Genomic DNA, 57,671 nt, shown 5'->3' with positions numbered 1-57,671 from the left:
CCGGGCAACAAACATTCCCTCCTTGCAGGGAAGGCCTTGAACGCGTGAAACGGTAGGAGTCGACTGCCATGAGAACGACCAAGGGTGCCGCTCGCACCCAGGCCAAGAAACGGCTGTTCAAGAAGGTCAAGGGATTCCGCGGCGGCCGCGGCAAGCTGCTGCGAACGGCCAAGGAATCGTTGGTTCGCGCCGGCGTATACGCGTTTCGCGATCGCCGCGCACGCAAGCGTGATTTCCGCCGCTTGTGGATTATCCGCATCAATGCCGCCGTTCGCGAGCGCGGCCTGCGCTACAGCGAATTCATCCACGGCCTGGAAAAGGCCAAGATCACGCTCGATCGCAAGTCGCTGTCGGAAATGGCCATCGCCGATCCGGCCGGCTTCGACGCCGTCGTGGCCGCGGTGAAGGAAGTCTTGCAGGCGGCCTGAGCCGTCGCTTCGGGTTGGCTGCGAATGGTTCGAGCCCCGTTGCGTGTTCGTGCGCGCCGCGGGTGCCATGCCTCGCGCAAACGCCCGAGCGTGCGCAACAACGAACATTCGCCGCGACTCCTCTGTCCCTTTCCAGGGCCGGCCGTTACGCTGCTGGCTGGATTTTTCGACCCGTACTCCCGTGGTTCGCCGCGATGGCACTGGCTGAATTTCTCGCCGAACTCGATTCGCTGCTCGACGACGCGGAGAACACCTTCGCGGCCGCCGCGGATACGGCCGCGCTCGAGGCTGCGCGCATCGAGTTCCTGGGCGCTAAGAGTGGCCGCCTGAAGGAGGTCCAAAAGGGGCTCGGCAAGGTCGACAAGGCCGAGAAGCCGGCCGCCGGCAAGCGTCTGAACGAAGTCAAAGAGGCGCTCGAAACCGCCTTCACCGCCGCCGAGCTGCGGGTTAAGAATTCCACCGCGCACACGGGCGGGTCCGGCCAGGCAACCGGACCGCGCTTCGATCCCACGCTGCCGGGCCGGGCCGTGCGTTTGGGCCATCTGCACCCGATCACGCAAACGATCGAACACCTGAAAGAGATCATGGGGCGCCTGGGCTTCAGCGCCGCCGGCGGGCCCGAGATCGAGGACGAGTGGCACAACTTTCAGGCCCTGAACATTCCCGCGGCGCATCCGGCCCGCGATCCACTCGAAAATTTCTACCTGTCGACGGCCGCGGTCAGCGCGCCTGACAAAGCGCAACGGGCGCCGCACCCAGCCTTGGGCGGCACTTCTGCCAGCAGCCCGCTGCTGTTACGCAGCCAGACCAGCACGGTGCAGATCCGCGTGATGGAGAAGACGCCGCCGCCGGTACGGATCATCTCGCTGGGGCGCGTTTATCGGCCCGACACGGCCGACGCCACGCACTATCCGATGTTCCATCAGATCGAGGGACTGCTCGTTGACCGGCACGTCACCATGGCGGATCTGAAGAGCGTGCTGCGACTATTTGCCCGCAGCTATTTCGGCGGCGACGTACATATCCGCTTCCGGCCAAGCTTCTTCCCGTTCACCGAACCGAGCGTGGAAGTCGACATGAGCTGGAACGATAACTGGATCGAAATGGGGGGCGCCGGCATGGTCGATCCCAACGTACTGGCCGCCGTCGGCTACGATCCCGAACAAGTGTCGGGCTTTGCGTTTGGTCTGGGCGTCGAGCGTGTTTGTGCCCGCCGGCACAACGTGACCGACATTCGCGAGTTTTACAAGAACGACGTCCGCTTCCTGGAACAGTTTTAACGGGTGCGGCGCAGCCACTCCTCGCAAACTTCGCATTCGTAGCTTGCCATGATCGTCTCCTGGAACTGGTTGAAAGATTACGTGCGGCTCGACATGCCGGCCGCCGAGTTCGAGCGCCGCTTGATGCTGGCGGGCCTGAACCACGAAGAGACCAAGCAGGTCGGCGACGACCTGGCGATCGACCTGGAAGTCACGAGCAACCGGCCCGACTGTTTGGGGCATATCGGGATCGCGCGCGAAGCGGCGGTGCTGTTCGAACGCGAATTGAAGCTGCCGCCGGTTGATCTGCCCGAATCGGGGCCCAAGATCGACACCCTCGCCAAAGTGCGCATCGACTGCCCGCAACTTTGCCCTCGCTACACGGCGCGGGTGATCCAGGGAGTGAAAGTCGGCCCCAGCCCCGCCTGGATGAAAGAGCGGCTGGCAACCATCGGCATCGCGGCGATCAACAATATCGTCGACATCACGAATTATGTCCTGATGGAGTGCGGTCAACCGCTGCACGCCTTCGACCTGGCGCGCGTCGGCGGACATGAAATCATCGTTCGCGAGGGGCGCCCCGACGAACAGCTCTTGGCGATCGATCACCGCACCTACAACGTCGGGCCGGGCGTGTGCGTCATTGCCGACAACAAGCGCGCGATCGGCGTCGGCGGCGTGATGGGGGGGGCCGAGACCGAGGTCACGAACCAGTCGCGCGATATCCTGCTCGAAGCCGCGGCGTTCGATCCCCTGTCGATCCGCACCACCGCCCGCCGCTTGAATCTGCACAGCGACTCGTCGTTCCGCTTCGAGCGTGGGCTCGATCCTGCCGGGGTCGATTGGGCCAGCCGTCGCGCGTGCCGGCTGATCCTGGAACTGGCCGGGGGTACCTTGGCGGCGGGCGTGATCGACGTCGGCGCCAAGCCCTCGGCCCGTATGCCGGTCGTGTTGCGGCTATCGCAACTCAAGCGCATCCTGGGAATCGACATTCCGCCGGCACGCGTACGGCAGATCCTTGCGGATCTCGGCAACCGGGAAGTGAAGTCGGACGCCGACCAGATCGAAGTCATTCCGCCAAGCTGGCGCGCGGACCTGTCGCGCGAGATCGACCTGGTCGAAGAAGTCGCGCGCATCCACGGATACGATGAGATTCCCGAGGACGTCAGCGTGCCGATGGCCGCCTCCGCCCGCAGCCGCGAAGACCAGGTTCACGATCGCATCCGCCAGGTGCTGGTGGCGGCCGGCTTCGACGAAGCCTTGACCCTCAGCGTGGTCGAAGAGGATTTGTCGAATGCCTACAGCCCTTGGACCGACGCGGCGCCGCTCGTGACGCAGATGCCGATTCTGCGCCGCGCCAGTTATCTGCGACGCAGTCTCGTGCCGAGCCTGCTGGCCGCGCGCTACACCAACGAAACGCTCTCGAATCCCACGATCGAGCTGTTCGAAATGGCGCACGTCTATCTGCCGCGTGCCACGGGCCTGCCCGATGAAGAGCGGATGCTGGCGATCACGACGGGGGGCGACTTTGTGTCTCTCAAAGGGGTGATCGAGGCGATCGTGGCACGGCTGAATCCGCGCGCAACTCTGTCAATCGGGCCGGCCGCACCGTCGGCGCTGCTGGACGCGACGCGCTGCGGCGAACTGCTCGTCGACGGCGCACGACTGGGCTTCCTGGGCGAGGTCAGTCGCGATTGTCTGCACAAGTTCGACCTGCGCGGCCGCTCGACAGTTGCCGAGGTGAATCTGGCCGTGCTCGACAAGCTCGCCAACCTCGTCCCGCAATTCGAGCGGCTCGCTCCCTTTCCCGCCATCGAACGCGATTTGAACCTGGTCGTCGACGAGCGCGTCACCTGGGCCGAAATCGCCGCTGTCGTGCGCGACGCGGCCGGAGCGATTCTGGAACAGCTCAGCTACCGCGACACCTATCGCGATGCCGAGCGGCTGGGCGCCGGCAAGAAAAGCATCCTGCTGTCGATCAAGCTGCGCGATCCGCAACGCACGCTGCCGGGAGAGCAAGCCGACAAAATCTGCCACGAAATTGTCGCCCGCTGTGGGCAGACACTGGGCGCGCAGCTGCGCGCGATGTGAGCGGATTTGCGACGAATGTTCACTGTAGCCCTGGGTCTGGGCCCCCGGAGCCTCTTGCGAAAATTACCGGCCCTCAAAGAGGGCCGGCTACAGTAGGCAGAAGATTGCCTTTTAGCGCGACCTGCCTCATCATGGCGGTATGACCTCGCACGAAACGATCGCCGAATGGCTCTCTCACGCGCAATCGGCCGTTGCCTTCACCGGCGCCGGTATCAGCACGGAAAGCGGCATCCCCGATTTTCGCTCGCCGGGGGGCATCTGGACGCGCTTTCGCATGATCATGTACCAGGAGTTCATGCAAAGCGCCGAAGCGCGCCATGAATACTGGGAACAGAAGGCGGCCGGTCAGCTCGAATTCCGCGACGCGCGCCCCAACGCCGGCCATCGGGCGCTCGCCCATTGGGAAGAGCAAGGCCGACTCGTGGGCGTCATCACGCAAAATATCGACGAACTGCACCAGCGGGCTGGCAGTCAGCGCGTGCTCGAGCTGCACGGCACGGCGATGATGATCGAATGTCAGGATTGCCTCGAGCGTTTTGACGTCGATCCGCTGGTCGAAGCGTTTCGTCGCACCAAGCGGGTGCCCCCCTGTCCTGCTTGCGACGGCGACCGGCTAAAGCATGCCACGGTCTCCTTCGGTCAGGCATTGCCACCGGCGGTGATTCAAAACGCGTTTCAACTGGCGCGGCAGGCGGACGTGCTTCTGGCACTTGGGTCGTCCTTGGTGGTCGAGCCGGCGGCCAGTATTCCGCGCACGGCCAAGGAACATGGCGCGAAGCTGGTGATCATCAATCGCGACCCAACGCCCTTGGACGGCCTTGCTGATCTGGTGCTCGATGAATCAATCGGCGAGGCGCTGTCGAAGGTGGATCGATTGCTGGCCGAGGGACCGTAGAGCCCTCCGGCGATCGCCCATTAGCTCTGTACATACTGATTCGCTTGCAGCGAAAAAGGATGGCACGCGTCCCGTGTTCAGTCTCACCTTGTGCATGGTGCACACAGTGCACCCTACTTGCTATCGTCTTTCTCGAAGAACATCAGGTGTTGCCACGGCAGTTCGTCGAATTGTTCGACCAGTTTGAAGCCGTTAGGTTCGTACTCCTTCAAGATCTGTTCCTTGCTCATCTTGTGCAGCAGCTTGATCGGAACCGACGGGTCTTCGAGACGAAACTCGGCCAGCGCGATCCGCCCTCCGGGCGCCAGGCTCTTGCGCATCGCCTTCAGCATGTGCTCGGGGTAAGTAAACTCGTGGTACACGTCCACGATCAGGATCAGGTCGACTTCCCCCTCGGGCAGGCTGGGATCAATGGGCGTGCTGAGGATCGGTTCGACGTGCTTGATCTTTTTCCCCTTCACCTGTTTGTCGAGCAGCGAGAGCATCTCCGGCTGAATGTCGACGGCCAGCACGCGGCCACGCTCGCCCACCAGCCGGGCCATGCGGATCGTGTAGAAGCCGTTGCCGCATCCCATGTCGCAGACGGTCTGGCCGGGCTTGATCTTCAGCGCCTTGACCAGCCGGTTGCAGTCCTCTTCGCTTTGCCGTTCCTTGCGCACCAGCCAATCGGCGCCGTGAAATGTCATGTACGGCGCGATCTCGCGCCCCTTGTAGAACTGCAATGGCTCCGGCAGTGGGTCGCTGGTTGTGCTGACCGCGCGATCTGTCGAAGAGGCCGCGGCGGGGGATTGATCGCTTGCGACCTGGCCTTGCGCGAATGCTGCCGCCACCGTCACCTGGCCCACCGCGGCGAACAACAACCATTTCAAAACAGGTCGGCGCACGCGACACTCCTTATCAAAATCAGGATCCATCGATCCATCAGATGGCCTGCACACAGGGCACGGCCAACGCCCCTACGGCTCCATCCTAGGCCTGGTCACCGCGGGATGCGAGAGCAGGCCGCGGGACTACAATAGTTTATATGGCTTTCGCGATTCCGCTTCCTAGCCGCCGCCTCCGCTTCAGCCTGGGGACGCTACTGGCCGCGATCGCAGGCGTCGCGCTGCTCGTCGGCTGGTTCGCCTGGCAAGTCAACACCGTGCGCAGCCGACGAGAATTGGCCGAAGAGATCACGGCCCGGGGCGGTTCCGTCTATACGCTCGCCGAGCTGCAATCGCCGAACGACGACGGACGTTCGTTACCAGCATTCCGACGATGGCTGGGCGATCGACCGGTCGGGCAGATCTACTTGCCGCCGCCCAATTTCTCGGAGCGCGATTTCCGGGCGATCAAGCGCAGCTTTCCCGAAGCTTACGTCTGGCCGCCGACGCCGGTCGTGAGCAAGTAACGATCGTACGCGCCCACGTAGCGCTGCGAGCTTGGACCTCCTGCCCCCTGACGGGAAGAGATGCGTTCATGCACCCCGCCGCGCCGTCGCAGCGGTTCTGGTGCCTGGCCGCCCGCGAAGGGCAGTGCTCGACATACGCCTGTGCCTCTGTCGCTCGATCATAGTGCCCTGGTCGGGCGTCGGCATCGCTTGCCGCGGCAGGATCGAACGGGGGGCTCGATCGGCGGACGGGCCGTGACTCTGTGCGTCGGCATCCGGCCCCAGCTGCGCGCCGATCGTGCTTTGGCCGACGTGCTTTCGCGGCCGTCGACTGTCTCCGTGCGGATTGCCCAGCACGCTATGCGTCAGTCCGAGATAGAGATCATCGCGCCTCGATAACGATGTTCGCGGACGAATGTCGGGCAGGATGGCGGAGAACGGCACTGCGGCGCGCCGCCGCACACTCGCCGCAGCGACATATCCATGGACCGGCGCGGGTCGGGCTGTGTACGACAGCTGCGCATTCGGATCCGCAGACTGCGGCGCAGCAGTCGCGGCCCAGGAATGCACGTGGCTGATAGGCCCCCATGAGCCTGAGATCGCCGGCGCACCTCCTCCCGAGACGCCGACGCCAGGACCACCGAAACCGCCACTGGCGGCGCCAATCCCGCCTGCTCCTCCGCGTGGTTGAGCGTACGCACTGCCGTTTAGCGCCAGGATCAAAACCAGCGCAATGATCAAAACGAGAAAACACGGCGACAATTTGTCACTCATGGGAGTGTTTCACTGGCGGTATCCGTGCCCACTCAATCGCTCAGCAGGGGCAAAGAGTGTGCCACGACGTGGACGGGCGAGGAAGAAGCGCGGAGAGACAAGCCTCTCGCCGAGCGATGCCTCACGGCGTTACCCGAACCGCCGGGGGGAAAGATGGCTATTCTGAGCCCGTCGCGCTATACTTCGTGCGCTTCTTCCATAGCATTCCGCTTCTGGTTTCGGGGACCGAAGCTATGCAGTCCGATGCGATCGCCACGTACCGTGGCGTGGTTATCTTTCTTGATTGGCACGCAGAAGGGGAGCCCCCCTTCCTGCGCCACCATGGCACCTACCGGTGCGAGGTTCAGGGCCAGTCGCTTACGGCGCAGACGTTGCCGGAAATCAAGCAGGCCATCGATCGCCACTACGGTGGCAGCCAGGAGACGCCGTAGCGCCTACGGACGATCGGCAGCCTGTAATGCTCGCCGCACTCATGATCGATTCGTCGGCGACCATGATGACCGGCCAGTGGCCACGATTGCGGCTCGGTACTGCTCGGCCTGCCGCGATTTGCGGAACATCGCGTTTCCGGCACCGGAATTGCAAAGTCTCGCGCGGCGGTTCACCCGGCCGCCGGTCGCGAGGGGCCGATTCCTTAAAGCCCTGTTGCGACGAACGGTGTAATTGCCAGCCGGCCAATCGCCTTCCCCAGGCCGGCGGCGAAGCCGCGAGTACGGCCGAGACTTCACCCGGTATCGGCGCTCGCGGCTTTTTTTGCGCGTCGAGATTCTTCCCAAGCCCGGCGGTGCGTCGCTCGCGACTTCTAACTGCGTGCTGAAACGATCCCAGGTATCGAATTTGCTTTGTGCTTCAGCGCGCACGCGACAACTGCAGTAACTACCAAGCTCGTTTGAATGGAGTACGGCCCCATGACTCGGAGATTGTGTCCCCGCTGCGGCGCCGAGACACAGCCGCCCGGTTACGTACCGCGATTCGGCATCGATCGGCATGGACTTTTAGCGGTCACCGGCGTCGATGTCGAATATCGATGCACCGCTAGGAGATGCGGTCACGTCTTTATCGCCGGACAAAAGGCGGCGGCCGACGAGTCGTCACATTCCGTCAGCTAGCAGCGGCCAGCGCGCGCTGCTTCGGTTCCGCCGGCGAAGGCTCCTCACCCTGGGCCCGGAGGCCATCCGACAATGTCCCACGATTGGCCGTCGACCGAAAAATCCTCACGACCGGCTCGACGCCGAAGACTTTCCGCCGTCGCCACGTTCAATTGACGGCGCGAATTTTCAGCATCGATGATACGATGGATGTTTCAACGCATCCAAGGGGCAGCGATCAGGAATCCAATCAGCAATGAAAAGGGATTTTCAGCGGCTCACCACGCCGCACTTCTTCGCCGCCACGCTCATCGCGATGGGGCTCTTGCTTGCCGGCGGTCTCCCGGGGCGAGCCATTACGATCACGCCCATTTTCGACAGCTCGATCACCACGGACCCCAACGCCGCCACGATCGAGGCGACGATCAACGCGGCTATCGGCATCTACGAAAGTGTCATCACCGACCCGATCTCCGTCACGATTGAGTACAAGGAGATGACGAGCGGGCTAGGGACGAATTCGACCTATTTCGATCCCGTGCCCTATACGAGCTACGTCGCCGCGCTGGCGAATAGCGCCACCAGCATCAACGACGGCATCGCCGTCAGCCATTTACCGCACACGCTTAATAATCCCGTTAACAACAACTTGACGGTCAATCTGCAATTGCCAAACGCACGAGCCTTGGGCTTCGCCATTGTCCCGCCGGACGGCATGCCCGATGGTACCGTGTCGCTGAATACGTCGATCATGAATCTTTCCCGTGCATCGACCGATCCGTCGAAATTCGATCTGATGGCAACCGCCATGCACGAAACCGATGAAGTGCTGGGCTTTGGCTCGGCGCTGAACGGACTGGCAAACGGCACGGCGCCGCCGAACTCGGCGATCTGGCCGATGGATTTATTTCGGTACGACGCCAGCGGCGCGCGAAGTTTCAATACCGCCGCAAGTGCAACAGCCTTTTTCTCGCTCGACGGCACAACCGACCTGGTCGGCTTCAATCAACACGGCGGCGGCGACTACAGCGACTTTCTCAGCTGGCCCCACGGCGGCAGCCCACCACGCATTCAGGACGCCTACGCAACCCCGGGCGCCACGCCCAACATGGGGATCGAATTTACGGCGCTCGATATCATGGGCTATCACCTGGTGCCACTCAGCGGAGATGCCAATAGCGACGGCATCGTCAACTCGCAGGATTTAGCGCTGATCGCGAGCAGTTGGCTCGCCAAGGGGAGCGGCCCCGCCGATCTCAACCACGACGGCATCGTCAACAGCCAGGACCTGGCCTTGATCTCGGCGAACTGGCTGGGCACCTACGGCAGTGCCGGCTCGGGTGGACCGGCGAATGCCGCCGCCGTGCCCGAACCTGCGACATGGCTGCTCGCCGCAATCGCGGTCGTGATGACGACTATCGCGACGACTGCACGCAAACGCGTGTAACGCGCGATCGCAGTCGCTTGAACACACAATCGCGTGAATACACCGTCGCGTGAACACACGTTGATCGACGCCACGGAAGTAACACGCGTGTGTAGCGCGTTGCAAAAGGCCGCAGACGCGCGACTTTTTTGTTGCGTTCGAGATCAAGAATCTCTATCGTGACAATTAAGCCTGCGGTCCCTTTCCAGGGAGCGCGGGCATCGAGCCGCCGGTGGCTCTCCCTGTCGGGAACCTCAAACTGGCGGCTCGCTTTGTTCTCTTTGGCCGTGGCATTTCTGGCCGGCCTGACGCCCGACGAAGAAGCAGCGGTGTACTCTGTTCGCTACCGTCTGCCCACGTCTCAATGCGCCGGCGAGCGACTGATCGGGCTGGGCAGCATCTTGGGAAGTAATCCGGGTGTTCTTAGCGTCGAACGGCCCACGTTGGCGAGGCTGCTATTGCTGTCGGCCGGCTGCGGCGGCGGGCCCAAAATAATCGCCCGGTGTCCCACGGCATCGGAACCCGACAGGACGCGCGCCACGCCGTCCGCCGGTCGACTTCCCGGCGGCTGCGCCCCGATGTGAGCGGGCATCGGCCTGCGCATCGGCTTGTCCCCCGCATCCGGTGTCAATGTCGTGAGCGGCGGAAGTCGGCGCATTTGCGCGGCCGGGACGATCGCCGGCTCGGTCAATGCGCTCGTAAGTTGGATGTCGGCGCGCGCGTAGCCGTTTCGCGACGAGGCATAAGGCACCGGCGCATACCCCGTGGGCGCGGCAGCGGTAGTTGCACTAGGCACGTTGATCGGGGCAGACCCGGGCGACGAGTCGACCGGCTTCTGGGCCACATCCATCGGCGTCGACAACGGCGGCAACCGTCGCGTGCCGGTCGTTGCCACCTGCGCGAGTGCTCGAGGAAGACACGCAGCCAAACATGCTAGCGCCAAAGCGGCGCGGACGGAACTTTGACAGGCCAATCGATTCATACTGGCACCGCGCGGCGGGATTCGCAGCGGCTTCCCCTGGTGGAACGCCGTTGCTCAAAGCGGCCCGAGGCCCCCCGGCGAAGTTATCGCTTGGGCAAGTTTGCAGCGTTCTATCAGCAATATCGGTCGCCGGGGTTTTGCGCCTGGAATCCCGTATCCCAAGACCTTGAACGGCAAGACTCTGCGCAAATCTGGCAGACCTTGCGGGCGTGCAAGGTCCACCATGCATGCGCGGGACCGTCGTCCATCGCCCGAAAAGTCCAGCCAGCCTTCCCGGTCCAGGAGAACACCGCTGGCCCGTTCCCGCGCCAGCGCTGGCGGCTTACACCCTGCTTCCGGGTGTGATGGCACGACTCGCCCCCACCAAAAGCTACCGGTTCGTTGATACCTCGAACCTGGCCGAACCGCCCTACCCCGGGCGGTTGTGCTCGCCATTTCGCGAGCCACAATAGCTCCCTATTGGCTAATTCTGGGACAGGCTCCTGAGAAGTCGACACTCCTTCAGCAATGGGTCCGGGCTGATGCGCAATGAGTTGATCACGGTTCTGTTCCTGCTATTTCTCTCCGCCGACTTCTCTCACGGAGCCGACAACGAGACCCCAGGCAACACCCAGCCCGAAACCACGCCGCTACTGACTCCGGCCGAGGCCCTGAAGGCGATCGCGCTGCCCGAGGGTTTTCGTGCGACGCTCTTCGCCTCGGAACCCGTCATCGCGCAGCCGATCGGCATTGCCACCGATACTCGCGGACGCCTGTGGGTCGCGGAGAACTATTCCTATGCCGAGGCGGCCGTCGGCTTCGACAACGCGGGCCGCGATCGGATCGTGATCCTCGAAGATGCCGACCACGACGGGCAGGCCGAGCGGCATACCGTCTTCTGGGATCGCGGCCGCCGGCTCACGAGCGTCGAGCTGGGAAACGGAGGTGTGTGGGCATTGTCGCCGCCGCAATTGCTCTTCATTCCGGACCGCGACGGCAATGATGTGCCCGATGGCCCGCCGGAAGTGGTGCTCGACGGCTTTAACGATCAGGAAGTGCGCCACAACATCGCCAACGGCTTACGGTGGGGACCCGATGGTTGGTTGTACGGTCGTCAGGGGATCCTCGTAACATCACTGGTCGGGCGGCCCGGCGCGCCGCCGTCGGAGCGCGTGCCGACCAGTTGCTCGATCTGGCGTTATCATCCGACGCGTAAGATTTACGAGGTCTATTGCCGCGGCACGACGAACTCGTGGGGCATGGATTGGGATGAATTCGGCGAACCGTTTTTCATCAACACCGTGATCGGCCACTTGTGGCATGCCCTTCCCGGCGCGCACTATCGCCGCATGTATGGCGAGGACGACAACCCGCACACGTACCAGTTGATCGAGCAGACGGCCGATCACTTTCATTGGGATACGGCCGAGGCGTGGCATGATATCCGGCAGATCGGCGTTTCGCCCACGACCGACCTGGCCGGCGGGGGCCACGCCCATAGCGGCCTGATGATCTATCAAGGCGAGAACTGGCCCTCGCGCTATCGTGGAACGCTGTTCACGATCAACTTCCACGGCCGGCGACTGAACAACGACACCCTCGCCCGACAAGGCGCCGGCTATGTGGCCCGCCATGCGGCCGACTTCATGAAGACTTCGGACCCTTGGTTTCGCGGCCTCGATCTCATAACCGGCGCCGACGGCGGTGTGTACGTCGCCGATTGGAGCGATATCGGTGAATGCCACGACAACGACGGCATCCATCGCAGTTCGGGGCGGATCTACAAGATCGTCTACGGAACACCGGCGCGGCCCACGATCGAAGATGTCGCGAAGCTTTCGGACGATGAGCTTGTCGCGGCACAGTTTCGGCCGAACGAATGGCTCGGCCGGCAGGCGCGCCGTGTGCTTACGAATCGCCACGCCGACGGCGGCGCGCCACAAAGCCTCCGCGACGTCTTGCGGGACAAATTAGCCAATGCCTCCGAGTCGCAGCAGCGCGTGCGCGCTCTCTGGTGCTTGAATCTGTTAGGCGAAGCGAGCGAGGAACTATTGGTCAAGCAACTCGAGCAGCCTAATGAACATGTGCGCGCATGGGCAGTGCGACTGTTGATCGACAAGGCGCCGTCGCCCCAGGCGGTCGGTCATTTGACGGCCCGCGCCCTGACCGAGCCGTCGGGTCTGGTGCTGGTCTACATGGCTGCGGCGTTGCAAAGAATCGACCCTCGCCATCGATTGTTGCTTGGCCAGGCGCTGGCCAGGCGTGGCGAGTTCGCGGACGATCCTGTCTTCCCGTTGATGCTCTGGTACGGGTTGGAACCCACGGTGCCGGAAGACCCGAGAATGGCGGTCGTGACCGCCACCATGAGTCGCGTGCCGCTGGTAACACAGTTTATCGCTCGACGACTGACGGAAAACTTGCGAGCGCTTCCCGAGCCGGTCGATCTGCTCGTGGCAATGGCGCATAGCGAGAAGCACGTCGAACGTAGTCGCGCCATTTTGACCGGCATGTCCGAGGCTCTACGCGGCTGGCGACAAGCGCCGATGCCCGGCCCTTGGAAACGCTTGCAAGCGAGCGCGGTCGCGACGAGCGATCCGCAGATCGAGCGGTTGGTGCGCGATTTGTCGGTCGTCTTCGGCGACGGCCGGGCGCTCGACAGTCTGCGGGCCATCGCGGCCGATCACGACGCCGATCCTGCGGGACGGCGCGACGCGCTGCGCGTGCTGGTCGAGGCGCGGGCCGAGGGCCTGGTGCCACTTCTCCAGAAAATGGCCGACGAGCGCGATCTGGGCGCCGATGCCGTAAACGCAATGGCAACCTTCGACGATCCGTCGACCCCTGGTTTCCTGCTCCGCTCGTATCCCAAGTTCAAAGAGCCCGCCCGCGCGGCAACGATCGTCACCCTGGCCACGCGCCCCGCCTGGGCGCGGGAACTACTGAATGCCGTCGCAGCGGGGACGATCGACCGCGGCCAGGTGCCCGCATTCCAGGTGCGCCAGATGAGCGGGTTTCCCAATGAGGCGCTCCGCAAGCAGGTGGCAGAGCTGTGGCCTGAGTTGCGCGCGGTACCGGCGGCCAAACGTGAGCGGATCGCGCAGCTGAAGCAAGCGTTGCCCGTTAATGAACTGCCTGCGGCCGATCTCTCACGCGGCCGCGCCCAATTCGTCAAAGCCTGCGCCACATGCCACACGCTCTTCGGACAAGGGGCCAAGATCGGACCGGACCTGACCGGCGCCCAGCGAGTGAACCTCGACTACCTGCTGGAAAATATTGTCGATCCGGCGGCCACCGTGACGCCAGGATATCGGCTGTCGAGCGTAACCTTGGCCGATGGTCGTTTGCTGAGCGGGATAGTCTCGGACCAGGCGGGCGAGACAATCGCCCTGCAAACGCCCACGGAAAAAATCGTCCTCAACCGCCAGGACGTGGAAGAAATTCAAGGCTCGAACCAGTCGCTCATGCCTGAGGGCCTGCTCGACACGCTCACGCCGCAGCAGCTACGCGATCTTGTAGCGTATCTGATGGCGCCACAGCAGGTGCCGCTTCCCCAATAACCCGACGATTGGGCAAAGGTATCGGGCTCGGGAGCTACGGCCCTCGACGCGGCCGGTTACAGGTTGTTCCGCAGCGTGCGTTCCAAATGCTGGATGCTGGCCCGCACTCCCTCCAGCCCCGGGTTGAGTCGCAGGGCGCGGCGGAAGCATTCCAGGGCCGAGGCGGCATTGCCAAGCTGCAGATAGCACTGCCCCATCCCGGCGGCCGCGGCGAAATGATAAGGGTTGATCTCCAGAGCCTCGCGGCAATCGCCGATCGACTCGACGAAGTGGCGCAAGCCGAAATTGGCCACAGCCCGTTGATTCCAAACCTCGGCGAAGAGGCGCGCTTCCAAGAGCAGATCGGTGGCGCGCGAAGCAGCAAGCTCGTACTGTTTCTTGGTGTTCAGGCGGATGATCGATCGCAGCCGTTGCCGGTGGGCTTCGTTGCCAGCCCGGCACCAAACGGCGCGGATCGCATCTTCGGCCAACGTGCGCACGCCGCGATCCGTGTCCGTCAACGCTCTGCCCAGCGCCGCGTTCGAGTCGTAGCTGCCGATCGATCCCAAACCTAAGACCGCCGCGCGGCGCACCATGCGCGGCCCCGAGGACAGCAGCCGCTCGAGGGTCCCGGCGTTGTAGCGCCGCGCCATGCGCCGGGCAAAAACCGTGACGTCCTTCGTATCGAGGTAATCGGTGTAGTACGAGAGGATGACGGCTGCACGCTGAGATCTCATGCTGCCAACTCCGAGATGCGAATCAATGAGAACGTAACGGCCACGCACCGGCACGATCGTGCCTGAATTCCGCCATTTCGGCGGCTGAATCTCGCCAGCACACAGGCCGCCGTTCGCGACGTGCTCGATCAGCAACGTACGCTGCGGCCTCGGATCAAGTCGTTCGAACTCAAATGCGCCAGAGCGTTATCTGGCCCCCCGAAGGTTCTTCGAGTGTAGCCACCGACTGCAAAAAGCTAAAGTAGTTTTATCGCGATTGAGCCATTTTCTCTTCTTCCGCGGTTCGTTTGGGCCAGGCAAAATAAGGATATGCGCGACATTCGCCGGGCGGGACCAGCCGGGGGGCAGCGATCCCGCCCACCCAGCCACCCGCGCGCTCGTGCGAAATCGCCCACGGTCCGAATTCAAATGATCGCGGCTAGACTCTCAGACGCGGATGAACCTTCGGCGCGTGATGATCGCAGTCAAATTTATCTGCCGAGAAAACAGCGTTTCTTGCTTGCGCTGTTACGCGCCAAGCCACGCTCCGGTTTGGCTCGCCGTGCTGGCAGTTTTCTTTCTCCTCGCGGGCGGTCCAATGGCAGCCCGGCTCAGGGCCGATGATGCCGCTCCGGCCTGGATGAAAGCCGTGGGCCGGCAAGCCGCACGACCGATGGGACGCCGCGCTCGCGTGGGCTCGCTCCCCGTCCAGGATGGAAAGAAAGTCGACTACTTGACGGCCGAGGGCCTCGCACGCCTAGGCCCGATTTCCTATTCCGCCATCAATGCGCCGCTGCGGCAAGCCTTGCGAAGCTTCTCGCAGGCCCTGCGGGTGCCGATCGTCGTCGATCGGCGGGTCGATCCCGAGCAGTTGCTCGACCTCGACCTCGCGGACGTGCCGCTGGCCGACGCCCTGACGCAGATCGCGGCCCGGACGGATGCCGGGGCCAGCGTCCTGGGACCGATCGCTTATATCGGCCCTGCCGGCACCGCGGCGCAGTTGCGAACCCTCGCGGCCCTGGCCACCGAAGACGTCAAGAAGCTGCCCGCCCGGCAAAAGAACGCGGCTCTCGCGAGCCGCCCGCTCGCCTGGCAGGCGCTCGCGACGCCGCAGCAGATTTTCGAGCAATTATCGCGCGAGGCGGGCATTGCGATCCTCGGGCTCGACCAGCTACCGCACGACCTGCTGGCCGCCACGGATCTGCCCCCCCTGCCCTGGATCGATCGCGTGACGCTGGTGGCCGTGCAATTTGGTCTGCGGCCCGTCGTCGACGCGTCTGGCAAGGGAGTGACGCTGGAACCGATTCGCGCCGACGAGGTGCGCATCGAGCGCAGCTACCCGGCCGGCCGTGATGCCGCCCGGACCATCGCCGAATGGCAAAAGCGGGCGCCGCAGGCCGACATCAAGCTGGCCGCCGGACGTATCGTGGTGCGTGCGATGGTCGAAGACCACGAGCGGTTATCACCGTCGCGCGCGACGCGGCAGACAAGTGCCGCCGCCGGCCAGCAGGTCTACACACTCACCCTGGAAGGAATGAAGCTGGAAACGTTTCTGGCGCAGCTGGAACAAAAGCTGTCGCTTTCGTTCGACCTGGCGCCGGACGTGAAGCTCGATGGACTGGTCAATGTCGACGTGAAAAATGCCACGCTCGACGAGTTGCTGCGGGCGGCCTTCGCGCCGCTGGGGCTCGAGTTTTCGCGCAAGGACAAGTCGGTCGCTGTGCGCGCCAAAAGGAACTGATGCGCCTTTGGGGAGCCAGCGGTCGCTATGGCGAAATCTGGTACAATTGAAAATCAAAGATGAGAATTTCGAGGCTGGGAAGACGCTCGCATCAAATTGGGCAAGGTGGTACTCATGGCTCAGAGCCTTATTCAGGACAACGACAACGGTCCGGTAATCGCTGGAACGCGCGTAACGGTGTATAGCCTGATCCCGTATTTGCTGGACGAAGCGGCGAGCGAGGAATCTATCGCGAACTCGTTCGGGATCACCACGGCCCAAGTGTCTGCCGCGCGCGCTTACGTCGTGGAAAACGCCCCCACGATTTTGGCGCGGCATTACGAACTTGAAGAGCGTGCCCAGCGCGGAAATTCCCTCGAGACCGTCGAAAAGTTGCGCCGCAGCCACGTCAGGCTGCTGAGCTTCAAAGAATGGCTCAAGGAACGCGAGGCGCTCAAAGCCCAGGATGCAAACAGTAGCGCGAGTTTCCCGTCGTTTGAGGAGTGGTTGCTGCTCCGCCAAAAGACCGGAAGCGGGGCCTAGCCGTGCGGGGCTGATGCTGGACGTGAACGTCCAGAACCACTGTGACCATCTCCGGCGATTACTTGCCGAGATTGACCTTGCCTCGACAATGGCCGAACTCGGGCTGGAAGTCACGACCTTATCTGCGGTCGGTATTCCCCTCGATATTGACGACCGCAATCTATGGATCCACTGCCAAGGTTGGAGTTCGTACTGCTGACCGAAAATCGGAACCACGAAGGTCCCGATTCCTTGCAAGCAACGCTCGATGATTCCTGGAGCGAGGGGCGGCTGCCCGTGCTCACATTGGCCAGCAAGCGGCGGCTCGAACGCGATCATGATTACGCCCTGGCCGTAGCGGAAGAAATCGCGGACGTTCTGTTCGGAATCGCCGAGTCCGGACAATTTCTCGATGAGAGTCGCATTTGGGTCCCACGGTAGTACAGAAGTCGCTCGAGCATGAGCCGGTGTGGCCCAGAGGCTGTACGGCTTTGAGTAACAAGCATTTCCTCCGACGCCCCAAAGCGCGCAGCATCATCCTTCTCGCGACTCGGGTAGCGAAGAAGAGATGCAGACGGTGCGCACTTGGCTAACGCCAAGGCAAGCCGCCGCGAGTTCCCAAAGCCAGGCCGGCTGCTGCCCTTTAGGCCAGCAGTCGCGTCAGGGCGTCCTTGAACTCTTGCTCGATCTTGCCCTTGAACATCATGGCCGCGAACGGCAGGTCGCCGTCGAGCTTCACTTCCGACGGTTCGACGGCGATCGCCCCCTTGATCGGGAAGCCAAACGTGGTGAAACCGAAGTTCAAGGTGTTGTCGTTCCAGTTCTCTTCCAGGTTACTGACCTGGCCCTGGTACTTTTCCTTGATCTTGGGAACGAAGCCCTTCAGCTTTTCGACGGCCTGCTCAAGACCAAGACCGTGCGGTACGGTGACGCTCATCTTCGGCATGATCGAACCTTACTACTTGCGCCGCCTGAGGGCGGGCTCTCTGAGTGGGAACAAGCGATGCTTCACGGCCGCCACGCCGTCGAACGGATCAGTGTACTAGGAAAGACTCGTACTAGGAAAGGACCTTGGCCTTCAACTCTTCCAGCAAGCGGACCGCGCGGCCGATCTCGGCCTTTTGCCGCTCGGGCTCTTGCGGGATTTCGCGCTCGATAGTCAAAGGCCCCTGGTAACCGATTTTATAGAGTGTGCGGAGATAGTTTTCCATGCCCACCGCCCCCTCGCCCAGCGGCACTTCGGCGCCCCACTCCTGCCCCGGCCGCGCGGCCCAGGTGCCGTCCTTGCAATGGACGCTGCGGACGTAACGGCCCAGTTGTTCCAGGGCCGCGATCGGCTCGCCCGACCCGTACAGGATCATGTTGGCCGGGTCGAAATTGATGAACAGGTTCGGCCGCTCGACGTCGGCGATGAACCGCAAGAGTGCTTCGGCCGGCTCTTGCCCGGTTTCCAGGTGCAGCGCCTGGCCGTTTGCCCGGGCGTGATCGCATACCTTGCGCGTGACTTCCAGCACTTCCTTGTAGAGCGGGTCTTTGGCGTCGTGCGGTACAAAGCCTATGTGCAGGGCGATCACGTCACAGCCCAGGAGCCGGGCGAAATCCGAGATCTCCAGCATCTCGCGCGTGCGTGCCTCACGGGTTTCGCGCGGCACGAGCCCCACGGTGCGGACCGTGGTCGGAATGTCGGCATAGCTTTCGCCCTCGAAACCGCCGAATACCGCGGTCAGGCGGATTCCCGCTGCGGCCAGCCGGTCGAGAAACTCGCGAACCCGCTCCGGCGTGCGCGTGGCCCGCTCCGGCGCGTGCAATTGAATGGTGGGCACGCCCAACTCGCGCGCCACTTCGAGCTTCACACCCAACCCAGCGTCAATGCTGGCAAACACCCCAATCGGCCAACGATCCACGGATGGTTCCTTTCGACAAGTGAGCGCACAGATCGACGGAGGCACCCAGTGCCACTTTGAATGCGCCCAAGGTCGGCGCACGGCGAGCCGCGCTGGCCAGACATTGTACCAAGTTCGCCGCAGGGACGGCAGCGATAGTTGGTGTTCGCAACTCTAATCAAGCGGCGAAAGCAAACTGGCGACTTCCGCCGCGCGCAGATGGCGCGAAAATACTTCCGTGCCGGAGACGGGCTCGCCATCGATCGGGCAGGTTTGCGCAACGCGGTTGAAAATCCAATGAACCGTCTCGCCGCTGCCGGTAGCGAACGAACACTCGGCGGCCCGGCCGCGCGCAGCTGCCATGGCGGCGGCCGCTTCTTCGCTCTCCGCCTCGACCAGAACAATTGTCTCCTCCCACAGCCAGTCGGAGCTAGGGCGATGACGCGACTCGCCGCGCATCAATATGCTTACGCCAAACCACATGCTCAGCTTCCTTTCGACGTTTCTGACGTCGGCGGTGTCAGGTCGTCCTGGGAAATCCGGCGCACGCTGGACTCGGAAACTCGAACGTGGCGCCCGCTCAGTCTCCGCCCCCCGCGTTAGCAGACATGTCGGGAGAACGCAAAAGATCGAAGAATCCTTCGATCCCCTCGGCCAAATAGTGGAAGCCGCCAAACGCTTCCTTCAGATAGATCGCTCCATGCTCTTCATCGCCGGTTCTCAAGATGACAAGCGATCCGAGACCTGTGTAGCCAATGGGAACAATAATCGGCGGGACGTTACCGTCAAAGACTGACAGCAAATCGTCGCGCCCTAGTTCAGCGCCTGGATGCGACGCGCCGATTCCAGACATGTAAGTGAGCGTTTCCAGCGGACAGCCATCGGGTACCGGAGCGATTACGGGGTCGTCAAAATAACCGCCGTTAAATTGGAGGACGAACTCCCGATAATCTTTCGGAAACACAACCCGGATCCGCCACTCCAACTCGCTGACTTGTGCGTCAGTCGGAAGCGGAAAGCGCTCCGTGCAGAAGCGTTTGTAAGCATACGTAATGTCGTTCATGCTTCTATTCTCGGAACTGGATATAAGGCCGTGTTGTAATCGCGTCGACGAAAGCATTGACGTACTCTTCCGACAATTCGTCAGCGTCTTGCTGACTTGGCCTATTTACGAACGTCATATGCACCGTCCTCGTGGCAAACTGGGCGCAAAAAAAGAGCCCAACACGCGCAAAACTGCCTTGGAAAGCAGGTTGCCGATTATGCTCTTCGGATACTTGCGCGGCCGATGCATCGTGCCAACACGAACGCCGTCTCATGCGCGTGCTATTCGCAGACACGCACCGGCGACAACGCCAAGCTCTTCTAGATACCGCGGCTCTGTCCTGATCATGGACCTGGATAAAGCACACGAAAAGTAACGAAGATCGCGGCCTAATTTCAAGCAGCGATCTTCTGGGCTCAGGGCAACGTTCGCCCGTCCCCTACACCGACACGCTCGGCTTCACGCCTTCCGGCGTTTCGTCGCTGTCGATGTCGAACCATTCCGGCTTGAACTCGATGCGCCGGTTTTCGCGCATGGCGATGTTCGTCGTCAGGGCGATGATCGCGTCGGCCATGGCGACCTTCGGATGGCACTTCGGCTTGTTGTTCTCGAAGTCGAAATTGCGGATGCACCAGGCGAAGTGTTCCATCTCTTCGGTGTAGCCGCGGCTGGGCGGCCCGGCATCGAGCGCCTTCTTGGCAGCGGCCGCGGCGGGCGAACCCGACGCCGTCGTATCGAGCGTCGGGGCGCCGTCTTTCCCCTTGGTCACCAGCACGCTGGTCGTCGTGGCGGCGTCCTTGAAGAGCATCACTTCCTGCTCTTTGTCGAGGATCAACGTCCCCTTGGTGCCCATCACGGTTTCGCCATAACCGCCGAAGCCGTTGCCGTTGATCGACGAATAGGTGACGACGATCTTCTTGTTCGGATCTTCGTCGTACTTCGGACCCGGATACTCGTACGTGCAATAGACGTGATCGTCGCAATCGCGATCGAGCGGGAAGATGTACCGCCCGCCGACGGCCGTGACCGACAGCGGCAGAGCCTTGTGCCCGTCATTGCGCATGGCGGTGCAGAAGATGCCCGACGCGTCGAGCTGGTGGCTGCCCAGCTCGGCCATCAGTCCGCCGCCGGTGCGATTCCACAAGCGCCAGTGGATCAGCTCCTCGAGCGGCGAACATTCGTACGCCTTGCTGCCGCCGTCCGTAAGCGTCTTGGCCTCGTAACCGTACTTGGCGGCGTCGACGTCCTTGTCGAGCAGTTGCTGCGTGAGCAGCTCACGGCGTTTTTCCAAAGCATCGATGCGCGAGCCGCGGGCCGATTCCAGCTCCTTCGTCACCTTCAAGAGGTCGGTAAACTTCTTTACCTCGGCCGAGGCGTCGCCCCCCAGCGACTCGATCTCGGCCACGACCTTGGCCAGATCGGCTTCCATCTTCTTGTCCGGTAGCGGCGGGGCCCAACTGTCCTTGCCCGGCAAATTGCCGCGGTGCCACTGCGCGCGGATGAAATGGATGTCGCCGATCAGCCCGCGTTTGATCGTGTCGACCGCGTTGTCGTACAAGATGCTGTAATGCCGCTGGTGTCCGGTGGCCAGGTGCAAACGCTTCTGGTGCGAGACGCGGGCCATGTTCTTGCACTGGTGGACGCTGTGGGCCATCAGTTTTTCGGTCAGCACGTGCTTGCCATGGTTCATGGCCTCGATCGCCACGACGTCGTGCAAGAAAAGGGGGAGCGCGATGATCACGGCCTCGATCTGGTCGTCTTTCAACAGGTCCTGGTAATCGGTGTAAACCTTGACCTTGCTCTTGGCCTCGTCTTCGCTCTTCCAGCCGTATTTGGCCATCAAGCCGGGGCGTACGGCGCGGATGCTTTCGCTCGACTGATCGCCGTGGAACGCGCGGTGCACGTTGTAAGGGCGAATATCCGAGATCGCGACGATGTTCAAATAGTCGGGCGTATGGGCCCCGATCAGCACCCCCCCTTCGTCGCCGGTGCCGATCATGCCGACGCGGACCGGGTCCCCCTTCAGCTTCTCGTAGCCGAAATAGAATCCGCCCAGGCCGACCCCGGTGACGGCCGCGGCCGCGATCGAGCGTTCGAGGAATTCGCGACGCGTCAGCTCGCTGCCGATGGCGGCGTTGAAGTTCTCTTTGCCAATGGCGCGTTCTTCGGGACTGAGATTCATACGGCTCCCTTTTTCCCCAATAGCGGACGCACGATGAGGTTGTGTACGAAAAAGTCGAGTCCGGCCCAGCGCCCCGTCGGCAAAAGGCCGAGGGCCACTAGCGCCGTCATTTCCACGAATTCTTTATTGACCACCAGGGACCGGCCCGCCGACGGATGCGGAATCGGGTACATGCCGGGCCAGTCGGGCTGAGCCGCCACGATCTGCGCCAGGAACAAGGCCCCGGCCAGGGCCGCGAAGCGAGTGAACAGCCCCGCGATCAGGCACACGCCGATGGCTATGTTGCTGTACGTGACTAGCCGGTCGACGAGTTCAAGCTGGCCCGTGTCGGTCGGCACGGCACGCACCGGCCGATCGCCCACGGCGGCGACCAGGTCGGCCTTGAATTGCTCCCAGATGCGGTCGACTTCTTTCGACCAGGCAGCCGCCTGTCCACGCAGCTTGAGCTGCTCGTCCCAATTGCGCTTCTGCTGGAAGGGAATGTCGTGAGTCTTGGCTTCTTTTTCGGCGGCCAGGCGATCGAGCTTGTGCAGATGCTCCTCGAACTGCTCTTTCAGCTTGTGCTCTTTTTTCACTTCGTCCGTGAGGTAATCGAGCAACTCGGCTTCGTGCGCGGCCAGCATTTCGCGGACCGCCGCCGTCTCGGCCTCGTTCAATTGATTGCGTTCGACGAAGGCGTCGGCGTATTTCTTCATTTCCTCGATCTGCGTTTCGAAATCGAGGTGCTTCCGCCCGTCAATGTCGGGCACCAGGGCGTAAAAGTGCTCGGCCAGCGGCCCCTTGGCCTGGCCCAAAAAGCCCGAGGCCGAAAAGCTGGGCGTCTGTACTTTCCAGATCCCCTGGTAAAGGAAGTGCCAGCCGATGGCCACGCGCAAGAGTATCAGCCCGGTCACGCCCAGAAGGCCAATTTGAAAACCGCGGCGTCGCAGAGGAATCCTCCCGCTCTCGTCGGGGCGAGAACTTAACCAACAGCCGTCGCAGCGGATATCGAGCGCCGGCAATCACCTAAGGCTGCTTCACCAGGGATAGGTGGGACGACCCTCGGCGGGCCATGATCCCCTGGCTCAGTCGTAGACTAGCAGTTTACCCAGGGATTTCGCCCGTCACAACTACCGAGTGGTTCTGCCGTTCGGGCAAGGAACGGACTTTCGTCCGTTCTGGGCCGGCGTCGCCTGGCGCACGTGCCAACAGACGCCCGCCGGATCAATGAGGTGAATTTCGCGACCCCACGGAAAGTCGGTCGGCGGACGCAGCTTCACGCCGGCAAATCGGCTGGGCAAATCCTGCGCGTCGAGATCGGCCCAATACGCTTCGAGGTCCGTAACCTCGTAGGTGATCATCTGGTTCTCTTGCCAGATCGGCACGTTGATATCCTGCAACATGAAGTAGGCCTGACCGAAGCGTAGCCCAGCCAAGCCCTCTTGTTGCCACTGAGTCTGAAAGCCGAGGGCCGCGAAGAACTCGAGCGCCAGCGCGAAATTCGCGCCCGACGGCACGAAGGGGTAAAGCGTCGTGGCCGTGACGTTCATCGTTTACGCCCCTCTCACGGTTGAACGGGATTCCCGCCGCGAAAACGAACCTGCCACGGAGCCCTCCGAGGACACAGAGAGAATTCTCGGCAGAGGATGATTATAAGGCACGAGGAGCGACCTTGCGCTTGACGTAAAGTGAGTTCTTGGGTGCCATGCTTTTTCGGCGAAGCCGAATAAGCATGTTCATCACTTGCCCTCTCAACGTGAGATCAAAGCCAGGCAGGGTCACGAGATAGCCTTCGGACTTGGAGGGAGTGCTCAAACGCACCGCGGCATGCTTATTCGCGTTGCGAAAAAGCATGGCACAAAAGCACGGCACTAAAGAATAATTGCAGACCGTGCGATGGAACGCCCGTGGCTAGGCCACTTCTTCCGTGGCGAGCGACCTCTCCTCGACTCGCTCGGCCCGTAACGGCTCATCGTCTTCCTCTTCGACCGCCGAATGCTCGATGACGCGCATTGTCCGCCAGCGGCCCTGGCGGAAGCGGATCACGTAAATGATACCTAGCGCGCACAGCCAACTCGTGATCGCGCTCCACGACCAATAGAGCCCCAGGCCCAGGTACTCCACGCCCACCAGCGTGGCCAGCACCGGAAGCGGCGACATGCACAAGGTCGTAATCAGCACGAAGCGAGTATCGCCCGCCCCCTTGATCGCGCTACTGAAGACGACGACCATCGCATCGAACAAGCAGTAGAACGCCACGAACCGCAACAGCACCACGGTCGAGGAGCGCAGCGCCTCGAATTCCGTCGGGTCGGCCTTCGCACCATGTGCCACGAGCAACAGGTCAGGCCCCGCCACGTAGAACAGCGCCACGGCCAGCGTGTACAACGCCGCCAGCGCAAAAGCGCTCCACACGCCGCGCTCGGCCAGTCGCGGACGGCCCTGACCGATCCGCTGTCCCACGAGCGTCGTGGTGGCAATGCCGATGCCATAGACCGGCATAAACGCCAGCGTGTTGACATTGAAAGCCAGGCTCGTGGCCGCGAGTTCAAGCGCCCCCAGCCGGCCGACGATCAGCAGGAACAAAGTAAACGCCGTAACTTCGCACACCAATTGCACGCCGCTGGGCGAGCCGAAGCGGAGCAGACGGCGAAACAGCGCAGCATCGAAACGACAGCCCGTGAAGGTGCCATATTTCTCACGATACTGACGGCGCAGAAACAACGTCATGTAGACCGCGGCTTTGCACCACAGGGCAACCGTGGTGGCCGTCGCCGCGCCGGTAACGCCCCAGGCGGGAAAGCCCCAGTTGCCGAAGATCAGTGCGTAATCCAAGAGGGCATTGAGAAGCGCGGCCAAACTGTCGACGACCATGACCACGCGCACGCCGCCGCGGCCGGTGAAGAAGGTCGACATCGCCTCGGCAGCCACCAGGGCTCCCGCGCCCAGGCTGCTCACTCGGTAGAAATCGATCTCATATTGGGCGATGAGCGCCGGATGTCCGATGTTCGTGAAGATTGAGGTAAAAAATGGCACGGTGGCAATCGCCACCGGCGCCGTCAGTGCCGCGATCCACAGGCCTTGCCAGACGACCAGCCCGATGCGGCTATAGCGCTGCGCACCGTAATACTGCGAGACAAAGGCGTTGACGTACGACGCCACACCCAGCGGAAAACACAGCACCGCAAACGATGCAGCCGCCGAAGGCAGTACCGCGGCCACGGCATCGGCCGAGTACCACAGCAAGAAGACGCGATCGGTGAAGTGCATCACCGTCCACGACAACGTCGAAACCATCAGCGGCAGCGCCAGCACGAGCACGTCGCGCATGCCGCTGGGTCCGCGCCAGAATCGTGACATCCTGTCCCACATCGTCCACCGCCTATTTTGCCCGACTCGTATTCCGCCGATGCGAAGCCCGGTCGAACTACAGACACTCTGGTTTGCTCCGAGGTTCGCAGCCCCCGCTCAGTGGCCAACGCGGCCTTGCCGAGCACTTCGAATTCATGACAATCACGCTCAAGCGGCGTTTGTACGTCGCTCACAGAAAAAAATGCGTCCCGTGCCCGATCTGCCGAACCGTAATGCTTTTACCGAACCAGTATCTTTGGGACGCCTTTCGAGACGGATGCAGCTTTTCGACGCATTCAGGCACGGTTCGTCTCAGTTGTGTTGATGCTGGATCGCTTTTTTTACCATCGGGCCGCCTAGTAGTGTCCGATCTAGCGGGCTCACCTTACTCAGCGCCATTCTCACTTAAAATTCCCCCAAAACGTTATCCAACGTTTCTCGCTGTCGCATCGGGCTTCGGAGTTGCGTTATCAATGGTTCAGTTCCGCGACGAGGCGCCGGCTCAGTGGCGCGCTACGCGCCCGGATGAGTTTGTGGTTGATTCTGGAAACGTCTGTCTCATGGATGCAGCTCTTTGCGCCAAGATCAAAAGACGTCCGCAGTCAAAATATGAGTCTTTCATCAACGAAGTGGACGCCGCAATGCTCATGAATCAGGACAATTGGACAAACATACGCATCGGGGCGACTAGCGGCGGAGATGTCGTTGCATTCAAAACGTTCGATGGCGACGGGACGTTTCCGTCCTTTATTGGTCTCTCATCGAATAACAAGGTTGTTTGCGTTATCACAGACTACTTCCTGCGCGACTGCGCAATTGCAGCCGCTTGAAAACGCTTTCCTCCACGGGTCGCGCAGGGTTAGTTCGAACAGATCCGTCGACCTTTACAAGTTTGATCAAAGAAAGAGTTCGCCTGTGCGCATTGTACTCTGCTATCCCGTCGAACCGCGCCATGTCGCGCAGATTGCCGCCGCGGCACCTGACGCCGAAGTCATCGACGCCGGCCAAGATGGGGTCGCGCGCGAGTTGCTGGCGGCCGATATTTTTTGCGGCCATGCCAAGGTTCCGGTCCCGTGGGACGAAGTCGTGGCCCGCGGACGCCTGCAATGGATTCAATCGTCGGCGGCCGGTTTGGATCATTGCCTGGTGCCGTCGGTGGTCGATTCGTCGATCGTGGTCACCAGTGCCTCCGGTGTGCTGGCCGACCAGGTGGCCGAACATGCGATCGCGCTGGCCACGGGCCTGACGCGGGCTTTGCCCGTCTTTTTTCGTGCTCAGCAAAAACGGGAGTTCATTCGCCGACCCACGCGCGATCTGACGCATGCGACGGTGGGCATCGTCGGCTTTGGCGGCAACGGGCGCCGGCTGGCCGAAGTGCTGCGCGTGTTCAAAACCCGGATCCTGGCCACCGACATGTTTCCGGTGGCGAAGCCTGACTACGTCGAGGCGTTGTGGCCGGCGGACCGGCTGGATGATTTGCTGCGCGTGGTCGACTTTCTCTTCCTGGCCGCGCCACTTACCGAAATCACGCGGAACATGATCGATGCCAAGGCGCTGAAACGGATGCGCCCCGGCTCCTTTTTGATCAATGTGGCGCGCGGGCCGCTGGTGGTGGACGCCGACCTGGTCGAGGCGCTCAACTCGGGGCACCTGGCCGGCGCCGGCCTCGATGTCACGGCCGAAGAGCCCTTGCCCACGGGTAGTCCGCTGTGGTCGCAACCGAACGTCATTATCACGCCCCACGTCGGGGGGCAATGCGCGCGGCGCATCGATGACATGACCGATTTCTTTTGCGCGAATCTGAAGCGCTGGCGCTCGGCCCAACCGCTGGCGAACCTGGTCGACAAGCGCTTGGGCTACCCGATACCGCAGGAAATGCAAACTGATGAACGATAAATGACGAATGGGAAGAATCTTGGACAGCGTATCCGCGTTCCGCTTCATCGTTCATCATTTTGCCTTCTGCATTTTCTTCCGTGGTAGCACAGCGCGCTAAGTAACCCCGGGATTTTCAGCGCTGGCCACGGACCGCGTCTCAATTTCGCGTCAATTTGTCTGGACCATTCGGGGGCGATGGTCTTAAGATGTGCCTAACCTCAAGCGCGACGGGACGCGGCCTCGCGCCATGCATCCAGACTTGCCCACACGCATCGAGAGTTGAGCCCCACGATGTCAAGCACCACCTTTTTGCAACCGATGGCGACGTTGACGCTCGACGGCCATCAGGCGAAACGTTGTCCCGACGCGCTGCTGGAGAAATACCGGCAGCTCGTCGAAGAACAGCGCATGAGCTGGACCGAGCATTTGCGCTTGATCCGGCTATTGGGCGCCGGCGGCCAGGGAGTGGTTTACCTTTCCGAGAGGCGCGGCACCGATAATTTCACCTTGCCGGTGGCGCTGAAGATATTCTCGCCGCTGCATTACCCGGACGATCGCGGCTACGACGAAGCGATGGGCCGCATCGCCGACGTCTCGGCTCGCGTGGCGCAGATCCAGCAGGACAATCTGCTGGACGTACACAATTTCGTCGAGCGCAATCGCATCCGCTTGATGGAAATGGAATGGGTCGACGGCTACGACCTCGATCGGCTCTTGTCGCACGAGATGCTCGATCGCACCCGCGACCGCGTGAGCAACCGCCGCTGGGAGTATTTGAACAACGTGATCGTCACTTCCGGGCCATTGCAACCACGTTTGAAGCCGGGGGTGGCCATCGCCGTGCTGCGCGAGTGCCTGGCCGCCCTGGCGGCGCTGCACCGCGAGGGGATCGTTCACGGCGATATCAAACCGTCGAACATCATGCTCAAACGTACGGGCAACGCCAAGATCATCGACATCGGGTCGGCGTTCGACATGGAGAAGCCCCCCACGCGCCGCAGTTGCACGCCAACCTACGCCGCGCCCGAAGTCCTCGAAGGGGGCGAGTCCTCGCCGCGATCGGACCTGTGCAGCCTGGGTTACGTGTTGATCGAAATGATTTCCGGCGCCCCGCCGTTTCTGGGGCAGACGACGTACGCCGAGCTGCTCGAAGCCAAACGCGTGCTCGTGCAAAAACTGCACGAGCGCCTGCCGCGCGAAGTGGTGTGCAACGAGCTGTTGATGAACTTGATTCGCAGCCTGGTCGCGCCCGACCCGACGCTGCGCTTCCCCAGTGCCGAGGCAGCCGATCTCTTGAAAGAGGGCGCGGCGAATTTTCACCGCCAGTTGATCAAGGGTGACCTGGCCAGCGAATACGAAAACGAAATTCGCCTGTGGCTGGGCGAACTGGATTAGCCGGCGCGAAGTTGCGCCCCGCTGATCACGCGTGATGACAATTCCAGGACGCCCATGAGCTCGATCCTGCTGCGCGACGCGACGACGGCTGACCTGCCGGCCATCAGCGACATCTACAACTATTACGTGCATCATTCCACTTGCACGTACCAGCTCCAGCCCGAGACGCTCGCCGACCGGCAGGCATGGTTCAGCCTGCACGCGCCGGAAAGGTTTCCGGTCGTCGTCGTCGAACAGGTCAAGCAGGTTGTTGGCTGGGGATCGTTATCAAAGTTTCATGCCCGGGCCGGCTACGACGGCACCGTCGAAGCGTCGGTCTACATCGCCGATGGTTTCCACCGCCGCGGGCTGGGGCGGATGGTCCTCGAACACCTGATCGAGCGGGCCCGACGCAATGGCTTTCACGTGCTGATCGGCGGCGCAAGCGCCGACCAGACGGCCAGCATCGCCCTGCAAGAAAGCCTGGGCTTCACTCGGGTCGGCCATTTGAAAGAGGTCGGCCGCAAATTCGACCAGTGGCTGGACGTGGTTTACTTGCAGTTGATTCTGTAAGAGAGACCCATGGCTAGCTCGTCTCGATTCGGCACTGGTGGCAAGCCACCAGTGGCACCAACTGGCACCCCTGTTTCGGCCGTTGCGCCGACTCGGAAGGGCACGGCCCTTAGCAGCCTGTTGAAGAACTCAACGGGCTGCGACATCGCAGGGATGCGATGGCAAAATATCGACGTATGTCGTTATTTTGCGAGCTGTGCGAAGCTTTGCTTCGCACTTGGCGAGGTTGAAAAAAGCCACGAGGGCTTTTTTCAACAAGCTGCTAGCGGCGCGCCTCGCGTACCAGGTGTCCTAGTTCCGGCAGAATCAACTTTTCCATGGCCAGGCGGACCCCGGCCGGCGAACCGGGCATGGTGAGCACGACGGTCCGGCCTGCCAATCCGCCGACGGCGCGGCTGAGCATGCCTGCGGCGCCGATTTCCTGGTAGCTGAGCGCTCGAAACAATTCCCCGTAGCCGGGCAGCGCCTTGGTGAGCAGGCGTGAAATGGTCTCGTAGGTCTGGTCGCGGCTGCTGATGCCCGTCCCGCCGGTCAGCAGGATGGCGTCAATATCGCCGTGCGAACACAATTCGTCGACCAGGCTCGCCATCCGGTCAGGGTCGTCAGGAATGATTTCTCGGGCGGCAATCTCGTGCCCGGCCTCTTGCAGTTTGTCGACGACCAGTTGCCCCCCGGTATCGTTATCGCGGGTGCGGGTGTCGCTGACCGTGATCACGGCGCAGCGCAACTTTTGGGGGGCTTGGGCACGATGCTGCGCTGCACTTTCGCTCATGTTTGGCGCCTGACAGGGGCGGAAAAAGCGGAAAAACCGTCGCCGTAACCCCACTTCCATTGCGACTCAATTCCTGGCGTCCTTATACTGAACTACAGGAACGCCGATTCTAACGTGGCCCGTCGCCACTCGGAACGGAGGCAGCTATGAACCCGCGCATCGCCATCACCGCGGTTTGGATTCTCGTTCTGGCCATCGGGGCCGAACTGCGCGCCGATTCCTTCGTGCTCTCCAACGGTGGCCAGGTCGAGGGCACGCTGCTCAATACGACGGAAACTCCGCGCACCAAGTACGTCATCAGAGTCAATTCGGGCGGGGAAATCACGCTCAACCGGAACCAGGTCGCCGAGATGCGCCGCACCCGGCCGGCCGAGCTCGAATACACCAAGCATCGGCCCGATTATCCCGATACGGTCGAGGGGCAATGGGCGCTCTCGGAATTGTGCCGCACCATGCAACTGCATGAGCAGCGCGTTCGCCATCTGGAGCGGGTTATCGAACTCGATCCCGAGCATGCGAAGGCGCGACTGGCCCTGGGCTACCAGAAAAAAGACGGCGAGTGGAAGACGCGCGACGAGATTTTTCAAGACCAGGGCATGGTCAAGGATGATTCCGGCAGGTATCGCGTGCCGCAACAGATCGAAGACATCAAGCGCAAGCGCGAGCAAGAGAAAATCCGCAAGGAATGGTTCAAGAAAATCGGGCTGTGGCGCCGCTGGCTGGACGGAGAGCGTAGCCAAGAGGCGCAAGCCCAGTTCGCCAAGATCAACGATCCCATGGCCGTGGACGCCCTGAAACGGGAGTTGAAAGATGAACCGGTCGAGGCGATTCGCAAAATGTACATCGAATCGCTGGCGCGGATCGGCTCGCCCGAAGCGTGGGACGCACTGATCATACTCTCGTTGGATGACGAGGAGGACGAAATTCGACTGACCTGCCTCGATTATCTGGAAAAGCAGACGGGCACGCGAGCCACGAGCACCTACATCAAGCGATTGAAGTCGAAAGAAAACTACATGATCAATCGCGCCGCCGAGTGTTTGGCTCGCATGAAGGATCCGAATGCGATCAATCCGCTGATCGATGTCCTGGTGACCCTGCACTCCGTGCAGATACAACAGGCGCAGGGCAATATGAACCCGACATTCAGCAACGGGCCGCAGGGCGGTGGGTTCACCTTCGGCAACAACGCTCCGAAATTCGAAAACCGAGAATTTCAGAACGCGTCGGTGCGCGACGCCCTGGCCTCGCTGACGGGCCAGGATTTCGGCTACGATCGCCAGGCCTGGAAGCGTTGGCTGGCCAGCCAGAAACGCACGCAAAACGTCGATGCGCGGCGCGAACGCGAGTGAACCCCTAACCTTTCGCGAAGAGCGGGGCACGTTCTTGATCGTGTCGCCAAAGGAGTGAGCAGCATGGCCATCGATCCGATATCAGAGCTAACGCGTTTTCAGCATTTCCTGGAGGAAACGCTGAAGACGGGGCACGAGCTTTCGCCCGAAGAAGCCCTCGATCTGTGGCGCGAGGCGAATCCGATCGTCGATGAGTTCGACGAGACGGTCGGCGCCTTGCGTCAGGCTTTAAGCGACATGCAAGGAGGCGATGCTGGGCGGCCATTAGCGGAATTCGACTTTGAGTTCCGCCGTCGTCATGGGTTGTCTTGATGTCGTTTCGCGTGCACGTTCTGGAGCAAGCGTCTGCCGACGCTGACAGGATTTTCGCCTGGATCCACAAGGGCTCAAGGCGCGGCAAGATGGTACGAAGCGTTTCTTGAAGTGTTAACGGCGATCGGAACGAACCCCTACTTGGCTGAAATCGCCGTCGAATCACAGTTTCTCAACTACGAAATTCGTCAGAAGATTTTTCGTACGCGCCGTGGCAGGGCGTACCGTGTGCTATTTACCGTAGTCGAGGATGAGGTTCGAGTACTACGCGTGCGCGGTCCCGGTCAACGGCCGGTCCGGAAAGACGATACGGGGCTTTAGAGGAAAAACGCCATGTCCAAACCCACGATCGCCATTCTTAGCGCCAGTCCCGATCGAACGAAGTTCGGTAACAAGGCCGTCCGTGCCTACTCGCAGCAGGGATACGACGTCTTTCCCGTAAATCCCAAAGGGGGTCAGATCGAAGGGCTTCCGGTTTCCCATACTTTGGCCGAAGTGCCTGCCCCGAAGCTGAACCGCATCAGCGTCTATTTGCCACCGCCGGTCGTGCTACAGGTCCTGGACGAAATCGCGGCCAAGGGCTGCGACGAACTATGGCTCAATCCCGGCACCGAAAGCCCGCAAGTTCTGGCCCGGGCGAAGGAACTGGGCCTGAATGCGATCGCGGCCTGTTCGATCGTCGATATCGGCGTCAGCCCCGCCACGCTGGGCGAGTGAATCCAGGCGGCTCGGTTCCCGTCAGCGAGGTAAGCACTTATTCGCCGTTGGCGAAAAAGCATGGCACAGCGCGCGTTCGCGACGACTACTACATGGGGCCGGCCGGGTTCCATGCTTTTTCGGCGCTGCCGAATAAGCTTGCCGCGATGCAAACGCGTCGATGGCGTCGACGAAGCGGACTCGGCCTACGCCGCCCGGATCGACGGGTTGCGCTTGCCGTACGACAGCCAACCATCGCCGAGCACCGACAATGCCACGCGATCCTCCAGATTCGGACGGAAGATCGTCAGCAGCAAGAGCGGCAGGTACCACCCCATGAACAGGCCTCCTTCCTGCGGCTGCCAGAACTGCGTCCCCAGCATGACTACCGCCGAGCAGCTCAAAAGCGTGCCGAGATTCTTCTGCGCCGGCCACAGCGCGAAGCTGGCACAAAGAGCGGCATAGCCCGCCAGCACCGACAAACGGTACGGGTTCGTCGACTCGTTGAAACTCCAGAAGCCGCTGCTGTCCTCGGGCGACAGACTCGTCCAACCGAAGACCTGCCGAGCTTGCGCGAAAAGGGGCTCCAGCCCTCCCACGGCGAAGAACTGCATCCCCATCACCAGAGCGAGCATCGCCAGGAAGCCAACCGCGAAACGCAACAAGCCGCGATGCCAGTAGAAGCCCACCCACAAGGGCAATAAAAAGATCGGATAATAGATCACGCCCGTCGCCAGGCCCAGAAGCATGCCCGCGATCAGCGGTCGGCGATAGAAGAACACGGCCCATACGACCAGGGCCGCCGGCAGGACGTGCTCGACGCGGCCGGTCATCTGTGCTGTGTAAGGCAGCAGCAAATACAAGACAGCCGCCGCAACTCCGGTGCGCGCGCTGCCAAAATGCCGGGCGCCGATCAGCACCATGCCAATGACGACCGCCAGGTGCGAAAGGATCGCCATCAACCGCGCCGTCGCCGAGTATTCCCGCTCGCGCAGCTCCTCAGGGGCGACCGTGCCGGCAGCCTCTTTCACGACCAAAGTCTTCATGGGAATACTGGCCAGCAAGTGCATCCAAGGATAAGCGGGGCCGTGCGTGGCCAGGCTGGCATCGGCTTCTTGCTGCGTTTCGGTATTCGAAAGCATTTCGTCCAGGCGGCGCGGACCATCGAGATCGCTATCCGTAATTTCCCGGGTCATGGCATTGACCATCAGGAAGACACAGAGCGACACAGCGGCAAAGGTCAGCCCCCCAGGCAAGAGGTTTGGCTCCAACAGCGGTCGGCGCACCATCATGGGGTCGATCAGCAGGCGGATCAGAAAAAATCCACCGGTGGCAAACAACCAGGCGTAACCGATCTGCCCGGCCGCTCCCCCCTGCTGCACCATCAAGAGTCCCGGCGCGAGCGCAACCAAGCCGATCAAGTCCAGGTTCCGCACGCTCCACACGCGGCTGAACTTGAAATAGATAGCGATCGTCAATAACGACGACAGGTAGACCCACGTCGTCGGATCGACCGGCTTGTAATGGTAAAGAAACTGATCCATGTCACTCGCGCTCGCCAAAGTCTACAGGCCGCACGAGGCCGCGCCGCATCGTGCGTTTGCTTCTACCGGCCCTAGACCTGCGGTCTGGCAGCGACCGTAACTCCCTACGAAGATACGCTTTGAGCTTTGTTTTGCAACCCCGGACGGCACTCCAGCGCGGCTCGCATTGCGATAACCGCCGGTTGCGTAATGGCTTCTGTCGAGCCGCCTGAGTGCTCGGCCCCTACCACGGAGGTTTGCCGTTAGTTGCCGCTCGGCGCCACGCGGTCACAATGGCTCGTCGGGCGGAACAAGGGGGCGGAGTGATTTAGAGAGACAAACGCTCGCGCGCCGCCGCCGCCCAGGGGCTGTCCGGGGCCAGTTCGAGAAAACTCCGCCAATGCTCGGCCGCCTGTTCGGTGCGGCCCAGCTCATCCAGCACCCGGCCCAAGTGATAGTGCGCATCGGGAAAGTCCGGGTGGCAGGCCAGCGCTCCCTCGAAGGCAGACACCGCCAGGTCCAGCTGCCCCGTCTCGGCCAGCACGCACCCGAGGTTGGCCCGGGCCTCGACGTAGTTTTCATCCAGCTCGATGGCCATGTAATAACGCTCACGGGCCGCGTTGAGATCGCCCAGCCTGTACAGCACGTCGGCCAGGGCGAAACAAGTTTCCGGATGCGGACCACCGGCGGCCAAAGCTGCGCGATACATTTCGGCCGCCAGCTCCAGTTGTCCGTTATCCTCGAGCGCATGCGCCGACTCGACCATGTCCTCCGGACCGGTCAGAGGCGATTCGGCCGCGGCCCCCAGCGGCACAACGGCTTCGGTCACGGCATCGGATGCCGAACTGTTATCGCGGCTGTCGAAATCGAGCCGCTGCTGGCCATGGGCTTCGACCAGACCCTCGCCGGCGCGCACCAGCAGTCGCTTCCCCTCGACAACCAGCGGAGCCTGGGCAGTTGTCCCCCGCGCATCGGGAAACCAACGGGCTAGGGCCGAGAACTGTTTTTCGATCTGGCGCTGCGAAACTCCCGCCGCCGAAAGCGCTGACAGTTGACGGGCCGTGGCCACCTGGGCGAAATCAAAATAGGCCAACTGGCCGAACTGCCGCCCGGCCGCCAGTAATCCGCAGCGGTGCCAGCGCCGCACCGTGGCCACGGGCACGCCGATCAATTCGGCCAGCATCGCGGGCGTGTACATGCGGCTGACGTTTGAGTCCAGTTCGATCAGGCCAAGGCGCTGCCATAGTTGCGTTTCGTTAAGCGCCACTAGCTTGCCGTCAGATAAAGCCTGGCTGGCGTCATGTCCCAAAAGTGCGCCGATTTCCTGATTCGGCGAAGCTTCGCCGAGAATCACGAGATCGGCTCCCGCAAGATCATCGACCGTCGTGGCGCCATGCGCGCGCACCAGTTGCTGCGCCTCGCGCTTGGTCAATCCGGCTAATTTCCCGGCAAAGGCCACGCGCAGGCCGGAAAGAGTATCTCGCGGCAGGCTGGAATGTGTACTCGACATGCGACGTAGATTATCGCCGAGTTGCCGCGAAAACCAAGCGGGCAAACTACCGAATTCACGGTCCCGCAAGTTTCGTGATCAATACCCCGCGTGCGCGGCGGCATGCAACTTAGCCTGCTCGTCTTCGGTCAGGCCCGTGATCTTCACGGCGTCGAACGAGTGATCGCGCGTCAGATGCTCGAAGAAGGTCATCCCTTCGACGCCCGCTTCGGGCGGGTCGATCGTGCGGAGCCAGATCCGCAACTCGTCGGCGTTGAGGCTGCGCAGCCAGCGGCTCGGCGGCCGACCGTGCCGCGCCATCCGCATCGCACTGGGCTTACCCGCGTCGCTTTCGATCCCGGCATTCGGCGCCGCTTCGGCATGACTTGCTTGGAGGACGGGGCGAAACTGCGCCGGCACCAGGCTTTCGTCGAGATATCCTGTGCGGCCGGTAAAGCGCTCGCCCGTGACACGATGCACGGGCGTCGTAATGCCGGTGATCTTCCAGCGGCCGTCGATCAGGTTCTCGCGTTCGTACCACTGCCAGGTGTTGTTGCCGGCCAGGCTCCAATGCTCGGGCTTGACGTCGGTGACGGCGGCCTTCGTGCTCGCAACCGAGGCGCCGGGGCTTTTCAATTCGGCGCTGCGCATCAGCGCGGCGGCCAGATCGTCGAACGAACTGGCGCGCAACTTTTCGGCCAGGCCGAACAGGCCAAACCCGACCCAGAATACGAATCGTCGGCGGAGCATGGCAAAACCTCGCGGCTGTATCTCGTGAGTGACCACCCGCGCCGTCTTGGCGAGTCGAATGCCCCGATCCTTTCCGACCGGATTCCGCCTCACCGGCCACCGAGAATTATAGGTCATCCGCCGAGCGGTCCAGTCGTAGCGATCGGCGCGAATTTGAGAACCGTCGCCCGCCCGCCTATAGTTCAGCTCCGCAGGGACTTGTGGCCTGTTACTGCCTCGGCATTTATCAAGGAATTCCTCGATGCGCCTCGCGTGGTACACCTTGCTCTTGGTACTTACAACGTTCTCGGTCACGGCGCCGTCGCGCGCGCTCGACATCGGTCAATCGCCTGGCAAGGTTGCGTTGACGACCCTCGCCGGCGACACGATTGAAATGGAAAATTATGCCGAGCGGCCCGCGACGGCGGTGCTGTTCATATCCAGTCGCTGCCCGGCGACCGTGCAGGCGATCGCCGACATCGACAAGCTATATGCCAGGTTTCGTCATCGCGGCGTGCTGGTCGTCGGCGTCGCGGCGAATGCGGTCGAATCGGACGATGAGCTGCGTACGTTTGCCCAGCGCCGCGGCTTGATCTTTCCCGTCTATCGAGATCGCGACGGCGCCGTGACGAAGCAATTCGCGGCCACGATGACGCCGGAAGTTTTCCTGCTCGACAAACGTGGTGCGCTCGCGTTCCACGGCAGCCTGGGGGACGAAAAAAGACGCGCCGCCTACGAAGCCGCCGTGCTGGCCGTCCTGCGCAAGCAGCCGGTCGCCACGGCTCAAGGGCCACTCGCCGGCACGCCGCTGGCCACGATCGGCGAACAGCGCGACTTCGACGATCCTTACGGCACGATCTCGTTTTCCTCGGAGCTAGTCTTCGAGAAAATACCCGCAGCGCCCGCGCATCATTGCTCAACGATCTGCGAAGCCGCGAATCACGATCTGCTCTGCTTGTGGTACGGCGGCACCTATGAATCGGCGCACGACCAGACTTTGTTTCTCGCGCGCAAGAAGCCGGGCGAAAAGAATTGGAGCGCGCCCCAGGCGCTCATCCCTGGTGGCCCGCAGCCGCCAGGCAACGGCGTGATCTTTCGCGACCCCGCGGACGATCGCATCTGGATCGTGTGGTGTCGCATGGAGGGAACGCGGCCCATGGGACGCGGCCAGGGCTGGGACCGCTGCCGGTTGTTCTATCGCACGTCGACCGATCATGGCGTGACGTGGAGCGAAGATCGTCCAATGTTCGATGAAACGCTATGGTGCGTCCCGCGCAATCCACCCGTCGCGCTCGGCGACGGCACGTTGCTCTTGCCCGTCGAAGGCCTCGAGGACGAGGTCGAGGGCTCGCACTTCCTCGTGCATAAGCCCGGCGCCGCACGCTGGGAGCGCGCCGGATTCACCAGCGGCGGCAGCCAGCCGGCCGTCATCGAGCGCAACGACGGCAGCCTGCTGGCCATGCTGCGCCACGCCCGGTTCATCACCCATATCGAATCGCGTGACGCCGGTCAGACATGGAGCAAGGCAGAACCGACACCGCTGCAAAACCCCGACTCGGGCATCACGATGACAAAGCTGGCCAACGGGCACTTGCTGCTGGTGTACAACGATTCGCAGACCAAGCGCACGCCGCTAGCCATCGTCCGTTCGCTCGACGAAGGAAAAACGTGGGAGAAACCGCTGAGCCTGGAATGCAACCCCGGCGAGTATTCGTATCCCTGCATCATCCAGACGGCCGACGGCAAGATTCACGTCACGTACACGTTCCGCCGCTACGCCATCAAGCACGCCGAGTTCAACGAGGACTGGCTAACGAACTTCGAGCGGCCGGATTGATCTCATGCGCGTTGCGTCGCGTCATTCGCCGCCGCCGCGTTTCCAGCAAACAAAGCGCGCCTCAGTGGTTGAACCGATCGCATTCCTGAATGCCTCGCCGTCGAATTCCGGAAATCTTTTGGAAAACTCCGCAACGGCTTCTCCTCCGCCAGCAGCGCCCAGTGGAAATGCGCAGAGCTTTCCACCCTCACCTTCGAGAAGATACCAGAAGTCGGCACCCGACGGTCCGCTGCTGTTCGTCTCGATCGCCAGACAGGTAACATCTGCCCAAGCAATCGCCTGTGTTTGTCCGTGCGGAGACCTGGCGGACGGCGGATATGTTGCCGAGATTTGATGATCATCGAAAGAAACGATGACCGCGCGTTCCCACATCGGCCGTGCGAAACGATTCCTTGTCAAAACGTACCACCATCGCGTCAAGAAACTCATGGTCGCCCGGCTCGCACGTGGACGTAAGAAGCCGCCTACATCGGCCGAAACCGAAATGAGTAAACATCCGCGTCGCGCAGCTCGAGGCGCAGGCGCACCGGTTGTCCCGCGAGTTTGCTGACGTCGCTCTTCCCCTGCCAGGTCACGACGCGGGCCAGATCATCGGTCGTGATTTCGTCGGCGTCGGCCAGCGTGTAACCCGGCAGCGGCTCGCCATCCCCGTTTTCGATCGCGATCCGAATGCCGCCCGCGGCGCTTGTCGAGCAGTTGATTTCGAGCGCCCCGCCGGCAAATTGCAAGGGCCTCGTGAGCAGAAAGCCGCCGGCGAAGGGCGCGTGGAGCGAAGCCAAACCATCCAGACGCAGCGTCAATCGCTCCAAGTGCGCGGTCTTCTGCCCGTAATACCGCTGCGCGAAAATCGACATTTCACCCGGGCCGGTCTGAATAATGCCGCAAGCCGGGTAGTTGGTGCGCGATACCCAGTTGCCGTCGCCCGGCCCTGGCCTCACGAGCGCCTCCTGGAACGTGCGATCGAAGCGTGTCGAGTCCGCGCGCGTCGTCTGCAGCACTCCATCGGCACAATCGCCCGCACCACCACCCAGTGGATCGATGTCGAGCCGCGCTTCCTGCTCCTTGGTCAACACCCGGCGCCCGGCCATCAGCCGGCCGGGCAGCGAGATGTAAATGTGTGGAGCGCGAAAATAAGGCTGCACCTGGCTGGTATAGAGCTGCGCCGAGGGAGTGGTTGAATTCGTATCGCTGTAGCTCATCGGCACCTGCGGCGCCCAATGACGAAAATCGTCGGACGTCGCCCGGGCTTGTGCCCGCACGCCGTCCTGCGAATGCCTCGCGAAGAGAACGTACTTGCTCTCGACCGCCGACCAGAACATGACGTTCTGCGAATCGAAGTTGTTCTTGAACTCTTCGTGCAGAATCACGTTCCCATCGACCGGCCGCCAGCGCAACCCATCGGCCGAGACATAGCCGCGCAAGCCCGCTTCCGGCGCGCCGAACCGCTTCTCGACGAACACGTTTCCCTTGTAGCGCTCGTCGGCGGGCACGCCGGGACGCGTGTCGAGAAAAGGTGCCAGGCATTGATTCTCGAGCAGCAAAACGTTGTTCGCCTTCGAGCCATTGATCTCAACCAGCCCCAGGTCGGGCTTGGTCCAGTGGATACCGTCGGCGCTTTCGGCATAGCAAATCGTGTAGCGATAGCCCGGCACATTCGAGGCGCCGCGGTAATACATGCGGAACTTGCCGCCGTCCTGGATGATGGTCGTGTAAAAGGCGAAGGGCCCCTCCCACGACCGATCAAAGGCCACGGCCACGCCGCCCGATTGCGGACGCCCGATTTCCAGCCGTGCTCCTTCCAACCGGTCGATCAGCTCTTGATCTACGAACAGTTCACGCCGCGCGCCGATGTCGATCGTCTCGGCCGCTATCGATGACGTCCCAGGAAGCGCAAGCGCGAAGGTAAGTGCCAACATGATGCTTGCAAGCACGCGAGACGGTCGACTAAAACACCTTCGCATGATGCGTCACCCGTGTGGCGATGAATGTTGCCTTATCAGCCGAGCAATTCCTGCGCGCCCTGCCACAGCTCGCGCGTCAATTGCCCGGCCGGCACGGCGCGCGAAAGTGCCGCGCTCTGACCGGCCCACGCCTGCATACGCTCGACGTCGTGCTCGCGGTTGGCCGCCGTGCGCATCGGGCCTGTCAGCCCGCGCTGCACCGGATACGGCGCCGGCCGTGGAGCATCCGGCGCCGCGGCCGCGCGCGTGTAGTTCGTCGCGATGCTGCGTCCGGCGCGCCCGCTGAAGGCACGTGTAATCATTGTCCCCTCGGGCGGCGTTCGTCCGATCGCGTCGGCCCAGGCCGGATCGATGTCGGCCTCCGGACAGCGCAAAAAACCAGTGCCGATTTGCGCCGCCGAAGCGCCCAGCACGAGCGCCGCCGCCACGCCGCGCGCATCGGCGATGCCGCCGGTGGCCACGACGGGCACGCGCACGGCGTCCACCACCGCCGGCAGCAGCGCAAACAGCCCGATCATCGTTCGTTCGGCCGCCGCGGCATCGAAGCAGCCGCGATGCCCGCCGGCTTCCATCCCCTGCACGGCGATCACGTCGGCGCCCGCCTCCTCGGCCGCCCGAGCCTCGGCCAAGGTCGAGACATTGGCGATCCAAGCGATGCCACGCGCTTTGAGTCGCTTCACAAAGTCCAGCGGGTAAAGCCCCATCACCGAGGAAACCGCGCGCGGCGCGGCGGCCAGCAGCGCGTCGCACTGCGCCGCGAAATCGGGCAAGCTCGGCGTGCCGGCCTCAGGCGCAACGGCCGGTCCCCATTGCGCGAGAAACTCACGGACCCGCGCTTCGTGCGTTTCGTCCCGCACAGGCGGTGGATCAGGAATCCACAAGTTGAATTGAAACGGACCGGCAGTGCCGGCCCGCACGTCGGTCGCCCATTGCAGGATCGCGGCGGGCTGCATCAACAGCGCCCCGCAAGCCCCCAGGCCCCCGGCGTTGGCCACGGCAATCGACAGCGCCGGTGGCGAGGCACCGGCCATCGGCGCGAGCAAGATCGGCAACTCGAGGCCGAAGCGCTCACAAAACGCCTGACTGCGTGCAAGAATACTGTTCACCGGCGACATGAGTGCCAATATAACGTCACGCCAACCGGCAAGCGACGCTCACTCTACTTCGCCGCGCGCAAGAACGTCACCAGGTCGATCAGCTCGTCAGCCGTGAGTTGCTTGTCGAGACCGGCCGGCATGATCGACGTGCTGCCGGGAATCATTTCGTCGATCTCCTCGCGGCCGACGCGGACCGTGTCCTTGGCGTTCAGAACCAGGATTACTTCGTCCGGCGCATCTTTCCGCACGATGCCGTTGTGTACCTGGCCGCCATGGGTCGTGATCGTCATCGGCTCGTAGCTGCGCACGAAGCTGGCGCTGGGGAAAACGATGGCTTCGAGCAGATCGCGCTCGCTGCGGATCTTGCCGACGTGCGTCAGGTCGGGCCCGACCGTGCCGCCCAGGTAGCCGATAGCGTGGCAAGTGGCGCACGCTGCTTTCTGACTGTTGAAGACCAACTGTCCGCGCTTGATATCACCATGGGGTAACAGCGTGAGCAACTCTTCGATCTTGGCCATGCGCTCGGCGGTGCTGGCGGCCAGCAAGTCGTAAAGCGTCTTGGTCTCTTGCTGCACCGCCGGCTCGTAATCCTTGAAGACTTCCTGCAAGGTTTCGGCCCGCACATTGGGCAAAGCCTGACTGCTGGCCAGAGCCGCGATCACGGTGCGCCCCACCTTGTCGTTTTTGCTCTTAGCGAAGGGCGCGACCAGACGCTCGATTTCGAGTGGGCCGGCTGTGCGGACGGAATCGGCCAGCGCCAACAGCTGCGCGTCGTCGAGTTGTGCTTTCGACAACACGTCGGCCGCGGCCAGTCGCACCGAGACCTGCGCGTCGGCAGCCAGATTCTTACGCACGAAATCGAACAGCGTCGGCTGCACGTTGCCGAGTCCCCCCGGCGTAGCGGCCAGAGCATCGAGCCGGACCCCTTCGCTCAGTTGCTCGTTGGCGGCGGCGGCCACCAGGGCGGCGCGCACGTCAGCGGCCTGCGACTCGCCGGCCGGCATCGCCCGCACCACGGCCACCGCCAAGGGAAGCAGGACCGCATCGCCCGATTCCAAAACGCGCGTCACCGGCGCGACCCATGAGGCGGGCAAATGCTTGAGCCCGGCCTGGGACATCGCCTGCAACAAGCCGCGGCGTTCCGTGTCGGTTACAGACTTTTCCGCCAGTCGCGCGGCCATCAATTGCTGAACGCTCTCCTCGCCCGAGAAATGCGCGAGCAAGCGCCCCATCAGTTCGGCTTTGTCGCCGGTCAAAGCGCCGGTCGCCAACTCGCGCGCCAGCCACGGCGCGAGAGCCACCGCCCATTCGCCATGCCGCAGCAGAAGCGAGGCCGCCGCGTCCCGCACGCTCGCATCCGGCCCTGCAACCAACGCGGCCACGACCTCGGGCTGCAACCCGCCGCCGGACATTTGATCCATGGCCAGCAGAGCCGCCCGACGCGTGCCGGGGTTGGCACTGGCCAGCCCGTCGGCGGTTTCTTTCGGCGCCGCCAACTCGATCAGCGCGTAAATGACCGAATGTTCCAGCGTGCGGTCGAGCTCTTCGCCCGCCGTTTGCAAAAGCGCAGGCACGGCCTTTCGATCGTCGAGCCGCCCGAGCGCTTCGGCCGCCGCGCGGCGGTTTTGTGGCGTGCCCGATCGCAGGATTTTGATCAAGTGCGGGACCGCGGTGCGATCGCGCGCGACGCTGGTGGCGTGAATCGCGGCCTGTCGCACGGTTTCATCGCTGTCGGCCAGCGCCGCACGAATGGCCGCCCGCGCGTCGTCCCCTTCGATTCGTGCCAGGGTCCATACGGCGCGAGCTCGCGCGCCGACGTCACGCGATGTGGCGCGCACTTGGGCAACCGCCGGGACAGCCCCCTTGCCGCGGCGCGCTAGTTCGTGCAGCGCCCGGCGGCGCACGGCGGGGCGAGCATCGGCCAAGCGCTCGGCGAGTGCGTCTGGCGTAGCGTCCGACCAGGCAAGCTTCAATCCGCGCGGATCGGCCACGGCCTTTGCGCCCGCGCGGCGAACACGGTAAATCCCGCCGGCGATCTCGGGCTTCCACAGTTGCGAGCTAGGGCAGCAGAGCTTGTACCAACCGCCCGTATCGATCACGACCAGGCTGCCATCGGCGTCTTCCAGCACGTCGGTGGGATGGAAATCGAGATTGTCCGAAACCAGAAAATCGTGGTCGCGCGTTTGGAAAGTGGCTCCCGCAGGCACCATCACATGGCGCGAGACTTTGTGCATGTTGAACTGCGCGGCAAAGAGATTGTTGGCAAAATCGTTGCCGAACGTCCGCGATTCGTAGCGCATCAGCCCCGCCGGCGCCGCGGCGCCGAAATGCGTCATCGGCGGCATCAAATCGCCCGTGCGCGGATGGCCGTCGATCACATTGTGCTCCTTGCCATACACGCCGCCGTAGATGGCATGGATCAAACCGTCGCGCTGCCCGCCGCCGGGATGCTGAAAAAACGTCGTGTCGAAGATACGTTCGCCGCCCAGCGTGAACGCGATCTCGACCGGGTTATCCATGCCGCCGGTCATCACGGGCTCGATGCCCGAATTGTCGGGCCGCGAACGAAATAAGTGCGCCGCGCGCGTCACGAACGGCTCCTTGCCGGGCCGGTCGTAGGTTTGCTGGCCAAAGCCTCCCTTGGCCCAATAGATCCAACCGTCGATGCCCTCGTACGGACCGTGCAGGTCATTGGCGCAGCCGCCCAAGGTCTTGCCGGCGAACCATTCCTCGCGCTGGTCCGCGACGCCGTCGTTGTCGGTATCGGTCAGCTTCCAGATCGATGGCGGCGCAGCGACGTAGATCGAGCCATCCAGCCACATCATCCCTTCGGGGAACATCAGCTTGTCGGCGAATTTCGTGGCCCGGTCGAACGTGCCGTCGCCGTCCGTGTCTTCGAGGCGCATGACCCAATGCGGCTTTTCGGCGAGTTGCTTCTCGACCTTGTCGTTGGTGCCTGAGGATTCGCAGACGTAGAGCCGCCCCTGCTCGTCGAAATCGGCATGGATCGGCCGCTCGATCAAAGGCGCACCGGCAGCGACCATGACTTCGAAGCCCACCGGCAGCGTGAAATTGTGCCGCGGCAGCGTTACGACGTGCGTGCCGGGCGGCGGAGGCGTCGGGGTGACCGCGGGATTGGCAGGGTCAGCACCCAAGACCGTTAGCAGCAAGCTCACGTGCAACAGCGCTGACATGATCCCTCCGGCGAATAAACGGCGGCAATTGGTCGGAAGCGTTCTGGCCATTGTAAGTTCGCGACGGGCATGGGCCAAATCGATGGACCGGCGAACCTGCATGCTGGTAAAATCGGGGCTATGTACACGGGTCCCGTCGAAACCTTCCGCGGCGTAATGATTTACCGGAATTGCGACTCGCGCGAGCATCCCCGCCTGACGTTCCGCTGCACGATTCCAAGACCATTGACGGAAGACTGGCAACTTCACGCGGCAACGCTCGAAGAGATGCGGATCAAGATTCAAAGGACGCAAAACTTCTTGAGGCAGCAACCACCAGAGATTGTGCCCTGAGGGACGGAGCTTCGTTTCGCAAGTTCTTTATCGGCGCGAGCGTGCCGGGGTCCCCGAACTCACATCCTGTGTTAATCGCTGCCGCTGGCAGTAAGCCGCGATCTCGGGCAACAGTTCCTGGCCGTACTCGGCGCACTTCTTTTCGCCGATACCGTGTACTTCCAGCAGGCTCTCCTCGTTCGACGGCCGGCGGCGGGCCAGGTCGCGCAGCGTGGCATCGCCGCAAACGATGAAGGGCGGAATGCCCCGCTCGTCGGCTTTGTTGCGCCGCCACTTCCGCAAAGCATCGAACAGGCCGCGGTCGACCCCTTGCCAGGAATCGAGCGAAACCTTTGCCTCGCGGCGCGGGCGCTCGGCCGGCTTCAGCAATTGCGGCGTTACCTCGCCGCGCAACAGCCGACGCCCCTCGGGCCGTACGGAGAGCGTCGAGTACTCGCCGACTTTTTCTAGAAACTGTTGCTCGACCAGTTGATCGATCCAGGCGCGCACCTCGCGCCGGTCGTGCTCACCGAGAATGCCGTAGGTGCTCAGTTGATCGTGACCTGAGGCCAAAATGCGCTCTTCGCGCGAGCCCGCCAGTACGGCCGCCGTGTAGGCCGCTCCAAAGCGCTCGTTCAGCCGCAACACGCACGACAATATCTTTTGCGCAATGACGAGCGCATCGGCCACGTAATCGAGTTCCCCCAGGCAGACGTCGCAAGCGCCGCACGCTTCGGCCGGCGGCTCCTGACCGAAATAATTGATGATCGACCGATGCCGGCAGCCGACGCCAACGCAAAATCGCTCAATGCCCGCCAATAGTTGCTCGGCAGCTTCAAGCGCCTCGGGCGCTAGCTCGCTTTGCAGGCTGCGCCACGTCTGAAAGTCGGCGCCCGAATAGAACAGGCAGCATTCGGCCTCCAGGCCGTCGCGGCCGGCACGACCACTTTCCTGTTGATAATTTTCCAGCGATTTCGGCGCGGCGGCATGGATCACGAAACGCACGTCCGATTTGTCGATGCCCATGCCGAAGGCGACCGTGGCCACGATGATCTTGGCCCGGTCGTTGATAAAGGCGTCCTGGTTCTTGCGGCGATCCTCATCGGCCATGCCGGCATGATACGGCAACGCCTGATGGCCCAGGGCAACAAGCTCGGCGCACAGGCTTTCGACGTCCGTCCGGCGGATGCAATAGATAACGCCCGACTCGTCGCGATGGCGGTCGATCACTTCGCGAATCTGCCGCAACCGGTCGGTGCGTCGCGCGACGCGGTACACCAGGTTGGGACGATCGAATGAGCCGACCAGGATCTCGGGCTCGTCGAGTCCCAGCTGTGCGGCGATATCCGTGCGCACGCGCTCGGTTGCCGTGGCGGTATACGCGTGCAGGGCAATACCCGGGAAGACTTCCTTCAACTGCCGGAGAGCTCGATACTCCGGTCGGAAATCATGCCCCCAGTCGCTGATGCAATGCGCCTCGTCGATGGCGATGAACGACACGTCGACGTTTTGCAAGAAGCCCAGCGTCTGCTCGGTCATCAGCCGCTCGGGCGAGAGATACAAGAGCTTCAAACGGCCCGATCGCACCTGGTCGGCCACGGCGCGGCGCTCGGCGGGCGTGAGAGTACTGTTGACGCAGGCGGCCGGCACGCCGCAATCGACCAGCGTGTCGACCTGATCTTTCATCAGCGAGATCAGCGGGGACACCACCAGTGCCAGGCCAGGCATGTGCAACGCGGGGGCCTGAAAGCAGAGCGACTTTCCGCCCCCCGTCGGCAGCACCACCACCGAGTCGCGTCCGGCAACGACGGCGCTCATCGCCTCGCCCTGCAGCGGGCGGAACGCGTCGTAACCCCAGTACTTGCGGAGAATGGCGAGCAGCGCTTCCATGCGATTCTGGGCTGGGGATTTGTTCGTGAGGCAGGGGCAGCGGTTCCCCGACTGGCTCAGTTTAAACGCTCGGTCCTTCGCGCCGCCAGGGCCCCTTTTCCGCAAGGGGTGCTCGAGCACTCCGAACAACGCCCTACCTTTACCCGCCGACTGTCGAGCACGCCTGAGAGGACGCCGAGCCATCGAACCACTTCTCCAGATCCGCTCAAACAAAAACGTTGACTCCACTATGTAAATAGTAGATACTACGTCGCTAGTGGATATTCCTCGCTCACGTGAAGGACCAACGCCGTGCCCCCCCTGCCTCCGTCCGACGTCGAATTGCAAGTGCTCGCCGTGCTATGGGAACGTGGACCCTCGTCGGTACACGACGTTCGCGCCGCGATGCCCGACGGCAAAGACCGGGCCTATACCACGGTACTGACCTTGCTCCAGAACCTGGAGAAGAAAGGACTCGCGACCCACAAGCAACAGGGGCTGGCGAACGTGTATCGCGCCGCAGTCAAGCGGCAGCAAGTGCTACGGCCGCTGATGAAGGACATGCTGGCCAACGTCTTCGGTGGCAGCCCTGCGCAGGTTCTGCAATGTCTGCTCGAGAGCACCCGCGTCGATGCCGAGGAGTTGGCCGAGATTCGCCGGGTGCTGGCCGAGGCCAAGAAGAAATAGCCAAGAAGAAATTAGGGACAGGCGGCAACCCATGGCGGACCTAGCGGCCGGAATCACGACGCTCCTTGATTGGCTGTCCGGGCCCAGTTGGCAGCATCTCGTGACGGCGCTCGTTCATAGCCTCTGGCAGGGCGCCGCGGCAGCGGTCGGGCTGTGGTTCGTTCTGCGCGCAGTTCCCGCGCGCAATGCTCAGGCACGCTACTTAATGTCGCTCGCGGCGCTGGCTGCGGTGGTCTTGGGCTGCCTCGTCACCTGGTCCGTGCTCGATTATCGAACGACGGCGCTCGCCGGTCCGCGCGAAACCGCGACCAACGAAACGAAGAGGTCGCAGGGTCGCCAGGCCGAGGCATCACTCGCCCGGCCTGGCAACCCCGACGAGAACGCCGCCGATACAACAGGCGACTTCTCGTACGATGCTGACGCGCCGCCGCGATCGCCGGCCATCGATCGTCGCCTCTACACGGCCGGTGTCCTGACCTGGCTGAGCGGCGTACTCCTCATGCTGGCGCGGATGGCATGGCTGGTGACCGGCGCGCGACGTCTGACCCAAGGCAACGAACTGATCGACGGCCGGTTGCACCTGTTGCTCGCATCGCTTCGAGAGCGGCTGGGCATTCGCCGCGCGATTCGCTTGATCGATGGCGGCGAATTTGGACCGGCCGTGCTCGGCGTCGTGCGGCCGGTAGTTCTTTTGCCTGCTGCGATGATCCTAGGTATGCCCACCGAAAGTGCCGAGGCCATCTTGGCGCACGAATTGGCGCACATTCGCCGGCACGACTACCTGGTGAACCTCGTGCAAATGCTTGTCGAAGCGGCGCTGTTCTTCAATCCTGCGGTGTGGTGGATCAACCGTCAGATCCGGCAGGAGCGCGAAGCTTGCTGCGACCGATGCGCCGTCGCCCTCAGCGGTGGCACCGTGACCTATGCGCAAACTTTGGCCGATTGGACCGAGCGCCAGCATCTCGGGCAGATCTTGGCGGCGGCCGCGGCGCTACCGGCCCATCGCGGAGGTGTGGTCGCCGACCGGATCAAGCGCCTGCTCGTGGCTAACTATCGCCCTGAGATGCGCGTCTCCTGGACGGCGTTGCTCGTCAGCACGTGCTTGAGTTTCGTTGCGGTACTCGGACTGTGGCGCGGCACACAGGTCGGCGTGGCGCTAGCCGCCGAGATTCTCTCGCCGCGAGAGCGGCTGGCCGTGCTGGACGCTGAGCGCGATCGGGTGCGTCCCGTCATTTCGGCCGGAGCGGAACAGGCAATGCTGTCCGGTACGATTACGACCAGCGACGGCCGCGCGCTTCCGGCGGAGCTTTACGCGGATTTGCGAAGTGTCCATGAACAAGGAAGCGACCAAAAATCGCTAAACCTTGCGACACCGGCGTTTTCCCAAAAGTTTCGGCCCGGCGTCGTTTCGCTGGCGATCCACGCTCCGGGCTATGCACCCGCTGTTGTGGGTCCATTGCAGTTGCGGCCGGGCGACGCGAAAAGCGGAATACAGATCGTGCTCGACCCTGGATTTGCCGCGCGCTTCAAGCTGGTGAATGACCAAGGGCAGCCTGTCGCTGATGGCAAAGCCTCGTTGTTTTTGACCGAGTTGCAAGGGGGTATGAACGCGCCGATCAAGTCCGACGAGGGGGGCACGATCACTGTTGAACACGCCTCGCGCGATTTGGTCGACGTAACCATCAAAGCGTCCGGCTATCAAACGTGGTCTCGCAAGAAGCTGACCCTCGAACCCGACAAAGACATAGTAGTGCAGATGTCGCGGGCGACGCCGACCGTGGGTGTCGTCGTCGACGAGAATGGCCGCACCATCGCCGGCGCGACGGTGCGTTCAGCACTTCAAGTCGGTCCGGGAAATGCTGGAGAGAAGAATGGCGATAGCGGGCCCGTGCTGGCTACAACCGATGAGGCAGGCCGTTTCACGCTCGACAGCCTGGACGACGGCAGCCAATACGCGTTCTTGGTCGAAGCTCAAGAACATGGCCGCCGACTCTTTCCGCACATCTACGCCGGCGCGGAGAATCTGCGTTTCGAGGTGGGCCCTGATTTCATCGTGCGCGGGCGAATCATGGGCGACCTGGCGTCGCTCAGGCACGACGCAGGGCGGCCGATTGTGGAAAGCAATCAGCAGCCCAGCATTCAGGTGGCCAGCGATTTTTCCTACGGCCTGCTGTTCACGAACAGGTCGCCGGTCGACGTTATTGACGGCGAGGGCCGCTTTGAGCTGAAGAACCTGCTGCCCGGGCAGCTTTCGGTCACGGCAGCAAAACGCACAGTCACAGTGAACCTGGAAACACCTGTGACCGAACTCACCATTGATCTCACCGGGAAGCCGCCCGTGCCACAAATGCGCCCCGTGGTCTTACGATTCGTCGGACCTGATCCGACCTTGGCTCCTACGGGTCAGCTGGAAGTGAACATTGGCGACCATGCGAAGATCGGCGCGCCGATCAACAAACGCGTAAACATCGAAGACGGCGCGGTGCGTCTCGATGCTTACGCGGACGGCTACGTCAATTACGCCGCGCGAAACATCGTCGGATATTGGTTTGCCGACGGCATGGTCACTGTGACGCCGGGCGACGGTCCGCTCGAACAGGACGTCGAAATCGTACCGGCCGGCGCCGTGCGTGGTCGCGTCCTGAACGCCAATGGCTCGCCGGCATCCAATGGCGTGCACGTCGGCACGAAGATCCGCTACCACTTTTCGCCCCAGCGCTGGACGACGACCGGCATCAACAACGTGCCGGTTGACGTGCAAGGCAACTTCTTCCTAAGCCCGCTCCCCTTCGGCGCCGATGGCGATTATGTGATCGTGGCGTCGCGTGGCCACGAACAAGCCGTTAGCGCGCCTGTCCGTGTGGACGAACAGCATATCTCTCCGCAAGTCGAGATACGATTTTCGCCCACAGCATCGGCCTCAGGCGTGGTAGTCGGCACAGACGGCGCGCCGCGCGGCGGCGTGGAAGTGAAGCTCTGGTTTCGCAACGGTATCGCGGACACCATCTACTCGCCCGGCACGCAAACCAACGCCGAAGGCCGCTTCACGTTCGAAGGCCTCAGCACCGGCGTCGGCGACTACTGGGCGACGCTCGACGGTGCCAGCCGTCCGCCACGCATCGAGGTGAAGCTTAATCCTGGCGGCGCGCCGGTGCGGCTGATCGTGCCTGACGAACGTGCGCAAAAATAACGGGACATGAGCTGTCTCAGCTCATGTCCCGTGATGCAGATTCGCTTGAGGAGCCGCACTGGTGGACTAGCCACCCGTGGCACCCATTTCACTTCTGATGCAAGCCTTAGGTCGTGCGGTCGCGATTGACCACTTCCTTCGTACGCGCCGTGCCGGTTGTGCCCGTGCTCGAATCCGAGTTCGCGGGCTCCTTTTCAAAGTTGCTGCCGGGTTGATTGAACTGCGGTTCCGGCACGCTGTCCTCGGGACCGATCGACGGCGCCCGACGCGCGCCGTTGCCGTTCTGGTGGGACGGCGCGGGCGCAGGCGATTCGAAGGTCTTGCCCGACTGAGCCGGGGCCGGCGCGGGCGCCGGAGCCGACGGGACGAACGTGCCGGTGGGAGGCGGCGGCGGAGCCATCACGCCCATCGGCGCGCCGCCGCAGCTATCGCACCCACCGCACGGGTTGCAACAAGGATCGACGATCGGCACCTTGCAGCAGATCGTGCGCGGCACGCGATACGTGTACACGACCGGCGTGCGCGTTTCGACGCAGCGCGGCACTTGGATGGTGCGCTGCTCGCACACCATTTTGCACACCTGCACCGGGACCTGGTCCACGCGCTCTTCGCACACCATCCGCGTCGTCTGCACGGGAATCTTGCGCACGATCAGCTCGGGCACCATCTTGCAGGTCTGCACCGGCACCTGGCGCTCGACGCGCTCGGTCACTTGCCGGCAAACCGTGACCGGCACTTTGCGCACCTGTTCCTCGGCCACCATGCGGCACACCTGGAACGGCACCTTGCGGACCACTTCTTCGTTCACCATGCGGCACACTTGGAACGGCACCTTGCGCACTTGCTGCTGCGGCACCATGCAGGTCTGCGGAATCTGCTGCGTGACGATATTCGGTTGCCAGACGCGGTTGACGGTCACCGTGTCGGGCTGCTTTTGCGGCACCCACATCAAACCGGGCTTCATGTACTGCGAAGTGCCGGTGGCGGGATCGGGCACGCACGCGCCCGGCACCCAGTGCAACTTATTCGTGACACGGCCGGGAACGACCGTTTGCTGCTCGACGAAATTCCCCTGGTCGACGGTCACCGCCCGGTACGTGGTGACCGGAACGTTCACCGTGTAAACCTCGTCGCGCTCCAAGGTCTCGGTGACCGGGCGCTGCACGATGTAACGCTCTTCGCGCTCGTGCATTTCGGTCACGGGGCGCTGCACGATGTATCGCTCTTCGCGTTCGCTGGTCTCATAAACGTCGCGGACGACGTTGTAGCTGGCGTCGCGCATCGAGGTTTCCCAGACCGGCTTCAGCACCGTGTAGCGCTCTTCGCGCTCGCTGGTCTCGATGACCGGCCGGGCGACGCTATAACGCCGCTCGCGCATCTCGGTTTCCCAAACCGGGCGGTAGCTCGTGACCTGCCGCTCGTCGTAGACCGTCTCGTAGCCGATGCGATAGGCGGTCGCTTGCCGCTCTTCGAACACCGTCTGGTATTCGAGCCGGAAAGTCTGGCAGCACTGCGCCAAGGCATTGGCGTTCACCGCGCCGACAAGCGCCAGGCTGGCAAGGAAAGTTTGCGCGAGTTTCATGATCGGTCCCACACTGGCCAAAAAAGATTTTCCCCGTCGAAATGCCCCGTCGAAATGTACGTCGTGCCCTCGGCGATTCGGGCGACGATCGCAAATTTCGCAACACGCGTCCAAAACACCACGCCACGTGTCGCGAAAAGACTACCTCACCAGAATGTGGCTGAATATTAAGGAGTCTGCAAACAGAAAAGTTTGACATGGCGCGCGCTGGCACTGCGAAGTATCAACGCGACAGCGACTTGCGCGCGAGAAATTTCGCTAAAGAACTTCGTCCGCGCTAACCGACATCCACATATTCCGCGCGGCCGAAAATCTTGCGCAATTTGCGCTTGCGGAAAAATCGTCAAACTCGGCCGCTAGCAGGCTTGCCAACCAAAGACAAGCAGCGTACGCGAGCGATTAGCAAGATGTGCGATCCAGGGTTTTTACCCTAGGCGGCCGGAGCCTTAACGCTACCCTCGTCGAGCCGCCGCAGCACTTCGGTCGCCTTCAACCGAATGTCGGCCGGCTGCTCCTTGTCGGCCAATCGCTCGATCGCCTCGTGCAGCTTCCGACGATCGGCCTCGGGCAAGTGCTCGAAGAGCGCCAATGCGGCCTGCAAGCCGTTTTCGGCGATCAAGGCCCGTTTGAATTCGCGCGACTCCTCCGCGGACTCGAGCTTCAGGGACTTTTGCTCCTCGGGGTCGAGCATCTCCAGGATCACCTCCATTCCGGCCGCATCATGGCAGCGTGCCAGGCCGGTGGCGGCGTTGTAGCGGACGTCAGGATAAGTGTCCGAGAGCATCTGCCGTAAATGTTCCAGAGACGCTTTGTCCCCCAGCACACCCAGCGCGAAGGCGGCGACCGAGCGTATCTGCGCATCCTGGTCGGAGGCGGCCGAGGCCAAGGCCTGATCCACCTGCGCTTCATACGGCGTTTCGGCAATGGCCAGATGCGACGCCAACACCGTCAAGCCCTCCAGCGCCGCACGCCGCACGGCGATATCCTCGGGCCGGGTGCGCGCAGCCGCTTCCAAGAGCGCCGGCACGGCCTCGGGAACGGAAAATTCGCCCAGCGCCCGGCACAGGTAGATTTCCAACATCTCCTGCTCTTCCCCCTCGTTGGGCTCTTTCAGCTCATCCGTCAGGAGAGAGGCCAGGTCCTGGGCCAGCCGCGGATCGCGTTTCAGTTCCACGTTGCGCTTATCATTCAAAATATCGGCCAGGCTGGCGGCGGCCTGCCAGCGCGCCTTGCTATTCGAGCGCAGCGCCGCGACATACTTGGTCGGGTCCGAGCCCATTTGCGCCAGCCAATTGAACAACATCCACACCATCACGATGAGGATGACGATCACCGCCGGCACGACGAATAATTGCAGGATAAACCGCGCGCTAGGGGGCTCGACCGGCGGCAAGCCATGGTCGGGAGGCGACGGCCCGCCTGACCCGTTAGCACTGTCTGAAGAATTCACAGGTTCGGCCATGCGGCATGCGCCGCGCGCAGTAGAGGAAAAGCTGCGATGCCGCGATTGGCATCGCAAAAGCGACGCGGTAGCCTGTCGCTCGGCGGGCAGCCACGTGATATTCAGAGTTTAGGTGGCAGGTCCATTCCGTCAAGCCGCGCCCACGGCTCGCCCAGCTCCGACCGGATATAACGCATGTTCTTGCTTGATCTGACTCTGCCCACCGCCACCGAAAACGTGGCACTCGACGAGGCATTGCTCGAAGAGGCCGAAGCCCGGCCGGGCGCCAGCGAGCTGTTGCGCCTGTGGGAACCCCCGAGCCCCCTGGTCGTGATCGGGCGTTCGTCGCGCCCCGAGGTCGAGGTCGACCTGCAGCACTGCCAGCGACTGGGCATCCCCGTCGTACGACGCACGAGCGGCGGCGCCGCGATCATCACCGGCCCGGGATGCCTGATGTACGCCGTGGTGTTGTCAACCGAAACGCGCGCGGAGCTGAAATCGGTCGACGCGGCGCATGGCTTCGTGCTACGGCGCTTGATCGAGGGCCTGAAGGACATTGCCCCAGTGGCGGCCCGCTGCGGCACAAGTGATTTGGCCATGGAAGTCGCGTCGCGGCCGGCCGGTGACGCGCAACACACCGCGCACGCGGCGGCAAAGAAATTCTCCGGCAACAGCCTGCGCGTCAAGCGGCGGCACTTGTTGTATCACGGCACGCTCTTGTTTGATTTCGATCTGGAACTGATCTCGCGTTGCTTGAAGCATCCGCCGCGCGAGCCCGATTATCGTCAGGGGCGCCCCCACGCGACGTTCGTAAGCAATCTGCCGGCGACGCGCGCGCAACTCCGCGCGGCGCTACGAAACGCCTGGCAAGCGACAGAACCGTTCGAGGACTGGCCGCGCGACCGCACGACCGCGCTCGTCTCGCAGAAATACGCCCGCGACGAGTGGAATCGATTCGGGCAAGCCTAGAGCCTGTCGCACATATTCGCGAACCGGCGGTGCCACTGGCCGCTTGTCGACCAGTGCTTGGGTGGCATTCTGCACTGGTGGACAAGCCACCAGTGGCACCCAGCTACCGTTTCGATGCGCGCTCATGCGCAACGAGCGCGGTCCATCGGTTTTTGAAAGCTGCGTCATCTGCGAAATCTGCTCAGTAAATCGCCCGGAAGCGAACGTCGAAACATAACCGCCAACGCATATTTTCATGCCTTCGGGTGCCGCTCGGGCGGCATGAACACTGTGGATGTATTACTTATCGCGCCAGCGGCCATTGCTTGCCGAGCGCGGCGCGCTGCAAGCCGTGCAATTCGGCGATGCCCGTGCGAGCCAGCTTAACGAGCGTCGCCAGTTCCTTCTCGCTGAACGTGGCCTCTTCGCCTGTCCCCTGCAGCTCGACGAAACGGCCGCCGCCGGTCATGACGACGTTCATATCGACTTCAGCGTCGACGTCTTCGACATAGTCCAGGTCCAAGAGTGCCCGGCCGTCGACGATCCCCACGCTGACCGCGGCGACGCTGTCGGTCAGCACCGGGCGTGCCGGATCGAGCCGATCGCGCAGCGTGTGCAACGCGTCAACGAGGGCGATGAAAGCGCCCGTGATCGAAGCGGTACGAGTACCGCCGTCGGCTTCCAGAACATCGCAATCCAGCGCGATCGTGCGTTCGCCCAGCGCGCCCAGGTCGGCAATGGCGCGCATGCTGCGTCCGATCAGGCGCTGGATTTCGCTCGTGCGGCCGTCGATCTTGCCGTCGCGCTCACGGCGTTTGCGCGGACTGGTACTGCCGGGCAGCATGTTGTACTCCGCGGTAACCCAGCCGCGCCCCTGCCCTTTCATCCAGGGCGGCACCTGTTCGTCGATGCTGGCCGTACATAGCACGGTCGTGCGGCCGGCCTGGTAGAGCACGCTGCCCGCGGCGGCCTGCGTGTAGCGGCGTTTGATCTTGGGTGCGCGAATCTCGTTCGGACGGCGGCCATCGTGGCGTGCAGACATGACAGGCTCTAATCAGGGGTGCTAAGACCGTGTCTTCAAATTGCATGAAAGGATGAAAACCGTTACGACTCCGCCCTCTTGGTTCTCAAGTCAAGGAAGACGGAGCCGTAACGATGTGCGCGAATTATCCCAGCGACCTGACGGACGAACAATGGCAATTGATTCGCCCGCTGCTGCCCAAGCGTAAGAAGCGTGGTCGACCACCGATTGACCGACGAGACATCATTGATGCGATCCTGTACGTGGTTCGCACGGGCTGTCAGTGGCGGCAGTTGCCGCTCGACTTTCCCAAATGGCGGACGGTCTACACGGTGTTCTGGCGTTGGCGTAAGGCAGGAGTGTGGCAGCAGATTCACGATTGCCTGCGGCAACGCGTACGTCGGGCGGCGGGCAAACAGAGCACGCCCACGGTGGCCATAATCGACAGCCAGTCGGTGCGTACCGCCGAAGGAGGTGAGGAGCGTGGCTACGACGCCGGCAAAAAGATCACCGGTCGCAAGCGGCACTTGGCGGTCGATACGCTGGGATTGTTGTGGGCCGTAGTCGTGCATGGAGCGTATTGGCAAGATCAAGAGGGAGCGCACTTTGTGTTCGCCTGCCTGAGCCAACACTGCCAACGCCTGAAAGTCGCCTTCGCCGACAGCGCTTATGCCCGCGACGGCTTGCCGGAATGGGTCCGCACGACCTTTGGTTGGATCCTGCAAACGGTGCTACGTCCCATGCACGCCAAGGGTTTCGTCGTGCTCCCCAAGCGGTGGATCGTCGAACGCACTTTCGCATGGCTCGTCCGTTACCGCCGCCACGCCCGCGACTACGAACGCAACACCGAGACCAGCGAGGCCATGATCTACATCGCCATGATCAGCCTCATGTCACGCCGCCTGGCACGTAAAAAATACATTTGAAGACACGTTCTAAGAAACAGAAAGTTCATATACCGTGGCACGAACGTCGCGCGGACGAGCATTTACTTTGGCAAATGCTTGTCCGCGAAATCGAGCCATTGCGCCCACTCGACGGGGCTCATGTCGTGCTTGCCCGGCCGGATGAAATAGCCGAGATGCGTGTTCACGAGCTCGTTCTCCGGTGGCATTTCGGCGGCGCCGCACCCTTCGGTTCCCAGCAACTTGAAAACCGGCTCGGCCGCCTTGAGCATTTCGAACTGGCCCGTCGGGTTGGCCCACTGGTCACCGGTGGCGTTGGTCAAAAGCAGCGGCCGCGGCGCCACGAGTGCCATCAGGCAATGCTGGTCGAAGGGCAATTTGCTGGTGGCCTTGTTGAACTTCTTGAACGTGCCGTCGAACCAATGAGGAAACACGGTGTTGATGCGCTCCACCGATTCACCCACCGTGCCGCGGCTGGGTGACGTGCCACCACAGCCGGCCTGCGAAGGGATCACGAGCGCGATCCGCTCATCGAGCGCGCCGGCCAGGAGAGCCGTTTTGCCGTTGCGCGAATGACCGAACACCGCGATGCGGCGGGCGTCGATATCGGGATCGGTCGAAAGATAATCAACCGCCCGGCTCAATCCCCAGGCCCAAGCGGCGATCGTTCCCCATTCATGCTCGGCCGGCGCCGTTTGGCCCGGCTGAAAGTACAGCGACGGAGTACCGTCGTCCCACGTCGGCTTATCGAGCTTTATGTCGCCATGATAGAAGGTGGCCACGGCGTAGCCGCGCTCGATCACTTTTTCCAGCGGCCAATGCGGCGCTTCCAGACCACGCCCCGCCTCGGTCGCACGATTGTCGACCATGCCTGGTCCGCTGGGCATCCACAACCTCGGCAGGTGAATCGCGGGGTGCGCGAGCACCATGTGATTGCCACGAAAGTTCAAGCCCAGGAACACGGGCGCCGGCTGCTTCTTGCCCGCCGGCACGAACAGAAGCAGGTTGATCCGTCCGGCGCGCTTTTCGGCCGACGGCCCAAAAGTGATCGTCACCTGTTTCATCCGCGCCTTGCCGTCGAGAACTTCATCGACCGAATCCGTCGAAGCTTCGACCTGCGGCGCCGCGGGTGCCGCGCCGTACATATACCACTCGAAGAGTTTGATCAGCTCCGGCCGCCGCCGCTCGCGCCACTCGGCCGCCGTGCGCACCGGCGTGCCGTCGAACATCGCAAGCGGATCGGGCAGCGTGCTGCGCTCGGGCAGTTGCTCGACATCAGGAAAATCAGCGCGGGCAGTTGCGGCGAGGATGGTCATGACAAGCACGGCGGTGGAAAGAATCGACGAGGCGACAATGAATGAGCGAATGGTTGACATCAGGCGGAGCATCAAAAGGTCTTTCGTCCCCCTCCCTGTCGGGGAGGGGCCAGGGGAGGGTAAAGCGGTCGGTAAATCACGAGCGTCAATTCAGCTAGAAACTTGGCGTGAATGATTCCGTCGGAACGCACTTCGAATAATGGCGTTGGTGGCCTGTCGAACGCCTCGCCCCTCACCCCAACCCTCTCCCTGGCAGGGAGAGGGAGCATTGATCATCCCCCTCCCTGTCGGGGAGGGGCCAGGGGAGGGTAAAGCGGTCGGTAAATCAAGAGCGTCAATTCAGCTAGAAACTTGGCGTGAATGATTCCGTCGGAACGCACTTCGAATCATG

At 62.6% G+C, this 57,671-nt stretch carries 47 protein-coding genes; 23 read left to right on the top strand and 24 right to left on the bottom strand.

The window, feature by feature from the left end; genetic code table 11:
- The first annotated feature begins 68 nt into the window (after positions 1–68).
- The 4 genes from rplT to VHD36_19055 all read left to right on the top strand — a co-directional run bounded on the left by rplT (position 69) and on the right by VHD36_19055 (position 4,673).
- The gene (rplT, locus tag VHD36_19070; GenBank protein ID HVU89438.1) at positions 69–428 is read left to right on the top strand and encodes a 50S ribosomal protein L20; all 360 of its coding nucleotides are present in this window, start codon (positions 69–71) and stop codon (positions 426–428) included.
- A gap of 194 nt (positions 429–622) precedes the next feature.
- Positions 623–1,708 carry a phenylalanine--tRNA ligase subunit alpha gene (gene pheS, locus VHD36_19065; protein HVU89437.1) on the top strand — a complete coding sequence of 362 codons (1,086 nt, stop codon included), beginning with the start codon at positions 623–625 and terminating at the stop codon, positions 1,706–1,708.
- A gap of 48 nt (positions 1,709–1,756) precedes the next feature.
- Entirely contained in the window at positions 1,757–3,778 is a 2,022-nt protein-coding gene (pheT, locus tag VHD36_19060) for a phenylalanine--tRNA ligase subunit beta (GenBank protein HVU89436.1), read from the top strand.
- Positions 3,779–3,917: 139 nt separating this feature from the next.
- Positions 3,918–4,673 (top strand): NAD-dependent deacylase, encoded by a 756-nt coding sequence (locus VHD36_19055; GenBank protein ID HVU89435.1) that lies wholly within the window; start codon positions 3,918–3,920, stop codon positions 4,671–4,673.
- A gap of 113 nt (positions 4,674–4,786) precedes the next feature.
- Here VHD36_19055 and VHD36_19050 read toward each other — a convergent pair whose 3' ends face one another.
- Positions 4,787–5,557: a class I SAM-dependent methyltransferase gene (locus VHD36_19050; GenBank protein HVU89434.1), complete on the bottom strand. Its 771-nt coding sequence runs from the start codon at positions 5,555–5,557 to the stop codon at positions 4,787–4,789.
- A gap of 140 nt (positions 5,558–5,697) precedes the next feature.
- Between VHD36_19050 and VHD36_19045 the strand changes: the two genes are divergently transcribed.
- The 3 genes from VHD36_19045 (at position 5,698) to VHD36_19035 (ending at position 9,351) form a co-directional block, all read left to right on the top strand.
- Positions 5,698–6,063 carry a hypothetical protein gene (locus VHD36_19045; protein ID HVU89433.1) on the top strand — a complete coding sequence of 122 codons (366 nt, stop codon included), beginning with the start codon at positions 5,698–5,700 and terminating at the stop codon, positions 6,061–6,063.
- A 986-nt stretch (positions 6,064–7,049) separates the two neighbouring features.
- A complete protein-coding gene (locus tag VHD36_19040) occupies positions 7,050–7,247 on the top strand; it encodes a hypothetical protein (GenBank protein HVU89432.1) in 198 nt (65 codons plus the stop codon).
- A gap of 913 nt (positions 7,248–8,160) precedes the next feature.
- Positions 8,161–9,351: an NF038122 family metalloprotease gene (locus VHD36_19035; protein ID HVU89431.1), complete on the top strand. Its 1,191-nt coding sequence runs from the start codon at positions 8,161–8,163 to the stop codon at positions 9,349–9,351.
- 340 nt (positions 9,352–9,691) lie between these two features.
- Here VHD36_19035 and VHD36_19030 read toward each other — a convergent pair whose 3' ends face one another.
- Positions 9,692–10,225, bottom strand: a complete 534-nt coding sequence (locus tag VHD36_19030; GenBank protein ID HVU89430.1) for a hypothetical protein — start codon at positions 10,223–10,225, stop codon at positions 9,692–9,694.
- Between the two features lie 608 nt (positions 10,226–10,833).
- On the opposite strand from VHD36_19030, the gene VHD36_19025 reads away from it, so the two are divergent.
- On the top strand, positions 10,834–13,845 hold the full coding sequence (locus VHD36_19025; protein HVU89429.1) for a PVC-type heme-binding CxxCH protein: 3,012 nt from the start codon (positions 10,834–10,836) through the stop codon (positions 13,843–13,845).
- 56 nt (positions 13,846–13,901) lie between these two features.
- Here the strand turns inward: VHD36_19025 and VHD36_19020 are convergent, their stop codons facing one another.
- Positions 13,902–14,561 carry a tetratricopeptide repeat protein gene (locus VHD36_19020; protein HVU89428.1) on the bottom strand — a complete coding sequence of 220 codons (660 nt, stop codon included), beginning with the start codon at positions 14,559–14,561 and terminating at the stop codon, positions 13,902–13,904.
- 577 nt (positions 14,562–15,138) lie between these two features.
- Between VHD36_19020 and VHD36_19015 the strand changes: the two genes are divergently transcribed.
- The 3 genes from VHD36_19015 to VHD36_19005 all read left to right on the top strand — a co-directional run bounded on the left by VHD36_19015 (position 15,139) and on the right by VHD36_19005 (position 17,223).
- On the top strand, positions 15,139–16,281 hold the full coding sequence (locus VHD36_19015; protein HVU89427.1) for an STN domain-containing protein: 1,143 nt from the start codon (positions 15,139–15,141) through the stop codon (positions 16,279–16,281).
- 105 nt (positions 16,282–16,386) lie between these two features.
- The gene (locus tag VHD36_19010) at positions 16,387–16,803 is read left to right on the top strand and encodes a DUF433 domain-containing protein (GenBank protein ID HVU89426.1); all 417 of its coding nucleotides are present in this window, start codon (positions 16,387–16,389) and stop codon (positions 16,801–16,803) included.
- Positions 16,804–16,965: 162 nt separating this feature from the next.
- A complete protein-coding gene (locus VHD36_19005; protein HVU89425.1) occupies positions 16,966–17,223 on the top strand; it encodes a hypothetical protein in 258 nt (85 codons plus the stop codon).
- Positions 17,224–17,425: 202 nt separating this feature from the next.
- On the opposite strand, the gene VHD36_19000 is transcribed toward VHD36_19005, so the two are convergent.
- The 8 genes from VHD36_19000 to VHD36_18965 form a co-directional block, all read right to left on the bottom strand.
- Positions 17,426–17,728, bottom strand: coding sequence for a polyhydroxyalkanoic acid system family protein (locus VHD36_19000; protein HVU89424.1), 303 nt, complete (start codon positions 17,726–17,728; stop codon positions 17,426–17,428).
- 112 nt (positions 17,729–17,840) lie between these two features.
- A complete protein-coding gene (locus VHD36_18995) occupies positions 17,841–18,686 on the bottom strand; it encodes a sugar phosphate isomerase/epimerase family protein (GenBank protein ID HVU89423.1) in 846 nt (281 codons plus the stop codon).
- Between the two features lie 153 nt (positions 18,687–18,839).
- Positions 18,840–19,148, bottom strand: coding sequence for a DUF4288 domain-containing protein (locus VHD36_18990; GenBank protein ID HVU89422.1), 309 nt, complete (start codon positions 19,146–19,148; stop codon positions 18,840–18,842).
- Between the two features lie 97 nt (positions 19,149–19,245).
- Positions 19,246–19,728 (bottom strand): SMI1/KNR4 family protein, encoded by a 483-nt coding sequence (locus VHD36_18985; protein HVU89421.1) that lies wholly within the window; start codon positions 19,726–19,728, stop codon positions 19,246–19,248.
- 421 nt (positions 19,729–20,149) lie between these two features.
- On the bottom strand, positions 20,150–21,892 hold the full coding sequence (locus VHD36_18980) for a Gfo/Idh/MocA family oxidoreductase (GenBank protein HVU89420.1): 1,743 nt from the start codon (positions 21,890–21,892) through the stop codon (positions 20,150–20,152).
- The gene (locus tag VHD36_18975) at positions 21,889–22,785 is read right to left on the bottom strand and encodes a hypothetical protein (GenBank protein HVU89419.1); all 897 of its coding nucleotides are present in this window, start codon (positions 22,783–22,785) and stop codon (positions 21,889–21,891) included. Before VHD36_18975 ends, VHD36_18980 begins: the two co-directional genes overlap by 4 nt.
- A 216-nt stretch (positions 22,786–23,001) precedes the next feature.
- Positions 23,002–23,421 carry a hypothetical protein gene (locus VHD36_18970; GenBank protein ID HVU89418.1) on the bottom strand — a complete coding sequence of 140 codons (420 nt, stop codon included), beginning with the start codon at positions 23,419–23,421 and terminating at the stop codon, positions 23,002–23,004.
- Between the two features lie 361 nt (positions 23,422–23,782).
- Entirely contained in the window at positions 23,783–25,231 is a 1,449-nt protein-coding gene (locus VHD36_18965) for an MATE family efflux transporter (protein ID HVU89417.1), read from the bottom strand.
- 146 nt (positions 25,232–25,377) lie between these two features.
- Here VHD36_18965 and VHD36_18960 point away from each other — a divergent pair, with 146 nt between their 5' ends.
- The 4 genes from VHD36_18960 to VHD36_18945 all read left to right on the top strand — a co-directional run bounded on the left by VHD36_18960 (position 25,378) and on the right by VHD36_18945 (position 29,047).
- Positions 25,378–26,052 carry a DUF4241 domain-containing protein gene (locus tag VHD36_18960; GenBank protein HVU89416.1) on the top strand — a complete coding sequence of 225 codons (675 nt, stop codon included), beginning with the start codon at positions 25,378–25,380 and terminating at the stop codon, positions 26,050–26,052.
- Positions 26,053–26,137: 85 nt separating this feature from the next.
- The gene (locus tag VHD36_18955) at positions 26,138–27,118 is read left to right on the top strand and encodes a D-2-hydroxyacid dehydrogenase (protein HVU89415.1); all 981 of its coding nucleotides are present in this window, start codon (positions 26,138–26,140) and stop codon (positions 27,116–27,118) included.
- A gap of 273 nt (positions 27,119–27,391) precedes the next feature.
- Positions 27,392–28,495, top strand: coding sequence for a serine/threonine-protein kinase (locus VHD36_18950; GenBank protein HVU89414.1), 1,104 nt, complete (start codon positions 27,392–27,394; stop codon positions 28,493–28,495).
- Between the two features lie 54 nt (positions 28,496–28,549).
- Positions 28,550–29,047 (top strand): GNAT family N-acetyltransferase, encoded by a 498-nt coding sequence (locus VHD36_18945; protein ID HVU89413.1) that lies wholly within the window; start codon positions 28,550–28,552, stop codon positions 29,045–29,047.
- A gap of 262 nt (positions 29,048–29,309) precedes the next feature.
- Here the strand turns inward: VHD36_18945 and VHD36_18940 are convergent, their stop codons facing one another.
- The gene (locus VHD36_18940; protein HVU89412.1) at positions 29,310–29,819 is read right to left on the bottom strand and encodes a MogA/MoaB family molybdenum cofactor biosynthesis protein; all 510 of its coding nucleotides are present in this window, start codon (positions 29,817–29,819) and stop codon (positions 29,310–29,312) included.
- 146 nt (positions 29,820–29,965) lie between these two features.
- Between VHD36_18940 and VHD36_18935 the strand changes: the two genes are divergently transcribed.
- The 3 genes from VHD36_18935 to VHD36_18925 all read left to right on the top strand — a co-directional run bounded on the left by VHD36_18935 (position 29,966) and on the right by VHD36_18925 (position 32,200).
- Positions 29,966–31,171: a HEAT repeat domain-containing protein gene (locus VHD36_18935; GenBank protein ID HVU89411.1), complete on the top strand. Its 1,206-nt coding sequence runs from the start codon at positions 29,966–29,968 to the stop codon at positions 31,169–31,171.
- A gap of 63 nt (positions 31,172–31,234) precedes the next feature.
- A complete protein-coding gene (locus VHD36_18930; protein ID HVU89410.1) occupies positions 31,235–31,483 on the top strand; it encodes a hypothetical protein in 249 nt (82 codons plus the stop codon).
- Positions 31,484–31,816: 333 nt separating this feature from the next.
- Complete coding sequence (locus VHD36_18925) at positions 31,817–32,200, top strand: CoA-binding protein (GenBank protein ID HVU89409.1); 384 nt, start codon at positions 31,817–31,819, stop codon at positions 32,198–32,200.
- A 185-nt stretch (positions 32,201–32,385) separates the two neighbouring features.
- Here VHD36_18925 and VHD36_18920 read toward each other — a convergent pair whose 3' ends face one another.
- From VHD36_18920 to VHD36_18910, 3 genes are all read right to left on the bottom strand, one after another.
- Positions 32,386–33,723 carry a glycosyltransferase family 87 protein gene (locus VHD36_18920; GenBank protein HVU89408.1) on the bottom strand — a complete coding sequence of 446 codons (1,338 nt, stop codon included), beginning with the start codon at positions 33,721–33,723 and terminating at the stop codon, positions 32,386–32,388.
- Between the two features lie 307 nt (positions 33,724–34,030).
- Complete coding sequence (locus VHD36_18915) at positions 34,031–35,212, bottom strand: tetratricopeptide repeat protein (protein ID HVU89407.1); 1,182 nt, start codon at positions 35,210–35,212, stop codon at positions 34,031–34,033.
- 78 nt (positions 35,213–35,290) lie between these two features.
- The gene (locus VHD36_18910) at positions 35,291–35,941 is read right to left on the bottom strand and encodes a hypothetical protein (protein ID HVU89406.1); all 651 of its coding nucleotides are present in this window, start codon (positions 35,939–35,941) and stop codon (positions 35,291–35,293) included.
- A gap of 241 nt (positions 35,942–36,182) precedes the next feature.
- Here VHD36_18910 and VHD36_18905 point away from each other — a divergent pair, with 241 nt between their 5' ends.
- Positions 36,183–37,757 carry an exo-alpha-sialidase gene (locus VHD36_18905; protein ID HVU89405.1) on the top strand — a complete coding sequence of 525 codons (1,575 nt, stop codon included), beginning with the start codon at positions 36,183–36,185 and terminating at the stop codon, positions 37,755–37,757.
- 21 nt (positions 37,758–37,778) lie between these two features.
- Here VHD36_18905 and VHD36_18900 read toward each other — a convergent pair whose 3' ends face one another.
- The 5 genes from VHD36_18900 to recQ form a co-directional block, all read right to left on the bottom strand.
- Positions 37,779–38,186 (bottom strand): hypothetical protein, encoded by a 408-nt coding sequence (locus VHD36_18900; protein ID HVU89404.1) that lies wholly within the window; start codon positions 38,184–38,186, stop codon positions 37,779–37,781.
- Positions 38,187–38,221: 35 nt separating this feature from the next.
- The gene (locus tag VHD36_18895) at positions 38,222–39,673 is read right to left on the bottom strand and encodes a hypothetical protein (protein HVU89403.1); all 1,452 of its coding nucleotides are present in this window, start codon (positions 39,671–39,673) and stop codon (positions 38,222–38,224) included.
- A gap of 80 nt (positions 39,674–39,753) precedes the next feature.
- Positions 39,754–40,833 (bottom strand): nitronate monooxygenase, encoded by a 1,080-nt coding sequence (locus VHD36_18890; GenBank protein ID HVU89402.1) that lies wholly within the window; start codon positions 40,831–40,833, stop codon positions 39,754–39,756.
- A gap of 44 nt (positions 40,834–40,877) precedes the next feature.
- Positions 40,878–44,009 carry a PVC-type heme-binding CxxCH protein gene (locus VHD36_18885; GenBank protein HVU89401.1) on the bottom strand — a complete coding sequence of 1,044 codons (3,132 nt, stop codon included), beginning with the start codon at positions 44,007–44,009 and terminating at the stop codon, positions 40,878–40,880.
- 360 nt (positions 44,010–44,369) lie between these two features.
- On the bottom strand, positions 44,370–46,211 hold the full coding sequence (gene recQ, locus VHD36_18880; GenBank protein HVU89400.1) for a DNA helicase RecQ: 1,842 nt from the start codon (positions 46,209–46,211) through the stop codon (positions 44,370–44,372).
- Between the two features lie 291 nt (positions 46,212–46,502).
- On the opposite strand from recQ, the gene VHD36_18875 reads away from it, so the two are divergent.
- Positions 46,503–46,877 (top strand): BlaI/MecI/CopY family transcriptional regulator, encoded by a 375-nt coding sequence (locus tag VHD36_18875; GenBank protein HVU89399.1) that lies wholly within the window; start codon positions 46,503–46,505, stop codon positions 46,875–46,877.
- A 31-nt stretch (positions 46,878–46,908) separates the two neighbouring features.
- Positions 46,909–50,067 carry a M56 family metallopeptidase gene (locus tag VHD36_18870; GenBank protein ID HVU89398.1) on the top strand — a complete coding sequence of 1,053 codons (3,159 nt, stop codon included), beginning with the start codon at positions 46,909–46,911 and terminating at the stop codon, positions 50,065–50,067.
- 106 nt (positions 50,068–50,173) lie between these two features.
- Here VHD36_18870 and VHD36_18865 read toward each other — a convergent pair whose 3' ends face one another.
- Together VHD36_18865 and VHD36_18860 are read right to left on the bottom strand one after the other, a co-directional pair.
- On the bottom strand, positions 50,174–51,649 hold the full coding sequence (locus VHD36_18865; protein ID HVU89397.1) for a hypothetical protein: 1,476 nt from the start codon (positions 51,647–51,649) through the stop codon (positions 50,174–50,176).
- 430 nt (positions 51,650–52,079) lie between these two features.
- Complete coding sequence (locus tag VHD36_18860) at positions 52,080–53,111, bottom strand: HEAT repeat domain-containing protein (protein HVU89396.1); 1,032 nt, start codon at positions 53,109–53,111, stop codon at positions 52,080–52,082.
- 174 nt (positions 53,112–53,285) lie between these two features.
- On the opposite strand from VHD36_18860, the gene VHD36_18855 reads away from it, so the two are divergent.
- On the top strand, positions 53,286–54,059 hold the full coding sequence (locus VHD36_18855) for a lipoate--protein ligase family protein (GenBank protein HVU89395.1): 774 nt from the start codon (positions 53,286–53,288) through the stop codon (positions 54,057–54,059).
- A gap of 283 nt (positions 54,060–54,342) precedes the next feature.
- Here VHD36_18855 and rph read toward each other — a convergent pair whose 3' ends face one another.
- Positions 54,343–55,080, bottom strand: coding sequence for a ribonuclease PH (rph, locus tag VHD36_18850; protein HVU89394.1), 738 nt, complete (start codon positions 55,078–55,080; stop codon positions 54,343–54,345).
- 113 nt (positions 55,081–55,193) lie between these two features.
- Between rph and VHD36_18845 the strand changes: the two genes are divergently transcribed.
- Positions 55,194–55,985, top strand: a complete 792-nt coding sequence (locus tag VHD36_18845) for an IS5 family transposase (GenBank protein ID HVU89393.1) — start codon at positions 55,194–55,196, stop codon at positions 55,983–55,985.
- Positions 55,986–56,047: 62 nt separating this feature from the next.
- On the opposite strand, the gene VHD36_18840 is transcribed toward VHD36_18845, so the two are convergent.
- The gene (locus VHD36_18840) at positions 56,048–57,352 is read right to left on the bottom strand and encodes an acetylxylan esterase (GenBank protein ID HVU89392.1); all 1,305 of its coding nucleotides are present in this window, start codon (positions 57,350–57,352) and stop codon (positions 56,048–56,050) included.
- Positions 57,353–57,671 lie beyond the last annotated feature (319 nt).

The sequence above is a fragment of the Pirellulales bacterium genome (genome assembly GCA_035546535.1).
Lineage (GTDB): Bacteria > Planctomycetota > Planctomycetia > Pirellulales > JACPPG01 > JACPPG01.
Note: the sequence above shows the minus strand (reverse complement) of the source record. Positions and strands in the feature narration are given on the sequence as shown.

Bases quoted from the DNA above. Each gene is read 5' to 3' on its own strand.
- VHD36_18925 (HVU89409.1), top strand. From the start codon at position 31,817: ATGTCCAAACCCACGATCGCCATTCTTAGCGCCAGTCCCGATCGAACG.
- recQ (HVU89400.1), bottom strand. From the start codon at position 46,211: ATGGAAGCGCTGCTCGCCATTCTCCGCAAGTACTGGGGTTACGACGCG.
- VHD36_18860 (HVU89396.1), bottom strand. From the start codon at position 53,111: ATGGCCGAACCTGTGAATTCTTCAGACAGTGCTAACGGGTCAGGCGGG.
- VHD36_18900 (HVU89404.1), bottom strand. From the start codon at position 38,186: ATGAGTTTCTTGACGCGATGGTGGTACGTTTTGACAAGGAATCGTTTC.
- pheT (HVU89436.1), top strand. From the start codon at position 1,757: ATGATCGTCTCCTGGAACTGGTTGAAAGATTACGTGCGGCTCGACATG.
- VHD36_18990 (HVU89422.1), bottom strand. From the start codon at position 19,148: ATGTGGTTTGGCGTAAGCATATTGATGCGCGGCGAGTCGCGTCATCGC.
- VHD36_19005 (HVU89425.1), top strand. From the start codon at position 16,966: ATGGATCCACTGCCAAGGTTGGAGTTCGTACTGCTGACCGAAAATCGG.
- pheS (HVU89437.1), top strand. From the start codon at position 623: ATGGCACTGGCTGAATTTCTCGCCGAACTCGATTCGCTGCTCGACGAC.
- VHD36_18960 (HVU89416.1), top strand. From the start codon at position 25,378: ATGACAATCACGCTCAAGCGGCGTTTGTACGTCGCTCACAGAAAAAAA.
- VHD36_18915 (HVU89407.1), bottom strand. From the start codon at position 35,212: ATGTCGAGTACACATTCCAGCCTGCCGCGAGATACTCTTTCCGGCCTG.
- VHD36_18935 (HVU89411.1), top strand. From the start codon at position 29,966: ATGAACCCGCGCATCGCCATCACCGCGGTTTGGATTCTCGTTCTGGCC.
- VHD36_18980 (HVU89420.1), bottom strand. From the start codon at position 21,892: ATGAATCTCAGTCCCGAAGAACGCGCCATTGGCAAAGAGAACTTCAAC.
- VHD36_18870 (HVU89398.1), top strand. From the start codon at position 46,909: ATGGCGGACCTAGCGGCCGGAATCACGACGCTCCTTGATTGGCTGTCC.
- VHD36_18985 (HVU89421.1), bottom strand. From the start codon at position 19,728: ATGAACGACATTACGTATGCTTACAAACGCTTCTGCACGGAGCGCTTT.
- VHD36_18855 (HVU89395.1), top strand. From the start codon at position 53,286: ATGTTCTTGCTTGATCTGACTCTGCCCACCGCCACCGAAAACGTGGCA.
- VHD36_19000 (HVU89424.1), bottom strand. From the start codon at position 17,728: ATGCCGAAGATGAGCGTCACCGTACCGCACGGTCTTGGTCTTGAGCAG.
- VHD36_18840 (HVU89392.1), bottom strand. From the start codon at position 57,352: ATGCTCCGCCTGATGTCAACCATTCGCTCATTCATTGTCGCCTCGTCG.
- VHD36_19040 (HVU89432.1), top strand. From the start codon at position 7,050: ATGCAGTCCGATGCGATCGCCACGTACCGTGGCGTGGTTATCTTTCTT.
- rph (HVU89394.1), bottom strand. From the start codon at position 55,080: ATGTCTGCACGCCACGATGGCCGCCGTCCGAACGAGATTCGCGCACCC.
- VHD36_18965 (HVU89417.1), bottom strand. From the start codon at position 25,231: ATGTCACGATTCTGGCGCGGACCCAGCGGCATGCGCGACGTGCTCGTG.
- VHD36_19020 (HVU89428.1), bottom strand. From the start codon at position 14,561: ATGAGATCTCAGCGTGCAGCCGTCATCCTCTCGTACTACACCGATTAC.
- rplT (HVU89438.1), top strand. From the start codon at position 69: ATGAGAACGACCAAGGGTGCCGCTCGCACCCAGGCCAAGAAACGGCTG.
- VHD36_19055 (HVU89435.1), top strand. From the start codon at position 3,918: ATGACCTCGCACGAAACGATCGCCGAATGGCTCTCTCACGCGCAATCG.
- VHD36_19015 (HVU89427.1), top strand. From the start codon at position 15,139: ATGGCAGCCCGGCTCAGGGCCGATGATGCCGCTCCGGCCTGGATGAAA.
- VHD36_18890 (HVU89402.1), bottom strand. From the start codon at position 40,833: ATGTCGCCGGTGAACAGTATTCTTGCACGCAGTCAGGCGTTTTGTGAG.
- VHD36_19035 (HVU89431.1), top strand. From the start codon at position 8,161: ATGAAAAGGGATTTTCAGCGGCTCACCACGCCGCACTTCTTCGCCGCC.
- VHD36_18885 (HVU89401.1), bottom strand. From the start codon at position 44,009: ATGTCAGCGCTGTTGCACGTGAGCTTGCTGCTAACGGTCTTGGGTGCT.
- VHD36_19025 (HVU89429.1), top strand. From the start codon at position 10,834: ATGCGCAATGAGTTGATCACGGTTCTGTTCCTGCTATTTCTCTCCGCC.
- VHD36_18905 (HVU89405.1), top strand. From the start codon at position 36,183: ATGCGCCTCGCGTGGTACACCTTGCTCTTGGTACTTACAACGTTCTCG.
- VHD36_18895 (HVU89403.1), bottom strand. From the start codon at position 39,673: ATGTTGGCACTTACCTTCGCGCTTGCGCTTCCTGGGACGTCATCGATA.
- VHD36_18845 (HVU89393.1), top strand. From the start codon at position 55,194: ATGTGCGCGAATTATCCCAGCGACCTGACGGACGAACAATGGCAATTG.
- VHD36_18920 (HVU89408.1), bottom strand. From the start codon at position 33,723: ATGGATCAGTTTCTTTACCATTACAAGCCGGTCGATCCGACGACGTGG.
- VHD36_19045 (HVU89433.1), top strand. From the start codon at position 5,698: ATGGCTTTCGCGATTCCGCTTCCTAGCCGCCGCCTCCGCTTCAGCCTG.
- VHD36_18945 (HVU89413.1), top strand. From the start codon at position 28,550: ATGAGCTCGATCCTGCTGCGCGACGCGACGACGGCTGACCTGCCGGCC.
- VHD36_18930 (HVU89410.1), top strand. From the start codon at position 31,235: ATGGCCATCGATCCGATATCAGAGCTAACGCGTTTTCAGCATTTCCTG.
- VHD36_18940 (HVU89412.1), bottom strand. From the start codon at position 29,819: ATGAGCGAAAGTGCAGCGCAGCATCGTGCCCAAGCCCCCCAAAAGTTG.
- VHD36_18910 (HVU89406.1), bottom strand. From the start codon at position 35,941: ATGCTCCGCCGACGATTCGTATTCTGGGTCGGGTTTGGCCTGTTCGGC.
- VHD36_18950 (HVU89414.1), top strand. From the start codon at position 27,392: ATGTCAAGCACCACCTTTTTGCAACCGATGGCGACGTTGACGCTCGAC.
- VHD36_18970 (HVU89418.1), bottom strand. From the start codon at position 23,421: ATGAACGTCACGGCCACGACGCTTTACCCCTTCGTGCCGTCGGGCGCG.
- VHD36_18865 (HVU89397.1), bottom strand. From the start codon at position 51,649: ATGAAACTCGCGCAAACTTTCCTTGCCAGCCTGGCGCTTGTCGGCGCG.